The organism is Pirellulales bacterium, assembly GCA_019694455.1.
Classification (GTDB): domain Bacteria; phylum Planctomycetota; class Planctomycetia; order Pirellulales; family JAEUIK01; genus JAIBBY01.
The window spans coordinates 57,672-115,342 of the sequence record JAIBBY010000001.1 but is presented as its reverse complement, the minus strand read 5'-3'; the positions used below and the strand labels follow the sequence as shown (position 1 = coordinate 115,342).

45 protein-coding genes (2 of these 45 cut by a window edge) are annotated in these 57,671 nt (G+C 61.5%); 23 read left to right on the top strand and 22 right to left on the bottom strand.

Annotated features, from left to right (window positions below):
• Both K1X71_00440 and K1X71_00435 read right to left on the bottom strand, forming a co-directional pair.
• A protein-coding gene (locus tag K1X71_00440) for a sigma-54-dependent Fis family transcriptional regulator (GenBank protein MBX7071584.1) crosses the window boundary here: on the bottom strand, positions 1–1,767 show its 5' portion. The gene continues 168 nt to the left of window position 1, outside the view; 1,767 of the gene's 1,935 nt are visible here — the first part of the coding sequence; it begins with the start codon at positions 1,765–1,767; the stop codon falls past the left edge of the window.
• 94 nt (positions 1,768–1,861) lie between these two features.
• Entirely contained in the window at positions 1,862–2,806 is a 945-nt protein-coding gene (locus K1X71_00435; protein MBX7071583.1) for a PDZ domain-containing protein, read from the bottom strand.
• Positions 2,807–2,848: 42 nt separating this feature from the next.
• On the opposite strand from K1X71_00435, the gene K1X71_00430 reads away from it, so the two are divergent.
• Positions 2,849–3,775 (top strand): GNAT family N-acetyltransferase, encoded by a 927-nt coding sequence (locus K1X71_00430; GenBank protein ID MBX7071582.1) that lies wholly within the window; start codon positions 2,849–2,851, stop codon positions 3,773–3,775.
• A gap of 444 nt (positions 3,776–4,219) precedes the next feature.
• Positions 4,220–5,662, top strand: coding sequence for a chromosomal replication initiator protein DnaA (gene dnaA, locus K1X71_00425; protein MBX7071581.1), 1,443 nt, complete (start codon positions 4,220–4,222; stop codon positions 5,660–5,662).
• A 13-nt stretch (positions 5,663–5,675) separates the two neighbouring features.
• Here dnaA and K1X71_00420 read toward each other — a convergent pair whose 3' ends face one another.
• Entirely contained in the window at positions 5,676–6,140 is a 465-nt protein-coding gene (locus K1X71_00420) for a VOC family protein (protein MBX7071580.1), read from the bottom strand.
• Positions 6,141–6,232: 92 nt separating this feature from the next.
• Positions 6,233–7,522, bottom strand: a complete 1,290-nt coding sequence (locus K1X71_00415; GenBank protein ID MBX7071579.1) for a Gfo/Idh/MocA family oxidoreductase — start codon at positions 7,520–7,522, stop codon at positions 6,233–6,235.
• A 357-nt stretch (positions 7,523–7,879) separates the two neighbouring features.
• Here K1X71_00415 and K1X71_00410 point away from each other — a divergent pair, with 357 nt between their 5' ends.
• Genes K1X71_00410 through K1X71_00400 form a run of 3 tightly spaced genes read left to right on the top strand, consistent with a single transcriptional unit; the run spans position 7,880 to position 8,888 of the window.
• A complete protein-coding gene (locus tag K1X71_00410) occupies positions 7,880–8,122 on the top strand; it encodes a hypothetical protein (GenBank protein ID MBX7071578.1) in 243 nt (80 codons plus the stop codon).
• Positions 8,119–8,319 (top strand): hypothetical protein, encoded by a 201-nt coding sequence (locus K1X71_00405; GenBank protein ID MBX7071577.1) that lies wholly within the window; start codon positions 8,119–8,121, stop codon positions 8,317–8,319. The genes K1X71_00410 and K1X71_00405 overlap by 4 nt, the downstream gene beginning before the upstream one ends.
• Complete coding sequence (locus tag K1X71_00400; GenBank protein MBX7071576.1) at positions 8,316–8,888, top strand: hypothetical protein; 573 nt, start codon at positions 8,316–8,318, stop codon at positions 8,886–8,888. The genes K1X71_00405 and K1X71_00400 overlap by 4 nt, the downstream gene beginning before the upstream one ends.
• A gap of 170 nt (positions 8,889–9,058) precedes the next feature.
• Here K1X71_00400 and K1X71_00395 read toward each other — a convergent pair whose 3' ends face one another.
• Positions 9,059–10,108, bottom strand: coding sequence for a peptidyl-alpha-hydroxyglycine alpha-amidating lyase family protein (locus tag K1X71_00395; protein MBX7071575.1), 1,050 nt, complete (start codon positions 10,106–10,108; stop codon positions 9,059–9,061).
• 96 nt (positions 10,109–10,204) lie between these two features.
• On the opposite strand from K1X71_00395, the gene K1X71_00390 reads away from it, so the two are divergent.
• From K1X71_00390 to K1X71_00380, 3 genes are all read left to right on the top strand, one after another.
• Entirely contained in the window at positions 10,205–10,897 is a 693-nt protein-coding gene (locus K1X71_00390) for a hypothetical protein (protein MBX7071574.1), read from the top strand.
• A gap of 800 nt (positions 10,898–11,697) precedes the next feature.
• Complete coding sequence (locus K1X71_00385) at positions 11,698–12,603, top strand: hypothetical protein (GenBank protein ID MBX7071573.1); 906 nt, start codon at positions 11,698–11,700, stop codon at positions 12,601–12,603.
• Positions 12,603–14,264, top strand: a complete 1,662-nt coding sequence (locus tag K1X71_00380) for a Gfo/Idh/MocA family oxidoreductase (GenBank protein ID MBX7071572.1) — start codon at positions 12,603–12,605, stop codon at positions 14,262–14,264. Before K1X71_00385 ends, K1X71_00380 begins: the two co-directional genes overlap by 1 nt.
• Positions 14,265–14,281: 17 nt before the next feature.
• Here the strand turns inward: K1X71_00380 and K1X71_00375 are convergent, their stop codons facing one another.
• Genes K1X71_00375 through K1X71_00365 form a run of 3 tightly spaced genes read right to left on the bottom strand, consistent with a single transcriptional unit; the run spans position 14,282 to position 18,616 of the window.
• Positions 14,282–15,472, bottom strand: coding sequence for an HlyD family efflux transporter periplasmic adaptor subunit (locus tag K1X71_00375; GenBank protein MBX7071571.1), 1,191 nt, complete (start codon positions 15,470–15,472; stop codon positions 14,282–14,284).
• Positions 15,473–15,493: 21 nt separating this feature from the next.
• The gene (locus K1X71_00370; GenBank protein ID MBX7071570.1) at positions 15,494–17,857 is read right to left on the bottom strand and encodes an FtsX-like permease family protein; all 2,364 of its coding nucleotides are present in this window, start codon (positions 17,855–17,857) and stop codon (positions 15,494–15,496) included.
• Positions 17,858–17,863: 6 nt separating this feature from the next.
• Positions 17,864–18,616, bottom strand: coding sequence for an ABC transporter ATP-binding protein (locus K1X71_00365; protein MBX7071569.1), 753 nt, complete (start codon positions 18,614–18,616; stop codon positions 17,864–17,866).
• 189 nt (positions 18,617–18,805) lie between these two features.
• Between K1X71_00365 and K1X71_00360 the strand changes: the two genes are divergently transcribed.
• From K1X71_00360 to K1X71_00340, 5 genes are all read left to right on the top strand, one after another.
• Positions 18,806–19,228, top strand: a complete 423-nt coding sequence (locus tag K1X71_00360; GenBank protein ID MBX7071568.1) for a ferredoxin — start codon at positions 18,806–18,808, stop codon at positions 19,226–19,228.
• 131 nt (positions 19,229–19,359) lie between these two features.
• Complete coding sequence (locus K1X71_00355; GenBank protein ID MBX7071567.1) at positions 19,360–20,352, top strand: NAD-dependent epimerase/dehydratase family protein; 993 nt, start codon at positions 19,360–19,362, stop codon at positions 20,350–20,352.
• Between the two features lie 77 nt (positions 20,353–20,429).
• Positions 20,430–21,446, top strand: coding sequence for a threonylcarbamoyl-AMP synthase (locus K1X71_00350; protein MBX7071566.1), 1,017 nt, complete (start codon positions 20,430–20,432; stop codon positions 21,444–21,446).
• Positions 21,447–21,507: 61 nt separating this feature from the next.
• Positions 21,508–22,716, top strand: a complete 1,209-nt coding sequence (locus K1X71_00345; GenBank protein MBX7071565.1) for a class I SAM-dependent rRNA methyltransferase — start codon at positions 21,508–21,510, stop codon at positions 22,714–22,716.
• A gap of 85 nt (positions 22,717–22,801) precedes the next feature.
• Entirely contained in the window at positions 22,802–24,433 is a 1,632-nt protein-coding gene (locus K1X71_00340; protein ID MBX7071564.1) for a long-chain fatty acid--CoA ligase, read from the top strand.
• A 16-nt stretch (positions 24,434–24,449) separates the two neighbouring features.
• Here the strand turns inward: K1X71_00340 and K1X71_00335 are convergent, their stop codons facing one another.
• Together K1X71_00335 and K1X71_00330 are read right to left on the bottom strand one after the other, a co-directional pair.
• Positions 24,450–25,817 carry a 3-deoxy-D-manno-octulosonic acid transferase gene (locus K1X71_00335; protein ID MBX7071563.1) on the bottom strand — a complete coding sequence of 456 codons (1,368 nt, stop codon included), beginning with the start codon at positions 25,815–25,817 and terminating at the stop codon, positions 24,450–24,452.
• 34 nt (positions 25,818–25,851) lie between these two features.
• Positions 25,852–29,580 (bottom strand): SEC-C domain-containing protein, encoded by a 3,729-nt coding sequence (locus tag K1X71_00330; protein MBX7071562.1) that lies wholly within the window; start codon positions 29,578–29,580, stop codon positions 25,852–25,854.
• 474 nt (positions 29,581–30,054) lie between these two features.
• On the opposite strand from K1X71_00330, the gene K1X71_00325 reads away from it, so the two are divergent.
• From K1X71_00325 to ruvX, 3 genes are all read left to right on the top strand, one after another.
• Positions 30,055–30,822: an MBL fold metallo-hydrolase gene (locus K1X71_00325; protein MBX7071561.1), complete on the top strand. Its 768-nt coding sequence runs from the start codon at positions 30,055–30,057 to the stop codon at positions 30,820–30,822.
• Between the two features lie 216 nt (positions 30,823–31,038).
• On the top strand, positions 31,039–32,349 hold the full coding sequence (locus K1X71_00320; GenBank protein MBX7071560.1) for a UDPGP type 1 family protein: 1,311 nt from the start codon (positions 31,039–31,041) through the stop codon (positions 32,347–32,349).
• A 6-nt stretch (positions 32,350–32,355) separates the two neighbouring features.
• Positions 32,356–32,811 carry a Holliday junction resolvase RuvX gene (gene ruvX, locus K1X71_00315; GenBank protein MBX7071559.1) on the top strand — a complete coding sequence of 152 codons (456 nt, stop codon included), beginning with the start codon at positions 32,356–32,358 and terminating at the stop codon, positions 32,809–32,811.
• Positions 32,812–32,823: 12 nt separating this feature from the next.
• Here the strand turns inward: ruvX and K1X71_00310 are convergent, their stop codons facing one another.
• From K1X71_00310 to K1X71_00285, 6 genes are all read right to left on the bottom strand, one after another.
• Positions 32,824–34,350: an Nramp family divalent metal transporter gene (locus K1X71_00310; protein MBX7071558.1), complete on the bottom strand. Its 1,527-nt coding sequence runs from the start codon at positions 34,348–34,350 to the stop codon at positions 32,824–32,826.
• A 209-nt stretch (positions 34,351–34,559) separates the two neighbouring features.
• Positions 34,560–35,336, bottom strand: coding sequence for a lysophospholipid acyltransferase family protein (locus tag K1X71_00305; GenBank protein MBX7071557.1), 777 nt, complete (start codon positions 35,334–35,336; stop codon positions 34,560–34,562).
• 36 nt (positions 35,337–35,372) lie between these two features.
• Positions 35,373–36,248: a diaminopimelate epimerase gene (gene dapF, locus K1X71_00300; GenBank protein ID MBX7071556.1), complete on the bottom strand. Its 876-nt coding sequence runs from the start codon at positions 36,246–36,248 to the stop codon at positions 35,373–35,375.
• An 85-nt stretch (positions 36,249–36,333) separates the two neighbouring features.
• Positions 36,334–36,663 (bottom strand): hypothetical protein, encoded by a 330-nt coding sequence (locus K1X71_00295; protein ID MBX7071555.1) that lies wholly within the window; start codon positions 36,661–36,663, stop codon positions 36,334–36,336.
• 177 nt (positions 36,664–36,840) lie between these two features.
• On the bottom strand, positions 36,841–40,062 hold the full coding sequence (locus K1X71_00290) for a hypothetical protein (GenBank protein MBX7071554.1): 3,222 nt from the start codon (positions 40,060–40,062) through the stop codon (positions 36,841–36,843).
• 108 nt (positions 40,063–40,170) lie between these two features.
• Positions 40,171–41,421, bottom strand: coding sequence for a glycosyltransferase family 39 protein (locus tag K1X71_00285; protein ID MBX7071553.1), 1,251 nt, complete (start codon positions 41,419–41,421; stop codon positions 40,171–40,173).
• A gap of 265 nt (positions 41,422–41,686) precedes the next feature.
• On the opposite strand from K1X71_00285, the gene K1X71_00280 reads away from it, so the two are divergent.
• A complete protein-coding gene (locus K1X71_00280; GenBank protein MBX7071552.1) occupies positions 41,687–43,141 on the top strand; it encodes an MFS transporter in 1,455 nt (484 codons plus the stop codon).
• 7 nt (positions 43,142–43,148) lie between these two features.
• On the opposite strand, the gene tilS is transcribed toward K1X71_00280, so the two are convergent.
• A complete protein-coding gene (tilS, locus tag K1X71_00275) occupies positions 43,149–44,159 on the bottom strand; it encodes a tRNA lysidine(34) synthetase TilS (protein ID MBX7071551.1) in 1,011 nt (336 codons plus the stop codon).
• Positions 44,160–44,998: 839 nt separating this feature from the next.
• On the opposite strand from tilS, the gene rny reads away from it, so the two are divergent.
• From rny to K1X71_00255, 4 genes are all read left to right on the top strand, one after another.
• Positions 44,999–46,552 carry a ribonuclease Y gene (gene rny, locus K1X71_00270; GenBank protein MBX7071550.1) on the top strand — a complete coding sequence of 518 codons (1,554 nt, stop codon included), beginning with the start codon at positions 44,999–45,001 and terminating at the stop codon, positions 46,550–46,552.
• A gap of 69 nt (positions 46,553–46,621) precedes the next feature.
• A complete protein-coding gene (locus K1X71_00265; GenBank protein MBX7071549.1) occupies positions 46,622–47,458 on the top strand; it encodes a TIGR00282 family metallophosphoesterase in 837 nt (278 codons plus the stop codon).
• A gap of 126 nt (positions 47,459–47,584) precedes the next feature.
• Positions 47,585–48,031 (top strand): DUF2752 domain-containing protein, encoded by a 447-nt coding sequence (locus K1X71_00260; GenBank protein ID MBX7071548.1) that lies wholly within the window; start codon positions 47,585–47,587, stop codon positions 48,029–48,031.
• 82 nt (positions 48,032–48,113) lie between these two features.
• On the top strand, positions 48,114–48,764 hold the full coding sequence (locus K1X71_00255) for a hypothetical protein (GenBank protein ID MBX7071547.1): 651 nt from the start codon (positions 48,114–48,116) through the stop codon (positions 48,762–48,764).
• 11 nt (positions 48,765–48,775) lie between these two features.
• On the opposite strand, the gene K1X71_00250 is transcribed toward K1X71_00255, so the two are convergent.
• A complete protein-coding gene (locus tag K1X71_00250) occupies positions 48,776–49,846 on the bottom strand; it encodes a hypothetical protein (protein MBX7071546.1) in 1,071 nt (356 codons plus the stop codon).
• A gap of 146 nt (positions 49,847–49,992) precedes the next feature.
• On the opposite strand from K1X71_00250, the gene K1X71_00245 reads away from it, so the two are divergent.
• Positions 49,993–51,018, top strand: coding sequence for an alpha/beta hydrolase (locus tag K1X71_00245; protein ID MBX7071545.1), 1,026 nt, complete (start codon positions 49,993–49,995; stop codon positions 51,016–51,018).
• A gap of 51 nt (positions 51,019–51,069) precedes the next feature.
• On the opposite strand, the gene K1X71_00240 is transcribed toward K1X71_00245, so the two are convergent.
• The 4 genes from K1X71_00240 to tgt form a co-directional block, all read right to left on the bottom strand.
• The gene (locus K1X71_00240) at positions 51,070–51,726 is read right to left on the bottom strand and encodes a LysM peptidoglycan-binding domain-containing protein (GenBank protein ID MBX7071544.1); all 657 of its coding nucleotides are present in this window, start codon (positions 51,724–51,726) and stop codon (positions 51,070–51,072) included.
• A gap of 259 nt (positions 51,727–51,985) precedes the next feature.
• On the bottom strand, positions 51,986–55,090 hold the full coding sequence (gene secD / locus K1X71_00235; GenBank protein ID MBX7071543.1) for a protein translocase subunit SecD: 3,105 nt from the start codon (positions 55,088–55,090) through the stop codon (positions 51,986–51,988).
• Positions 55,091–55,110: 20 nt separating this feature from the next.
• Positions 55,111–55,485: a preprotein translocase subunit YajC gene (gene yajC / locus K1X71_00230; protein ID MBX7071542.1), complete on the bottom strand. Its 375-nt coding sequence runs from the start codon at positions 55,483–55,485 to the stop codon at positions 55,111–55,113.
• A gap of 186 nt (positions 55,486–55,671) precedes the next feature.
• The gene (gene tgt / locus K1X71_00225) at positions 55,672–56,850 is read right to left on the bottom strand and encodes a tRNA guanosine(34) transglycosylase Tgt (protein ID MBX7071541.1); all 1,179 of its coding nucleotides are present in this window, start codon (positions 56,848–56,850) and stop codon (positions 55,672–55,674) included.
• 122 nt (positions 56,851–56,972) lie between these two features.
• Between tgt and K1X71_00220 the strand changes: the two genes are divergently transcribed.
• A protein-coding gene (locus tag K1X71_00220; GenBank protein ID MBX7071540.1) for a DUF1501 domain-containing protein crosses the window boundary here: on the top strand, positions 56,973–57,671 show its 5' portion. 696 nt of this gene lie beyond the right edge of the window; the window shows 699 of its 1,395 coding nt (coding positions 1–699); it begins with the start codon at positions 56,973–56,975; its stop codon lies beyond the right edge, outside the window.

Below are 57,671 nucleotides of genomic sequence, written 5' to 3'. Positions count from 1 at the left end.
GGCTGCCACCAGCGCCGCGCCCTGCTCGCGCGGCGACAGGATGAAGGCCAGATCCAGCGCGTCGATTTCCGGCTCGGGCGAAAGGTAGGCCAGTCGTTCCATCAAGTTGCGCAGCTCGCGCACGTTGCCCGGCCAGGTGTGAGACAACAGCCGCTGTCGCGCGGCCGCGGTGAATTGCGGAACTTCGCGCCCGATCTTGGCGGCGAATTGCTCCAGAAAATGATTGGCCAATTGCAACACGTCCTCGCCACGTTGGCGCAGCGGCGGCAATTCGAGCGACACCACATTCAAGCGGAAATAAAGATCCTCCCGAAATTGCCGATCGCGCACCATCTCGGCCAGATTGCGATTGGTGGCCGCCACCACGCGCGCGTCGGTATGGATCGGCAACGATCCTCCCACCCGCACCACAATCTTTTCTTCCAACACACGCAGCAGCTTGGCCTGCCCCGCCAGACTAAGTTCGCCAATCTCGTCGAGAAACAACGTGCCCCCCGCTGCCAGTTCAAACTTGCCCGCCCGCGCCTCATGGGCGTCGGTGAAGGCGCCTTTTTCATGGCCAAACAGTTCGCTCTCTAGCAGCGTCTCGGCGATTGCGGCGCAGTTCACCGCGATGAACGGCTGACCGCGCCGCCGGCTTTGATAATGAATCAGCCGCGCGACCACCTCTTTGCCCGTGCCATTCTCCCCCAGCACCAGCACCGCCAGTTCCGTGTCGGCCACGCGGCGCACCGTCGACTCCAGCGCGGTGATCGCCGGGCTGTTGCCAATCAGTTCCACCCCGGCCGCTCCCTGATCGGCAATCTGCTGTTGCGCGCGCACCAGCGACTCGCGTTCGCGCGTGTTTTCCAGCGCCACGGCGGCATGTGCGGCCAATTCGACCAGCGCCGTTTGATCCTCCTCGGTAAAGTCGCCGGCCAGCTTGTTGATCAATTCAAATGCCCCAAACCGCTGGCCGTGACGACCCACGAGCGGCACGCACAACAGCGAATCGGTGCGATACCCCTGCTGCTGATCCACCTGCCGATTGATCTCGCGGGCGCCTTCCCCGCGACTCACCCGCCGCGCCTCGCCGGTCTGAAACACTTGCCCCACCACCCCCGCGCTTTCGGGCACGCGCAGTTCGCCCCCCTTCACGCCCAGCGCGGGCTTGCCGACCAAGGTGCGCGTATGGCGATCCCAGAGAAAGATGCTCGCCCGATCGGCGCCGATCAAGCGGCAGGCTGCCTTGGCCATAGCGGCCAGCAGTGGCTCTGTCTCGCGTAATTGGTTCCATTGTCCGGCGATGGCTAGTATCGCGTCGAGTCGTTCAATGCGCCGCGCCGCGCGCTGTCGCTCGCGTACTAGCGCAATCGCGCTTGCCAGCACGCCGGACAGTTCCAGGCGCATCGCCTCGCTGATGCTCGCCGCGCTCCCCTTTGCGGCGCCGCGTATGGCCAGCACTTCGTTCTGCCGTGGATCGCCAAGCGGAATCGCGATCCAGTCGGCGCGCGACACACAGCGTTGCCGATCGAGCGCGTCTCCCAACAGATCGTCGGGCGGCATTTGGCCGCCACCGCTCTCCACCACGGTGGTCCAGTTGCCGGCCACCGCGCATGCGACCTGTGCCCGCTCCGTCGCCATCGCGCTGCGTATTGTGGCGATCGCTTCCCGCAGCAGCGCTGGCAAGTCCGCCGACTCCTGCGCCAACATGAGCAGCCGAACCTTGGCCTCCGCAATCCGCAGGGGTAAGTCGCTTGTGGCGTCTGCCGCTTCGGTTCTTGTCATAGATGTGACGACGCGCAAGATGGGGTGTGTCGCGATTTCGATAATGAAATCTACGCGCGTGTCGTCAAAAAGCCAAGAACTGCCCTCGGCCGTGTCATTTTGGATCACCGCTGGCCGGTGCCTCGCTGGCTGGCGCCAGCCGCCTCAATAGCGCCTCCAAGCGGTTGAGCCGCTCTTCCAGTTGGCGAACTCGTTCGGCAAGCTCACCATCGCCGCCCGCCGCGCTCTCCGCTCCTGCGGGCGGCGAGCCGGCTTCCGCCGACATGGCCTCATCCATGCCGCCCAGCATCACCCGAATCGATTTTTTCTCACCGCGCGCGACAATCGTCAACTCCACCTCCTTGCCAGCGCCGGCCATGCCGATGCGCCGCGCAAGCTCCAGCGGATTGGCCACGCGCCTGCCATCGATCGCCACAATCACGGCATCCACCGGCAAGCCCGCCTTGGCCGCCGGCGAATCCGCAAACACCTCGCTGACCAAGGCCCCGCGCGCGTCAGTCAGTCCCAGAATCTGCTGCGCCTCGGGCGTCACGGGTATGGTGCGCGCGCCGAGTAGTCGCTGTCTGGGAACGCTCGCCTCATCTGGCCGCGCACCGCCGCCGCGCGAACCGACCGGCCTCGTCCCTAGAGTCACCGACACATCGAGCGACTGCTCGCCGCGCTGTATGGCGATCGCCAGCCGTTGTTCGGGCTGCGCTTGTTCGACGATGGCTCCCAGGTCGGCCATGCTCCCGATTGCCTGGCCATCAATCGCCGTAATCAAGTCGCCAATCCGCAGTCGCGCGCGGTCGGCGGGTCCGCCCGCCGCCACATCCACGATCCGTACTCCCCGACCTTGTTCCTGGCGATCGTCCGCCATCACGCCGAGGTAGGCCCGCGACTCCGATGCCGCAGTATCGTCCGGCGCAGGCGCAGTCACACTCGGTTCACCAAGCTGCGCTTCTAGCCGATCGACCGCCTGCTGCGCGATCGCGCGCTCGCTGAGCCAATCGCCGCCGCACGTCGCCAAAGTCAAAATGAACAGGCAATGAACTCGCATGGCGTAGGCTCGCATTGTTCACCGGATCGTTATGCTGTGTGCATGGCGAACGATCCGCACAACGACTGCATTGTATCCTGTCCGCCGGCATGGCGTCGCGCGGCGCTGCAATTCGTTTTCTCCGATCTGCCGGCCGACCTGCGTGAGCAGCAAATCCGCGCGCTGGAAGTCGAATCTCACCACCAACCAGACGCCCTAGCCGGGCTATGGGTCGCCACCCGCGGCGAACAACTCGCCGGCGCTGTGCTTGCGCGGCCTCTGCCAGGGCGGGCGGCGGTCGTTTGGCCCCCGCGCTGCCAGTCTGACGACGATGCCGACCTCGCCGTTTTGCTTCTCAACCAGGCGACCGAGTGGCTATGCGGCCGCGGCGCGCGGTTGGCCCAGGCTTTGCCGCAACTCCATGCTGAAAGCGATCAGCGCCATCTCGCGGCGGCGGGGTTTACCCACCTTGCCGACCTGCACTATTTGCTTTGCTCCAGTCGCTATTTTCCTCGCCAGCGACCCGCCATCGAGCTGAATTTCGAGCAGTACTCTCCCGAAAATCACGATCGCCTGCGGGCGATTGTCTCAGCCACGTACCAAGAAAGCCGCGATTGTCCAGCCATCGATGGCGTGCGCGACATCGACGACGTGCTCGCCAGTTACCGCGCCACCGGCGTTTACGACCCGTCGCGCTGGTTTGTAGTGCAACACGACGGGCACGACGCCGGCTGTCTGCTTCTGACAGACGATCCCGCGCTCGATCATTACGAACTGGTGTACATGGGTGTGGCGCCGGCGCTGCGTGGTCGCCGCTTCGGCGAACTAATCGTTCGTCAAGCGCAGTGGCTGACGGCAAATGCTGGTCGAGAGCGATTGGTGCTTTCGGTCGACGCCGCCAACGCCCCCGCGCTCGAGATGTACGAACGCGCTGGCTTTACCGCTTGGGATCGCCGCCCTGTCTATGTGCGGGTTCTGGCAACCAGTTGAAAGTCGCCGCGGCGCAACTTGCAACTTCCGATATCGCGCGACTATCGCGGCGCGGCACGCGTCATGCGCTTGCCGTGGCGGCATTTATCGCATTGGTTGCCAGCGAGTCGGGTTCACTTGCGCCGCCCCGCGCAACACCTTTTCCACGTCGGTTCCTAGCGCGAAAAAATGCGCCGCCCCGACGCTTCGTGCGGCAAGTGCGAAGAATTCCGAACGCGCCGCCCGCTCCCCAACAACCCCCGGAATCAATCTTGGATTTTCTCTTTGACAGCAGTGCTAGCTGGCGTACAATCGCCTTCCCACGAGTGAAACAACACTGATCGTTGGCATTGAAGCCACGTCCCGCGATAAGCTCAAAACACCTCGCCAAGCCGCCACTCTCTGGCTTGGCGAGCGCCCAAGCTGACTAAACGCGGGGGATCGTGCGCGCCGAAGGCACAGGAAGTGAGAACCGACGGTATGGAGATCGTCTCCGCGCTGCGTTCAGCTTTGCAACAGCAAGTCGGCCGCGAGCGCTACGAACTGTGGTTTGGCGCCGGCGCCGATCTGTCGCTCGATGGCGATCGCCTCGTCGTCACCGCTCCCAATCTCTTCCTGCAGGAATGGCTCCGCCGTAATTTTCGCGCGGAGCTACAGTCCGCCGGTCAGGTCGTGCTTGGCCGCCCCCTCTCGCTCGATTTTCAACTCGCCACCAGCGCCGCGCCGTCCGCCGCCGCACCGATGGATACCGCCCCGCTCACCCCCCCGCCTCCCGGTCCGGCAACCGCGCCGCGACTGTCGTACTCCGCGCCGCCATGCAAAGCCGATCCGCAACTTGCCGCCAAGACAGTATCGCCTACCGCCGCCATCGGGCGCCGCTTCTCCTCGCTAGATTCCTTCGTCGTGGGAGACTCCAACCGCCTGGCCCACACCACCGCCAACATGGTCGCCGGCCGCATGGGCGCCTGGTCTCCGTTGGTGGTGCATGGGCCCACCGGCGTCGGCAAAACGCATCTGCTCGAAGGAGTCTGGTCTGCCGTTCGCAAGGCCAACCCCCTCTCCACCGCCGTCTTCCTCTCGGCCGAGCAATTCACCTCCTATTTTCTCGAAGCCCTCCGCGGCTCCGGGCTCCCCAACTTCCGCCGCAAGTACCGCGGCGTCGATCTGCTCATCATCGACGATGTGCAATTCTTTGCGGGCAAGCGCGCCACCCTTGTCGAGTTGCTGCACACCCTCGATTTTCTCATTGAAGAAGGACGCCAGATCGTCCTCTCCACCGATCGACCTCCCGCCGAACTCGACGATCTCGGACGCGAACTAGTGCATCGTATCAACGCGGGCATGGTCTGCCGCATTGAACCGCCGGAGTACGATACCCGCCTCGGCATCGTGAGGCGCCTTGCCGGCAAGTCGGGCATCCGCCTCAATGACGACATCATTGCCTATATCGCCGCCAACCTTACCGGCCACGCGCGCGAACTGTCGGGCGCCATCAATCGGCTCCACGCCACGCACGTCGCGCTCGGCGAACCGATCAACCTCGCCATGGCCCAAGAGACGTTGGCCGAACTGATTCGCTATAGCGCCCGCGCGGTGAAACTTAAAGACATCGAGCTCGCCATTTGCGATGTCTTCGGGCTGGAACGCGAAACGCTGCAATCCGAGCGTCGCACCAAAGAGATCAGCAGCCCGCGCATGCTGGCCATGTGGCTGGCCCGCAAGCACACTCGCGCAGCCCTCTCCGAGATCGGTCACTATTTTGGCCGCCGCAGCCACAGCACGGTCGTCTCCGCGCAAAAGACCGTCGGCGGTTGGATGCAGTCGCAGCAGGTGCTGCACGTGGCGCAGGGACGCTGCACCATCGACGAGGCCATTCGCCGCGTCGAACGACTGTTGCAAGTCGGCTGATTTCGCGAGCGTCTCAGCCCTGCGACTTCATCCACTCGTCAAAACGGCGCTGCATCTCCTCGGGCGATACATCCTCTTTGCGCGTGGCAATATGCCAGATATGCCCAAACGGATCGCGCAGTTTGCCCGTTCGGTCGCCATAAAACTGATCCGCCACCGGTTGCATCACCGTGGCGCCTGCGGCCGTCGCCTGCGCTACCAGCGCGTCGACATCTTCCACGTAGAGCGACAACGTCACTGGCGATCCGCCCAACTTCTGCGGGCCGTAGACTTCATACTCCGGAAATTCGTCGGCCAGCATCAGTTTCGAGTCGCCAATGGTCATTTCCGCGTGGCCAATCTGCCCGCCCGGGCCCGTCAGTCGATAGAGCTCCGTGGCGCCAAAGGCCTTCGCGTAAAACTCCAGCGCCGCTGCGGCGCCCTTCACCGCCAGATAGGGGTTGAGCGTGTGATATCCGTCAGGCACGCCGCGCGTCATGGCAATCTCCTTCGTAGAAATTCACCGACAAAAAACAGGGCCACTGAACAAATGTTCCGTGGCCCTGATGGTCGCCAAATTCAGCTCGGCTGTCAAGCAAATTGCGTCTGACCGGGCATCGGCACCGGCGGCACCGGCAGCGAAACCCAATCGTAGGCCGGCGGCGCCAGAACTTCCTGGCTCCCCATCGCCTGCTCCCAGGTGATGGTCTTGCCGGTGTAGGTCGCCATGCGTCCCAAGATCGCCATCATCGTGCTGTTGGCCATGTAGTGGCCGTTGTTGATCGGCTTGCCCGAGCGGATGGCCGCAAACAATTCGTCGTGCTCGGTCTGGTACATGTTGTTCTTTGGTCCGCGATAGCGCCACTTCTCGTCGCCGCTGATCTCGTGCCGCAACACCTCTGCGCGCCCCTTCGAGCCGAGTACGTAGTCTTCCACGTCGTTCGAGCAGCCATCCTGCTGACGCGTGTAGGCGAACACCCGCACGTCGCCGGGGAACTCGTACACCACCGCGTGATGGTCAAAGATGTTCCCGTACTCCGGTTGCGTGCGCACCTGTCGGCCACCCAGTCCCGTCGCCCGGATTGGCGCCACATCTCCCAGGATCCAGGCCGCCTTGTCCAGGCTATGCACATGCTGCTCCACGTTGTGGTCACCCGACAGCCACGTGAAGTACAACCAGTTGCGCAGTTGCCACTCCATGTCGCTCCACTCCGGCTTGCGCGGGTGCATCCACAAGCTGCCGGCGTTGTAGTTCTCCTGAATCGCCACCACGTCGCCAATCGCGCCGTCGCGAATCCGGTTGATCGTCTCGCGCACGCCGTAGTCATAGCGCCAGCAAAGACCAGAGACCACCGACAGCCCCTTTTCCTCTGCCTGTCGCGCGCTCTCGATCACGCTGCGCACCCCCGCCGCGTCGACCGCCACCGGCTTCTCGGCAAACACATGCTTGCCGGCGTCGACCGCCGCCTTGAAGTGCATCGGCCGAAAGTGCGGCGGCGAGGCCAGCACCACTACGTCCACGCCCGAGTTGATCACGTCGTTGTACGCGTTGAAGCCCACAAACGAGCGCTCCGGCGTCACATCGATCTTGGCGGCCAGCCCGTCTTGCTTCTTCAGATTTTCGAGGCTCGATTGCAGCCGATCGGCAAACGCGTCTCCCATCGCGGTCAGCTTCACGTTGGGGTCGGCCTGCAGCGCCTGGGCCGCCGCTCCCGTGCCGCGCCCGCCGCAGCCCACCAGGCCCACCTTCAGCACGTCGCTGCCGCCGGCATGCACGGCCCGGTCCACCAGCAGACTCCCCGCCAGCGCGCCAGCGGCCACGCCAGAGGTTTTGAGAAACTGTCGACGACTATTCGCGGGCAGCGGCTTCGGTTCGGCCATGATCAATTGCTCCAGAGGCGGGATGGAAACAGCGCGAGCGCTCCCGCTCGCGGGGACTCCATCTTAACCCACCGCTAAGGAGAAACCCAAACCCCGAAGCCTGCCGGGCCGGGTCTGGCGCACTGGACATCAGTTCGTCGGTTGGTTGACGCCGACCGCCAAACAACCAAGCATCGCGCGGTGCTGCCCGGTTTGACTTGGCTGACCGCGAGCCTTAATTTGCCGTGAGCCTACTCTGCTTTGCCAACGTCAAGGGCGCTGGAGTTTGATCCGTCATCAGGCACGTTCCATGAATAGGACTCGGCCTATCGTCAGCGGTGGGCGATGCGATGGATTTCCGTAGACCGAGGTGCTGAAATGGAGCGTCAGTTTGCCCGCCCTGCCTTTACCGACGGACAATTGGAAATCCGTATTGACAAGGTCGAGGCGTCGATCTACGGAAGGCCCGCCGGCCTGCTCGCGCTCGCCAATATTAGCGACGAGTTAGCCGCGAGTGCGTTGGGTTGCGACCGAGCAGCCCACGTCTATCTGGAGGATCACACGTTGCTGACCCGTGGCGTAGTGAGCGCCGCCGTTCCCGTTTTTGAGGCGCCGCAATGACCCCTGAAGCCGCGCTGGCAAGGCAAATCGAGTTGTATCGCGCGATGACCGGCGAACAGCGACTCCGGATCGCGCTCGACCTGCACGAATTCGCCTGTAACGTCGCGCGGGCCGGAATCCGCCGACAATTCCCCGACGCCGACGATGCCGAAGTAGAACGAGAATTGCGTCGTCGCATTGAGCTCAGCCGCGCATGAGAAGCGAAGCCGATTTCCTAATCGAAGTGGTTGAGCGACTCGATCAAACAGGGATGGCCTACATGTTGACTGGCTCGATGGCCAGCAATTATTGGGGCATTCCGCGCACGACGCACGACCTCGATTTTGTGTTGGTCTTGGATCTCGCCAGCGTCGAGCGGTTCGTGTTGGCATTCGAGCCCGGGTTTTTTGTGCAATCGCAATCGGTGCGCGCCGCGCTTCGTCCACCGCATCAGTTCAACGTGCTGGACGAGCAATCCGCGTTGAAGGCGGATTTCTGGGTTTTGCGCGACAATTCCTACGAACAGGCCGCCTTCGCTCGCCGCGTAGTGGTCGATCTATTCGGCAGGCGAGCGCCTCTGGCCACCGCCGAGGACCTCATCTTGCATAAGTTGTACTGGAACCAGATCACGCCGTCGGACCGCCAGCTACAAGACGCCGCCGGCGTCTTTGCCGTGCAAGCAGGGGCGCTGGACTTGGCCTATATGCGTCAATGGGTGGGTACGCTTGGCGTGAAACAGCAACTTGACGAACTGCTGTCAGGTAAGCTCAAACCCAAGTCGACCTAACTTGGCAAACAGCGCGAGCGCTCCCGCTCGCGGGGACTTCATCTTAACCCACCGGTGGGAAGAACCCCAAATCGGTCATGCCGCGTCGCGACAAGTGAGGGACAAACCGCCTCCCTCACACAAACCGACATGCTCACGGAGAGGCATTGCGGTGGGTTGTCGCCCTTGCATTATCGCTTCGACACCGGTACGAATTTCTGCGCCCGCTCTCCGTAAATGTCGCCGACGTACACGTTGCCCCGCGAATCTTGCGCGATGCAATGCGCGCCGACCGTCTCGCCCGGCTTGATTCTTGAGGTATCGGGCTGGTCCTTGTTCGCGCCGATGTCCCCCAGCGGTAGCGTCCAAGTTTGCATCGCGCGGCCGTTGCTCGCGAAGCGCATCAGCAACTGGTCCTTGTATTCGGGATATACCCCGTGCCGATACCACCAATGCGGCGACGACCCGCAGACCCACAGCTCGTTGTCGCGCGTCATGCTCAGCCCCCACGGCATCAGCACGTTCGACCATTGGTCGAGAAACTTGCCGTCCTGGTTGAACAGTTGAATGCGGCCGCTGTTGCGATCGGCGATGTAGAGCACGCCGCTGGCGTCGACGACAATGGCGTGCGGCAACACAAACTGCCCCGGCCCGCCGCCGGCCGTGCCGAATGTCTTGACGAATTTGCCCTCCTTGGTGAAGTGGACAATGCGGCGATTGCCGTACCCATCGCTGACAAAGATATCGCCCGACGGAGTGATCGCCATGTCAGTGGGCATGTTGAAGTGCCGCTCGTCCTCCCCCTTTTCGCCGCGCACTCCGAGTGTCAGCAGCAGTTGTCCTTCTGGCGTGAACTTCTGCACAACGTGAAATCCAAAATCAGCGACCCACACGTTGCCTTCGTGGTCAATGCGCAGTTGATGGGGGTTCAGAAACAGGCCTCGCCCCCAGGTACGCACAAAATCGCCGGCCGCCGTGTAGACCTGGACCGGATCATCGCTCTTGCGAAACAACCACACGCGATCCTCAGCGTCGATCGCCAAGCCCGAAACCCATCCCTTGCCGCTGACCTCGTTTGGCCGCTGGGGCCAATTGGGATCGACGTCGTACACCGTCACCACCGGATCATCGGCGTCCTGCCCACGGGCGGCATTGGTCGCAACCGCCGTGAAGATCACTCCTACAAGCGCCGCCGTCCACAATCCCAGCCGCGATGCTCGCGAATAATTCGCGTCGATCATGGAAAGAACCTCCGTCGTACCGCCAATAGTTTGCTTCGAATGGATTGGGGATTGTCGCTGGTGGGGTTAGCATACCCCTGACATTCCAGGATTCCCATGATTCCGCAGCAAAGCGACCCTCCGGGCGCCGAACCGCTCGCCGCTCCGCGGCGCTGGCGCCCGTTTGTTCTGCACCCTTTTAGTATCGCGTTCGTTGTGCTCTTGGCGGTGGTGGTAGGAATCGTGTTCCACTACCGCCTTCATTTTCTCTGGGTGTATTCCGCGCGTCGCCTCGATCTGTACGACATCCATGCGATTGCATGCGGCGACATGCCAGAAACCTCGATACCAGACAACTGGGTGCCGTGTCACTTTGGCGGCATGGAGCTGAGCTTGCCACCCGAGCTAGCTGAGAACAAGTTGCCACCCAATGGATCAGTCGCTTCTCGATTCTCGCACGGCTTGAGTGATCTGGGCGTCGGGCCACCTGAAGATACAACCGAAATGTCTCAGTATTTTGATGCGATGTCCAAGCTGTCGCCGGCGTCGCGACGGCTCACCAGAGCAAGATTTCGATTGGCATGCTTCGAAGCAGATGCTGACAACTTTCGCTGGTCCATGACGCCTGAAGAGGTCGTGTCGCATACTTTTTACGCGACCAACAGCAAATTAATCATCCATCCAAGGGAGGGGCGTGTAGAGACTTTGTTCCGTGACGATATTGAGGGATTGCTGCATTTCTTTTCTGATAGGAGCCCATTTTCAGTGGCAAACAAACGATGGCAAATTTGGTGGATTTCTGTTTTTTAGAGATCGCCGCGCCAAGATTGACCCGAGTTGGATTCGAGCGATTTGCCAAAGCCTCAAGGTGACCAACGACCCTCCCAAGAAACTCGCTCCGGATGAACCGCGGAAGTAATTGGTCAGCGCCAATCTCGCTTCGCGTTGTCTTTCTCTCAACGGCTGGTTTTCGGAGACGGGCAGGGTTTTCAGAGTGCCCTCCGAATTGCGACCACTACCACTAGTGGCGTCGCGCCGCCCGGCCACTACATCTGCGAACGATGCGTGGCGAATCGATGCGAAATGCGGTACCCAATTCCGAAAACTCCGAAAACCCAAGCCCTCGATTCGCCAGGCGACTGCATCGCAAACTGTGGCGCAGATGCAACTTAAAAAAACAGAATCGCGATTCGCATTTGTTTTCGGACAGCCGTTTTCGGAGTCCACCCCCCCTGTATTCGCATTTTGAGCGCAATTCGATTCGCTGCTTCTCTGGCGGCCTACGGGGCCGCCTCACCTGCCCCACTGCTCACCTGATCCCTCATTCCATCAGCAGCACATTAGCGCATGCCAACCGATGGCGACCTCCCGTCTCGGCGCCTCTGCGGTAATCACATTCCCCGCAACTCCATCCGTCGCGGGCTTTTTGCTTTTTGAGCCACGCATCTGCTACGCTGCAACTGCACGGTCGGCCGTTCAACTGCTAGGTAAGCCCCTGTGACCCGGCTATAATGTGGTTCTGCCCCGAGGGGGATAGGTCGGAACTGCGATGCCCAGCGTTCCGACCTCGCCCGCCATCCATTCCGCAAGTCCTTGTCCCGAGCCCGCCTATGTTTCGCATTAGTTTGGCCGGCGTCGTGATGCTGGTGCTCCTCCGCGTCACGATCGGCTGGCACTTTCTCTACCAAGGCATTGGCAAGCTGGAGAGTGCCAACTTCAGCTCGTCCGGCTTCCTCAGCCAGGCCAAGGGGCCCCTGGCCGATCGCTTTCACGAGCTGATCCCCGACTTTTGGGGTCGCGAGCGGCTCGACGAAAAGAACGCCATTGCCCGGCTCGACGCCGATCGCGCCGCCTTGGCCCAAAAGTTCACCCTCAGCGAGTCGCAGGCGGCGCTGGCCGACCGTGTGGTGGCCGCCCGCAAGGAGCAGATCAGCGACTTTTTCGCCGAGAACAAGGACGACATTGAGACCTATTTTCACGAGTTAGAGCGATTCGAGGCCGCCAAAACGGCCCCCAATAGTGAACTCGACTTCCAGCGCAAACGTAATTGGGACAAGCAGCAAGAGTTGCAAGCCAAGCTCAAGGGCTGGGTCAAGCAGCTAGACGCCTGGCAACAAGAGGCTCGCCGCGAGCTCTCGGCTGTGGTCAACAAGACCCCCGATGTCGTCCCTTCGCTGCTCGATCGCTCCGGTTTTTCGATGGATCAGCTTGTCACCTATAGCAATATCGCCATTGGGCTCTGTCTGATCGCGGGCTTGTTCTCGCGGCTGGCGGCCTTTGGCGGCGCGCTCTTTTTGTTGTCGATTGTGCTGGCTCAGCCCGAACTGCCAGGGCTTTACCCCCCTGCCCCGCCGGCGGCCGGCCGATCGCTGATCGTGAACAAAGAATTCGTGGAGATGATGGCCCTGTTCGCGCTGGCGGCGCTTCCCGTCGGTCGTTGGGGCGGGCTTGACTTTTTCATCCATCATCTCGTGACGCGTCCACTATTTGGCAAGCGTGAGCAAGGGTTGTCCTGATGCGAAATCTCACACCAGAAGAAGTCACAGTCGGCAAAGGCAACTTCCACTCCGCCATCGGCAGCGATCTGACGCGCCGCGAGTTTCTGCAAGGGACCATCGCGGCCGGCGTTGTCTCCGGCGCGGGGCTCGGCGCCGCCTACTTCGGCTATCAGCAAATCACCGGCGACCCGGTCCGCGTGGGCGTCATCGGCACAGGCGACGAAGGCAGCGTGCTCATTGGCGCCCATACGCCGCAATATGTGCAGGTGATGGCGATCGCCGATATTCGACCGTTCAACATCTATCGCGCGTTTCATGGCGACGAGTCGAGCGCCTCGGCGCTCAAGGCTCGGCCGGGCCTATTGAGCAAGTACGACTGGAAGTCTGAGGACGAAGCCAAAAAGCACGTCAAGGTTTACGGCGATTACAAAGAACTGCTCAAAGACCCCGATATCGAGGCGGTGATCATCGCCCTGCCTCTCCACCTGCATGCGCCCGTCGCCATCGAGGCCATGCAGGCCGGCAAGCACGTGCTGACCGAAAAGCTCATGGCCCACAGCGTGAGCCAGTGCAAAGACATGGGACGCGTCTCGCGGCAGACCGGCAAGCTGCTCGCCACCGGCCACCAACGCCACTACAGCATTCTGTACGACAACGCCAAAGACTTGATCCATCGCGGGTTGATCGGCGATCTGCATCACATTCGCGCCCAGTGGCATCGCGGCAATCTGCCCGGCAAAGATAGCTGGCAACAACCGCTGCCGGAACAACTGACCAAGGATCTCGCCAAGCTCAACGAGCAACTGGCCTCCGCCAAGCCGGGCGACATGGAAAAGCTGATGACGAAAAAGCGCATCCTGGAACAGCAGGTCAAAGACGCCGATGTCGATGCCGCCAAGCACGGCTACCAGCAAACCACCCGGCCCAGCGGCTACGTCTGCTCCCCGCTCGAAGAGTTGATTCGCTGGCGGCTTTGGAACCGCACGGGCGGCGGACTGATGGCCGAACTCGGCAGCCATCAACTCGACGCGTCGAGCATCTTCATCAGCGCCATGAACGAAAAGGGCGAAAAGGTGCAGCCGCTGCGCGTCTCGGGCATTGGCTGTCGCAACGTCTTTCCCGACGATCGCGATATCGACGACCATGTCCATTGCATGTTCGAGTTCCCGGCGCCCGGCTACGAGAGCGACCCCGCCAAGCGCATTGTCGTCAGCTACTCGTCAATCAACGGCAACGGCTATGGTGGCTATGGCGAGTGCGTCTTTGGCACCAAGGGCACGCTCATCCTCGAGCGCGAGCAAGAGGTGATGCTCTTCAAAGATTCGTCCACCACCACCAACATCAAGGTCGCCAAAGGCAAGGGCGGCGCGCCCACGCTCGACACTACTGATAGCGGCGGCGGCCCGGCGGCGGCGGTCGGCAAACAAGCGCTCGAAAGCGGCCCTGTCAGCCGCGGCTACACCGAGGAGATCGAGCACTGGGCCTGGTGCATTCGCAATCCGTCCGCCGAAAACCAACCCAAGTGCAAGCCCGAGGTGGCCATGGCCGACGCGATCATCGCGCTGGTCAGCAACCAGGCCATGGCCGAGCGCCGCTTGATCGAATTCAAGAAAGAGTGGTTTGACATCGCCAGCGACGAAACGCCCAACGGCGTCCCCCCGAGCGTCAAGAACGCGTAAGCGCAATCCAGCGTCAACTAGCGTTTGACGACTCGCACGCCGTCGTTGATTTTGTCGCTGGGGTGCGAAATCACCGTGTCCCCCGCCTTCAAGCCCGACAGCACCTGCGCATACAGCGCGTTGGTTTGCCCGACTTCGATCTTAGTCAGATGGGCGCGCGTGTCGTTCACGCGATACACGGCCCAATCTTCGCCCACTCGAAACAGCGCACTGGCGGGCACGCGCAGCACCTGCGGCTCTTCCCAAACGACGATCTTCGCCTCCACGCGGTAGGCGTCTCCCAGCGATTGCCGGTTCTCGTATTGGTCATCGAAGTCGATGATCACGTTCACGCGCTGCTCTTCCACCCCCAGCGCCGACACCTTGGTGAAGCCCGCCGGGTCAACACGCCGCACACGTCCTGCCAACGGACGATCGCCTCCCCAGTGCTCCAGCCACACATGGTCGCCAGGATCGATTTTCACGGCGTCGCTCGACAGCACATCGACCTCCACCTCCAACTCGCGCGGGTCGCCTAACTCAATGAGTTGCACTCCCGGCGTCACCACCGTGGCGCTCTCTTGAAGTACGCGCAGCACGGTGCCGGTGATCGGCGAGTTGATCGCCACATTGGTCGTTTCCCCCGGCGAACGGGGCCCCGGCTTGGTGCGCACCAAAGCGGCCTGGGCTTGTTCCAACTCAAACTTAGCGATCTGCACGGCAAATTCCGCCGCCTGCAAATCCTCCCGGCGGGTGCGCAGCAGCATGTCGGCGTTCTCTAGCTCTTCCAGCGTCGCTTGCTGTCGTTCGCGCAGTTTTTGGGTTCGCTGCAAGTCGTTCTGCGCAAACTCCAGCGCCACTCGGGCACGCTCCACCGCCGTGTTCGATTGTTGCACGTTTGCCTCAGACGCTTTCACGCGGGCTTCGGTCTCGGCGATCGTGCGCGAGTCCAATAGCGCCGGATCGGTCGGCTCAATCACCGCCAGCAGCGTTTCGCCCGTTTTCACGGGATCGCCCGGATCAAGCTCAATGCGTTGCAACTGTCCGCCGAGCGGCGCCGAAACAATATAGCGCTCTTTGATTCGCGTCTTGCCCTCTTCATCCACCGTGACCGTCATCGGCCCCGCGCTCACGGGCTCAAAATCGACCGGCAGCGGTTTGGGCCAAAACGCATACGCGATCGCCGCCGCGATCGCCAAGGCCACTACAATCGGAATCAGTCGTCGCATAAAGCTCGCTCTACGCCGTTTCTATTCTCGACTCTTGAGCACCGCCACCAGATCCAAATGATCCAACTTGCGCCGCACTACCAGGCCCGAGGCGATCGCCGCCGCCAGCACCACGATCACGGCAAACGCGAAGGTCTGCGGATCAATCACCAGCGGAATGCGGAACAGGTCAGTGTCCAGCCGGCTGGTCAGAAACCAGGCGAAGCCGGTGCCCAGCGCCATCCCCAACGGGATCGCCGCCAGCGTCAACACCGCCAGTTCGCCGAGCAAGATGGTCGATATCTCGCCCCGCGTGAACCCCAACACGCGCAGGCTCGCTAATTCTCGGCTGCGCTCGGCCAGCGCGATGCGGGCGCTATTGTACACCACCCCGCAAGCGATGATCGTGGCGAACGCCACGTTGAACAGTCGCATCCGCAGCATGTTCTCCGCGATGGTCTTTTTGAAGTTGTTGATCGACACTTCGCGCACGTTCACGGCCGCCACGTCCGGCGTGTGCTTGAGCGTGTCGTACAACGCATCGACCTTGGCCGCGTCGGTCATCAGATAGCCGCCGCTGATGGTCGCTCCCTCCTGCAGTAGCCGGTTGAGCGCGTGAATATCCATATAGGCGCCGGCGCCTATAAACTCCGACACGATCGCCGACACCGGCACGTGCCGCACCTGCCGATTGCCTTCCATCACCTCCACGGTCACAACGTCCCCCAGCCGCGCGTCCAAAAGCTCCGCCAGTTTGACGCCCAGCGCCAACCCCTGCTTGGGCAGATGAATCGGTTGCACGTTCTCGTCGATGGGCCGCTGCAGTTCTGCATTCGGCACGTATCCGGCAATCGCCACGCGCCGCGACCGATGTCCCAATCGCAGCCGCACCGGCACGGCCCGATAAGGTTCGGTTCGCATCACGCCCGGCAATTGCTCCAGTTCGTGCAACGCCCGCGCCGGCCGCGGTTGATAGAAAGCCACGTCCACGTCGTACCGCTGCGCGAAGTTGTATTGCACGTCGATGATGTAGTCCAAGGCGTCGATCGAAAACGACCCCAAAATCAACACGGACAGCGCCATCGAAATCCCCACCGACGACAGCGCCGACTTGATCGGCTGCCGTTCCAAGTGCCGCAAGATCATCCGCATCGAGGGGCTCAACAGCGCCGTCAGGCCCATCCGTTCCAGCAGTGTCGCGCGGAAATTCGCCGGCGGTTCCGGACGCATCGCCTCCGCGGGGGGTAGTTTTACCGCGCGGCGCACCGAGCCAATGCTGCCAATCACCGCGGCGCCGCCGCTGATGAACAAGGCCAGCATCACAATGTCCGGATTCAATTGAAACGTCAGCACCGGAAAATGATAAAAGCGAGCATAGATCCCCGTCAGCGAGCGCCCGATCCAGGTCCCCAGCGCCACCCCCAACACGTCTCCCACCACAGTGATCAGCAGCACCATCTTGATATAGTGCAGCCCGATGTCGACATTCGTATAACCAAATGCCTTAAGCGCGGCGATCTGCTCGCGCTGGGCAACGATGATCCGCGCCACGACCACATTCAACAAGAAGGCCGCCACCGACAAAAAGATGCTCGGGGCAATCAGGCTCATCGCCCGTAGTTGATCCATCTCGTTCGTCAATAACTGATGCGACACCTGATCTTTGCGCAGATAGGCGCCCGTCCCGCCGTATGGCTCGGTCAACAGGTCGAGCCGGCGCAACACTTCTTCGCCATTCGCGCCCGGCATCAGTAGCAGCGACAGGCTGTTGAACGCGCCGTCCATGTCGAACGCCGCTTCCAGCGGGCGGCGCCCCATCCAGAACACGCCAAACCGCTTGTCGTCCGGAATCAGCCCCCCCGCGCGAATCTGGTAGATGTATTCCGGAGACAGTGCGATGCCGACGATCTTGAGCATCTTTTTGCGGCGGTTGATGATCGCCGCCACCGAGTCCCCCAACTCAAACCCGTGAGCGTCGGCAAACCCCTCGCTGACCAGCACCTCCTCGCTGTGTCCGGGCTGAATATATCTGCCGCGTCGCAGATAGATGGCGTTCAGGTCGGGCTCATGCGTCTCTGGCACGGAGATCAACCGGCCTACCGCCGGCTCGGCCAAGCCCTGTACGTCAAGCGTCACATCCATCACAATTCGCGGGTCGACCCGCGACACGCCCGGTATCTCCGCGATTCGATCGGCCAACGAAAGCGGCGCTCGCTTGAGTTGAGTGAAGACGTCGGCGAAGCGAAAGCGGTCGTAATAGGTCTGCTGCGTCAATTGCAGCGACGACAGGGTGGACAGCGCCATCACAAAGGTCGCCACACCGCAGCTAATCACCAGCGAAATCGCGACCGCCTGCTCTTTCATGTTCCAAAGGTCGCGGAGCATTTTGCGATCGAGCTTGCGCATGGGCGGTCACCACTTCAACTCGTGCGGCGCAAGTTTGCGCGGATTCTCGTCGATGCCCGTGATGCGGCCATCGGCCAGATGAATCACGCGATCGGCCATGTCGGCGATCGCCTGATTGTGCGTGATCACCGCGGTGGTGGTCCCCAGTTCGCGGTTCACCCGGTCAATCACTTCCAGCACCACAATGCCGGTTTGAATATCCAACGCGCCCGTCGGCTCGTCGCACAACAGCACCGCCGGGCGCTTGGCCACCGCCCGGGCGATCGCCACCCGTTGCTGTTCCCCACCAGACATCTGCGCGGGAAAATGGTTCATCCGCTCACCCAGCCCCACCAATCGCAGCGCTTCGGCGCTGGGCATCGGGTCGCGCGAGATGTCGGTGACCAGTTCCACGTTTTCCCGCGCCGTCAGACTTGGAATCAGGTTGTAGAACTGAAACACGAATCCGACATGATTGCGGCGGTAAGCGGTCAACTCCTTGTCGTCAGCCGCGGTCAGGTCGTTGTCGTGGTACTTCACAACGCCAGAGCTTGGTACGTCGAGGCCCCCCAGGATATTGAGCAGCGTCGATTTTCCGCTCCCCGAGGGCCCCAGAAAGACCACAAACTCCCCCTCGTAGAGCATCAGATCGATGCCCCGCAAGGCATGCACATCCACTTCGCCCATGTGGTACGTCTTCGTCACGCCATACGCTTCAAAAACGGGTTGGCGTCCGTTGGCATGGGGCGTGGCGTCAATTTCCGCTGGTGTCGAGTCCATTTTGTCCAGGATATCGGCAGGGCTTTGACCGAGCGACGTATGTCGGCCAATTGAACGGCGAATTTATGCTCCGTTGGCCCAATCCTCGCCAGCCGCAGCGATTCTGCGTAAAACGCCGATTCGACCGGCAGGCTAGAATATTATGAGAGGCAGTTTATTCCTCGGGGCGACATTTGGAGGCATGCTCGGTTGTCCGCAGCCCAACCACGCAAGAAGACGCTCGCCAAGCAACAAAAGATCGCGCGCAAGCTCGGTATCGAGCGCGTCGAGCGGCATATTTTCCTCTGCTGCGACCTGCAAACCTCCAAATGCGCCGGCAAGCGGCGAATGATGCGCTCCTGGGCCTATCTTAAGAAGCGGCTCAAGGAACTTGGGCTCGAAAACCGTGGCGGCGTCTATCGCACCCGCTCCGGGTGCCTGCGTGTTTGCGCCGGCGGCCCGGTAGCGGTCGTCTATCCCGAAGGAACCTGGTACGGACAATGCGATCCTCCCGTGCTGGAACGCATCATCCAAGAGCACTTGATCGGTGGCGAGCCCGTTCGGGATTTCCTTTTCGCCGAGCGCCCTCTCTGTGCCGATGGCATCGAATCGACTAATGGTCGCGATGCCTGACGGGGGGAATGAACTCCCGCCGCCGGGTGGCTACGAAGTGCTGTTGGCCCAAATCACCCCCTTTGCGCGCGGCGGCACAACCGAGTAATCTCTAGGTACTTGGTGTTTGTACGTCCCCGGGGGGCGATTGCTTGCTTACTCTGGTCACTGGCGCCACCGGACTCGTTGGCAATAACGTCGTTCGCGCGCTCATCTCGCGCGGCGCGGCCGTGCGCGCTCTGGTCCGCTCGACGGCCGACTCGCGACCCTTCCAGGGGCTCGACCTCGAAATCGTCCAAGGCGACGTCTGCGATTCCGATGCGGTGCGCCGCGCCTGCCACGGCGTCACCCGTGTGGTTCACTCCGCAGGACGCGTCCACCTCGGGTTCAGCGGCTGGGCCGAGGCGCGAGCGGTGAATGTCGATGGCACGCGGAACGTCGCCGCCGCCGCCAGAGAAGTTGGCGCCCGTATGGTGCATGTGTCGAGCGTCGACGCGCTAGGACTCGGATCGCGGAAAAATCCCGGCGATGAAGAGCGCGCCGCCACCGGCAATGTCCCTTGCCCCTATGTGTTGACCAAACGCGATTCCGAGCGCGTGCTGTTCGACGAGGTCAAGCAAGGTCTCGACGCCGTGATCGTAAACCCTGTGTTTGTGCTGGGTCCCTGGGATTGGAAACCATCGAGCGGGCGCATGCTGCTCGAAGTTGCCCGCGGCCGCGCGTTGCTGGCGCCGCGTGGCGGCAACGATTTTTGCGATGCCCGCAATGTCGCGCAAACCATTCTCACCGCCTTGGAACGGGGCAAGACCGGCCGCCGATATATCTTGGGGGGCGAGTCGCTCTCGTATTTCGAGGCTTGGACATTGTTCGCCGAGATCACTGGCGCTCGCCCGCCGCTTGCTCGCGTCGGCCCTATTGCCCTCTGGGTGGCCGGCGCCGCCGGCAGCGCCTGGGGAAAGGTGACCGGCCGCGAGCCCGACGTGAATCTGGCCTCCATCCGCATGTCGCTGCTAGAGCACCATTTCCGCTGCGATCGCGCGCGGCAGGAGCTGGGCTACGAACCCGGCACCGCTCGCGAGGCGGCGACCGCCGCCTGGCAGTGGTTTTGTGAGCGTGGCTACGCCGATCAGTCGCTCGTGGCCTAATTATCTGCCCGCGAAAGCAGGCAACTTTTGGTAGAATCGATGGGTTCCCGCCGCCAGTATCTCCCCATCGGTTGTCCATGCCCGCCATTTGCCATGTCGTAGATGCTTGCTCGCCGGCGCCGGCCGTCGTGGCCGCTGCCGCACAAACGATTCGCGCTGGCGGGCTGGTCGCGTTTCCCACCGAAACCGTCTACGGACTAGGCGCCGACGGACTCAACCCGGTCGCCGTGTCCCACATCTTTGCTGCTAAGGGTCGGCCTTCCACAAACCCCGTCATCCTGCACGTGGCCACGGTCGAGCAAGCCCGCCAATTGGTTCTCGACTGGCCAGCTGCGGCCGACCTGCTGGCGGCGCGCTTCTGGCCGGGCCCCCTCACCTTGGTGCTACCGAGGCGATCGAATGTGCCAGGTGTCGTCACCGCCGGCGGGCCAACTGTCGCGGTGCGCATGCCGGCCCACCCTGTGGCGCAGGCTCTGGTGGCGGCGTGTGGACGTCCGTTGGCTGCGCCCAGCGCCAATCGATCGACTCGGATCTCAGCCACCACCGCCGCGCATGTCGCCAAAGAACTGGGTGACCGTATCGATATGATTCTCGACGCTGGCCCCACCAGCGCAGGCCTGGAATCGACCGTGCTCGACTTGAGCGAAGGTATCTCTCGCATTTTGCGGCCCGGACCAATAACCGCCGAACAAATCGCCGCGCTGGTTGGTCCGCTGGAACATGCCAGCAAACCTCATAAGATTGCCCGCTCTCCTGGCCAGATGCCACGCCACTACGCGCCATCGGTGCCGGTGGAACTGCTACGCTATGAAGAAACGGCCTGTTTGGCTCCAGAAACTCCAGCCGCTCACAAGATTGGCTGGCTGTCGTTCGGTTCAGTGCCTGCGCCTGCCGCGGCGACGACCATTCAAATTGTCATGCCGCCAGAACCGGCAGGCTATGCCGCGCGCTTGTACGCCGCGTTGCATGAACTGGAAGACGCCGGAGTCGAACGCATTGTCGTCAGCGCGCCGCCAAACACCCCTTGTTGGGCGGCAGTTCACGATCGTTTACGCCGCGCGGCAAGCGATCACGAAGAACCAATTACCAGCTAGCCGAGCGCCCATCCGCATGAACGCCGAAGCCGAATCGTCCACCGAGACCACCGCCCCGCTGGTGACCGCCCCAGCACGGTTTCCCACGGCCCGGGTAATACTCAAACCACGCAAAAGCAAGCCGTTCTTCGGTCGCCATCCCTGGGTGCTCGATTCAGCGATTGATCGCGTTGAAGGCGAACCCGTCGATGGCGATGCGGTCGAGCTTTTCTCCGAGAAGGAAAAGTGGATCGCGCACGGCGTGTACAACTCGCGCAGTCGACTACGAGTGCGCCTCTACACCTGGAAACCCAGCGAGTTTCTCGATCAGGATTTTTGGCGCGCTCGCATTCAGCAAGCAATTGACCTCCGTGCCAGCCTCGGTCTGATCGGGTCGGATCAGGGAACACGCCTGGTCTTCAGCGAAGGCGACGGCCTCTCGGGGCTGATCGTCGATCGCTACGGCGACTATCTGTCGATCATGGTCACCGGTCAGGCGTTCGCCATCCGCCTGCCGCAAGTCGTCGAGATACTGGTCGACTCGCTGCGCCCGCGCGGTGTCTTTGTCCGTACCGAAAAGGGGGTCGCCCAAACGGAAGGCATCTCTCTGGCCGATGGTTTGTATTCGGGCGTCGAACCCGCCGGGCCGATCTTCATCACCGAGAACGGCATTCGCTACGGCGTCGATCTGCGCACAGGACAAAAGACCGGCTTCTATCTCGACCAGCGCGACAACCGCGCCGCTGTCACGCGCTATCTGCGTGGCCGCCGTGTGCTGGACATGTTCTGCTACAGCGGCGGCTTCGCGCTCAACGCCTTGAAGCATGGCGGCGCCCGCGAGGTGCTGGCCATCGACGGCAGCGAGCGCGCCATCGCGCTGGCCGGCGCCAACGCGCAACTCAATGCAATCGCCGGCGCCCGCTTCGAAAAAGCCGACGGCTTTGAATGCCTCTCCGAATTGGTCGTGACGCGCCAACGATTTGGCGCCGTGATCCTCGATCCGCCCAAGTTCGCCCGTAGCCGACAATCAGTGGCCGATGCCCTGCGCGCTTATCATCGCCTGAACCGCCTGGGCGTCGACGTCTTGGAGCCCGGCGGAATCCTCGTCACCTGTAGTTGCTCCGGGCATGTCACGCGCGAGGATCTATTGCATATGCTCGGCGGTGTTTCACAGCAAACGGGCCGAGATATTCAAGTGCTGGAACAGCGCGGGGCCGCTCCCGACCATCCTGTGGCGGCCTCCTGTCTGGAGACGGAATATCTGAAGTGCTTGATTTGCCGCGTGCTATGAAATTCCATCGGTCGGCGAATTAGGATTCGGTCCACGCCAAGGCTAGAATTTCCCGCGAAGTTTCACGCCAGACTCGGGAGAATCCATGCAAGGTCTCATCATGGACTATCAGCTCACCGCCCCGGCGATGTTGCGCCGCACGGAGTCGCTGTTTGGTCACAAGGAAATCGTCACCCGGCGGCCCGATAAATCGCTGCACCGCTACACCTATCGCGAGATGGTCGAACGCTCAAAGCGTCTGGCCCTGGCGCTACAACAACTAGGCGTGCGGCCGGGCGATCGCGTGGCGACCTTCTGCTGGAATCACTACCAGCACCTGGAAGCCTACTTCGGCATCCCCCTTTGCGGCGGCGTGCTGCATACGCTCAACCTGCGACTACATCCCACCGACCTGGCGTATATCGCCGCGCACGCCGGCGACAAGGTTGTGATTGTTGACGAGATTCTCTGGCCGTTGTTTGAGAAGTTCCGCGGCGATGTTCCTTTCGAGCAGGTGATCGTCGTCCGCTCGACCGACGCTCCCTTGCCGGCCGGTGCGCACGACTACGAGGCCCTTTTGGCCAGCGCCAATCCAACCGACTTCCAACAGCCCGAAATTGACGAACACGCCGCCGCCGCCATGTGCTACACCTCCGGCACAACGGGCAAACCCAAAGGCGTGGTCTACTCGCACCGCGCCATCGTGCTCCACTCGCTCGGCACGACCATGGCCGATACCCACGGGGTAAGCGAACACGATTGCATCTTGCCTGTGGTGCCGATGTTCCACGCCAACGCCTGGGGATTGCCTTACAGCGCCACGCTGGTTGGCGCGAAGCAGGTCTTTCCCGGGCCGTTTCTGGAGCCAGCCAATCTGCTCGATCTCTTCGTCAGCGAGCGAGTGACCCTCACCGCCGGAGTGCCGACCATCTGGCTCGGCATCCTCCAAATCCTCGATCAGCACCCGGGCAAGTACGACCTGACGGCGCTGCGCTCCATGCTGGTTGGCGGATCGGCCGCGCCCCCCGCCATGATCCGCGGTTTCAAGCAACGGCACGGCTTGGATGTGCTGCATGCCTGGGGCATGACCGAACTCTGCCCCATGGGCACCGTCGCCGCGCTGCCCAGCGGCCTCAAGCAGGCCGATCTCGACGACCAATTGCGCTTCCGCTCCAAGCAAGGCTTGCCCGTCGCGCTAGTCGAACTGCGCGCTCGCGGCGAGAGCGGCATTGTCCCATGGGATGGCAAGTCGGTGGGCGAACTCGAAGTGCGCGGCGCCTGGGTCGCTCGCTCGTACTACAACTGCCCCGAAGGCGGCGCCTCGTTCACCGAAGATGGCTGGTTCCGCACCGGCGACATGGTGGCCATCGAACCCGATGGTTGTCTGCATTTGCAAGATCGCGCCAAAGACGTCATCAAGTCGGGCGGCGAATGGATCAGTTCGGTGGCGCTCGAGAACGCGCTGATGGGCCATCCCGCGGTGGCGGAGGCCGCGGTCATACCCGTGTGGCATCCCAAATGGGACGAGCGACCTCTGGCCGCCGTAGTGCTTAAGCCTGGCGCTTCGGCCACTGGCGACGAATTGCGCGCTTTTTTGGAACCGCAATTCGCCAAGTGGTGGCTGCCCGACGCGTTCGAGTTCATCGACGCCATCCCGCGCACCTCGGCCGGAAAGTTCTTGAAGTCCGCGTTGCGCGAACGCTTTCAAGACTACTTTCGCGCGTCGCCAGCCACTTGACCGCGACCTTGTGCGATCAGCCGAGCGTGCTCGCTCGCTGCCCCGTACTCTTGTGGAGATTCGGCGCCTGTCGGTGCTTCGCATCGTTTGGCTCAATGATCTCCGCCAGCAGATCGACAGTGCGCCCAGTGGCGCCTTGTTGCTGGCGAACAAGCGTCTGACCCCGCTGCGCCAAATTCCGCCGATACTCCACGTCGGTCAGGCAGCGCTGGACAAACTGCGTAAGTTCATCACCGTCGCGCACTACCACCGCCGCCTCCGCATTCAACAAGAGCGCGACAATGTCCCGAAAATTGCGCGTGTTGGGTCCAAAGCAAACTGCCGCCCCATAGGCTGCCGGCTCAATCATGTTCTGGCCGCCGCGCCGATTCAGGCTGCCACCCACGTAGGCGATGTCCGCGGTTCCCCACCAGGCGCCAAGCTCGCCGACCGTGTCGACCAGCAATGCGCCAGGCAGCGAGGATCCTTTTCCTTTTGCCGCATCAAGCTCGCTGCGCCGCGCGAACGCGATTCCAGAATCTGCCAGCAGCCGAGCCACCACATCGAAGCGTTCTGGATGCCGCGGCACAATGATCAACTTCAATTGCGGATGCCGCGGGCGCAGTTGCTGGAAGGCCGCAATTGCCAACGCCTCTTCCGGCTCGCCGGTGCTTCCCGCTAAAACGACCACATCATCTGCCGCTAGTCCGGCAAGTTCCGCCAATCGCCGTGTGGCCGGATTGGAACGGTCGAATCGCACGCCATCGAATTTGATCGATCCGGTGGTTGTCACTCGCGTTGGCTGCGCGCCCAGCGCGATGAACCGCTGGGCATATTGGTCAGACTGCGCCGCGATGCGATCAACCTGGTTCAATAGGGGCGCGACAAGTCGCCGCGCGCGAAGATACCCCCGAAAGCTCTTGTCGCTCACGCGCCCGTTCACCACCAACACCGCCGCGCCGGCCGCGCGCGACAACAGCATCAAATTGGGCCAAAGCTCCAGTTCGGCCAGCACCAGCACATCCGGTCGGATGCGCGCCAGCGCCCGCCGCACCGCCCAACTAAAATCGAGCGGGCAATAGAACACCATGCGGGGCGCGTACTTGCGCAGCGCCACTTCGTACCCCGTGGCGGTGGTGGTCGAGATCACGCATTGGACCTTCGGGAATCGCTGCTCCAACTCGGCGATCAGCGGCGCCAACAGGTTCACCTCGCCCACGCTTACCGCGTGTAGCCAGATACAGCGCTGGCTGCTTGTCCTCCGAGGTACCTGACCAAAGAACTTGGCCGCAAACCCAGATCGCTGCTTACCTTGGGCGATCATCTGCCAGGCCAACCACGGCGCCGCCGCAATTAGCAGTAGCGCATAGAGCAGATTGAGCGTCCAGCTTGCCAGCCGAATCACGCAGGACTCCCTTCCCGGCAATGGATTGGTCCGCTTAACCAAGCCGCTGCTTCTTCATACAGCAGTTCTTGAACTTCTTGCCGCTGCCGCAAGTGCAAGGATCATTGCGGCCCACGCGCTCCTGTCGATTGCGGATCGGCTCGATCCGCGCCTGGCCTTGCGCTTCTGACGAGTCGATCGCGGTCTGCTGTTGCTCTTGAATCTCGGTCATCGCGGTCGGCGCTTCATCGTGGCGCGCCTCGCTCTCCACCCACAGCGAGCCCACCCAGTTCTCGTCGAGCTGCTCCATGCGATACACCAAATCGGTCACGCGTTCGCCGATCGAGTCCCACATATTGTCAAAGAGCCGCATCCCTTCGCGCTTGAACTCCACCTTGGGGTCCACCTGGGCGTAGCCACGCAGACCCACGCTGTGCCGCAAATGGTCCATCGCCAACAGGTGATCCTTCCAGGCGGTGTCCAATAATTGCAGCACAAGCGCCCGCTCCATGCGGCGCATTTCTGGGCGGAAGCGATCCTCAATCGCTTCGTTGAGCCGCCGCTCGAGCTGCTCACGATCGAGCCGCGCCAATTCTTCTTTCGGCAATTCAACCTTGAGGTCGCGCTGTAACCAGGCGGCCAACGAGTCGAGCTCGCCATTGCCGCCGGTCGCCACCGCCAGCGTGGCCGTCGCCTGATCGCCGCCGTTGAAAATTTGGCCCACCTTCTGCTGCACTTCTTGCAGCACGGCGTCCGCCTTCTGGTGGTGCTGTCGGCTGAGCGTCAACAGCACATCACGAATTTCGTCGCGCTGCCGGTTTTTCAAGTCGTCCAGTATCAAGGGAGACTCGAATCGCTGGCTGGCCCATTCGGCCAGCCGCTCGCGGTCGAATCGCTTTTGCCCTTGTGCATCGCCGATAGTATGCCGATACAGGCCGGCGATCACCGGAAACTCAGTCTCCTTCTGTTCGTACGCTTGCGCGGCTCGCTCGCGCACCAATTGCTTGAGCTGCGCAACATCGCGCCCGCGAATGTCCTCCAGTTCCAGCACGATGCCAAACTTGTACTGCACCCAGGCAATCGCGCTCTTGAGCCCAAAATCTTCTTCCAAAAAGCGAGCGCCGTCCGTCATGTCGATCTTTTGAATCGCCTCTCGCGAGCGCTCGATCAGCAACTCGGCGACTCCGTCCCGACCGACCTTCTTCAGGTCGCGATCGCGGAGATTCGTGTTCCAGCGAGCGTGCGAAAACTTGGCCAACGCCTCCCAGTTCCACTCAGCCGGCTCCTCCTCCTCGGGCAGGTTTTCATCCATCGCCTCGTAGATTTGTCCTTCGGCCTTGCGCTCCGCCTGATCGCGGGCCACCTCCTGGGCCGACTCAAATCCTTCGCCGCGAAAATCCTTCGCTTCGAACTCCACCCCAAACAAATCGCTGGCCCACTTGGCGAACGTCTCCGCGCCGTAACTCCGTTCCAGAAAGGTGCTGAGATAGCGATCGACCTGCCGGTCGATCATCGCGAAGATCAGTTCCTTGCCGCTACGCCCTTCGAGCAACTGCTGGCGGTACGTGTAAACCCGTTTGCGCTGCTCGTCCATCACCTCGTCGTATTCGAGCAGGTTCTTGCGAATTTCGAAGTTGCGTTCCTCGACCTTCTTTTGGGCACCTTCGATGCGCCGGCTTACCATCCGGCTTTCAATCGCCTCCCCTTCCTGCATGCCCAGTCGCGTCAGCACGTTCTTCACCCATTCGCCAGCGAAGATCCGCATCAAATCGTCTTCGAGCGAAAGATAAAAGCGACTGCTGCCGGGATCGCCTTGTCGTCCGCAGCGGCCGCGCAACTGCAGGTCGATGCGCCGCGCTTCGTGCCGTTCGGTGCCCAGCACGTGCAGGCCTCCCAGGGCCGCCACATCGCGGCCTTCCGCCTTCATTTGTTCGCGCTGTTCAATCTCGCGCACCAGCCCGTTCCACTCATCCTGCGGCACGTCCAGCCGAGTGGGGTACTTGCTTTGCAGCACCGCCCAGGCCATCGTCTCGGGATTGCCGCCCAAGATGATGTCGGTGCCGCGGCCCGCCATGTTGGTGGCGATCGTCACCGCGCCGCGCCGACCGGCCTGGGCGATGATGTCCGCTTCGCGCTGATGATGCTTGGCGTTGAGCACTTCGTGTTGGATGCCGCGTTGGCCGAGCAAGCGTGAAATAAGCTCGCTCTTTTCGATTGACACCGTGCCCACCAATATTGGTCGTCCGCGCCGGCTGATGGTTTTCACTTGCGCGCGAGGAATCGTCTCGCGGTGCTTCGAGTGCTTGCTGGTCGAGACGCCGTCGGCTGGCAGCCATTCAATCGCTTCGTCGTTCTCTTTAACGATTTCGCCCGTCTGCTGTTCGCCCCCCTTCACCTCGATGATGTCCCATTTGTGGAGTCGCTCGATTTCTTCGACAATGGCCCCAAACTTCTCGCGCTCGGTGCGGTAGATCACGTCGGGGTGGTTGATGCGGGTGAGTTGCCGATTCGGCGGAATCGCGATCACGTCGAGCTTGTAGATCTTCCAGAATTCGCCGGCTTCGGTCATCGCCGTACCGGTCATGCCGGAGATCTTTTTGTACAGCTTGAAGAAGTTTTGCAGCGTGATCGTGGCCAGCGTCTGGTTCTCTTCCTTGATCCGCACCCCTTCTTTGGCCTCCACCGCCTGGTGCAATCCGTCGCTCCAGTTGCGGCCCGGCATCAAGCGACCGGTGAATTCGTCGACAATCACCACTTCGTCTTCCTGCACCACGTAGTTCACGTCGCGCTTGTACAAATGGTGTGCTTTGAGCGAGTTGTCGATCAGGTGCGGCCATTCCATGTTGCCGGCGGTGTAAAAGCTCTCGATCCCGGCGATCTTTTCCGCCGCGCGCACTCCCTCATCGGTCAGGTGCGCCGTGTGCTCCTTTTCCTTGACTTCAAAATGCGTGTCGCGCGTCAACTGCCTGGCGATTTTGTCCGCCCTGGCGTACTTGGTCACGTCGTCGTGCGCCGGACCAGAAATAATCAACGGCGTGCGCGCCTCGTCGATCAGGATGTTGTCCACTTCGTCGACCACGGCGAAGTTCAGCGGTCCCTGGCACTGTTGTTCGCGCTTCGAATAGCTCTTGTCCCCTCGCGCGGCCGGCTTCATGTTGTCGCGCAAGTAGTCAAAGCCGAATTCGTTGTTGGTGCCGTAGGTGATGTCGCAGGCATAAGCGTTCTGGCGTTCTTCGCCATCCATGCCCGCCTGAATGGCGCCGACGGTCAGACCCAATCCCATGTACAGCGGCCCCATCCACTCCATATCGCGGCGCGCCAGGTAGTCGTTCACCGTGACGACATGCACCCCTTTCCCCTCGATCGCGTTCAAATAGGTCGGCAGCGTCGCCACCAGTGTCTTGCCTTCGCCGGTGATCATCTCGGCGATGGCGCCCGAGTGCAGCACCATGCCCCCCATCAGTTGCACGTCGTAGTGCCGCATGCCGAGGAACCGCCGCCCCCCCTCTCGGCAGACGGCAAAGGCCTCCACCAGGATGTCGTCGAGCGTCTCGCCCTCCGCCAGCCGTTTGCGAAACTGGCTGGTTTGCTCGCGCAACTCGGCGTCGCTCATGGCCTGATATTTCGGCTCCAACGCGCCGATCGCCGCGATCTTCGGCTGCAGCTTTTTGACATATCGGGCGTTGGACGAACCGAATAGCGAGGTAATTCCGCGCTCGATCCCGCTGCTGAGGCCGCCGAATAGCTCGCTGATGATTTCCCAGATACGTTCCAAGACTTCCATGGCTGCTTAGCCTATTCTTTTCAGATACGCTCAATTACAGATGCGGCCGGCGTCATCGAGGATCGAGAGCGTCGATTTCACTCGCGAGCAATGGTTCAACGCCGGCGCCGCAAAGTCAACGTTGCTGGGCCGTGCGGGGGTTCGCCCCCGGCGCGCAATGGGATCGGTGGGCGGCAGCGGCATGCTCACTATTTGCGCAACGTGTTCCGGCTAAGAAATTTATAGCTTTTTCCATGATCGGTCAATAACGCTCTGGCAGCCCAACCGCGCGTTAATGCCAATGGTCGATAATGACCCTCGCCATTGGCCGGCCTCAGCCTGTTTCGAGCGGTGAGTCAACTCAAACAGCTATACAACTTTGTCAGCATGACTTCCGCCGAGCCATTAAGATAACGGGCCCGTCATTTTCGACTCAAATTCCAATATGAGGCGACGTTGAACCGAGCGGTTGTTTCTCAGGACATTCAAGGCCAATTGGTCTTTCTCGGCACTGGCACTTCGATCGGCGTGCCCGTCGTGGGCTGTGGGTGCAACACCTGCGTCAGCCCCGATGCACGCAACCATCGCCTCCGCTGCTCACTCGCAATAGGGCTACCGGACGGCAACTTGTTGATCGATACCCCCCCCGATCTGCGCTCTCAGCTACTGCGTGAAAAGCTGGGTCTGATTCATGCCGTGCTTTACACCCACGCGCACGCCGATCACCTGTTCGGTCTCGACGATGTGCGTCTCTTCCCCTACTACATCGGTCACCGGTTGCCGGTCTACTGCGAACCCGAGGTCGAAGGTCGCATCCGCAAATCGTTTGACTACGCCTTCGATCCCATTACCGAGAAGTTTCCCGCCGGCGGTGTGCCACAGCTTGCCTTTGAATCGATATCCACTCAGCCGTTCGAGGCGCTAGGCGCGCGGATTGTTCCGATCCGTTTGATCCATGGCCGGTTTAACGTGCTGGGATTTCGCATCGGCGACATCGCGTATTGCACCGACACCAATGAGATTCCAGCCGATAGCTGGCCATTGCTGCAAGGCGTGAAGGTGCTGATTCTCGACGCCTTGCGGCAAAAACCGCATCCAACCCACTTCAGCCTCGGCGAAGCCATCGCTGTGGCCGAACGAGTGGGCGCCGAACGCACGCTGTTTACTCACATCTCGCACGATTTAGAGCATGAGACAACGAACCAGCAGCTACCCTCCGGCATGGAACTGGCATACGATGGGCTGAGATTGCCGCTTGTTTAGGGAGTGATACCCACCCTGTGATGAACACGGGGTAGTTATCTTCGACTCCCCTGTCCCCATGCCTCCCTCCTTCGCAAGACGCGCCAGAGGTGAACTACCTTGTCTTCCGGACATGACGACTTGGCCCCGCTCCGGGCCGAGCTACTTGAACAACTTGGGCCCTACGGGCAAGAGCACCTCCTGCGGTTCTGGGACGAACTCAGCCAGTTGGAAAAGATGACACTGGCAATGGAGATCGCGCGCTTCGATCTCGGCATGCTCCAGAGTCTTGGTCGAGAGCCCGAAGCTAGCTCCAACTGGCGAGCGCTTGTGGCTCGCGCAGAACCACCGGCCGCCGTCCGGCTGGGCGCCACCAATCAGTTTTCGCCAGTGCAGGCCAGGCAAGCGGGCGAGACCGCCTTGCGCGCGGGACATATCGGGGCAATCTTGGTCGCTGGCGGCCAAGGCACTCGCCTGGGGATGGATCATCCCAAGGGGATGTTTCCGATCGGGCCTGTTTCCAGGTCCTCGCTTTTTCAGATTCTGATCGAAAAGCTTGTCGCCGCGCATCGCCGCTATGGCGCCCCGATTCCACTGTTCTTGATGACCAGCCCCGCCACCCACGAGGAGACCGTTGAATTCCTGGACGCTCACGGAAACTTCGGCCTGTCGACCAATGACCTGATTGTTTTCAGTCAGGGAACGATGCCGGCCGTAGACTGTGAGACTGGTCGCATCCTGCTCGCCAGTCAGGCTAGGCCCGCGCTCAGTCCCGATGGCCATGGCGGCGTTCTGGCGGCGCTGGTCGAAGCGCGCGGGTTCGAAACGCTCCGTGCCCGCGGGATCGAGCATCTGTATTACTTCCAAGTCGATAATCCGCTCGCCAATGTGTGCGATCCAGAGTTTCTCGGCTATCACTTGCTCAGCCAGTCCGAACTCTCCACCCTGGCGGTCGCAAAGCGTGATCCCCGCGACCGCGTGGGCAATATCGTCTCGATCGATGGCCGGCTGCAAATCATCGAATACAGTGAGTTCAACGATTTGCCCGATGAGCTGATTGCTGGCCGCGCGGCAAGTGGTTCATTGCTGCTCTGGGCAGGTAACACCGCCATTCATGCGTTCTCGGTTGAGTTTCTCGAGCGTATGTCGCAATCGGCCGCGGCGCTACCGCTGCATCGGGCGCTCAAAAAGGTCCCGTACCTCGACGACGATCACCAACCGATCGAACCCAGCTCGCCCAATGCCTATAAGTTTGAACGATTCATCTTCGATCTGCTTCCCCAGGCAACGCGATCCATTGTGGTCGAGGCGGACGAGCGGCTCGCTTTTGCGCCGGTGAAGAACGCCCCTGGCGAGTTGAAGGACACACCGGAGAGCGTGCAGGCGCAGATGATCGCCTTGCATTCCGCATGGCTGCGCGATGCCGGCGCCCAGTTGGCGAAGAATGTCGCCGTGGAGATTCGGCCACTCTTCGCGCTCGACTCCGAGGAGTTACGAGAAAAGCTCCAGCCAGGGCTGGTTGTTAGTCGGCCCACCTATTTTGCATAGGACGAGATGTCCACCACGGGTCGCATAGCCGGCATCGATTACGGAACCAAGCGCATCGGCATTGCGCTTAGCGATCGACGCCGCATGCTCGCCAGTCCCTATGAAAACTACACTCGCTCCGGCGCCGATGCCGATGCGCGGCGCTTCTTGCGACTTGCCAAGGAAGAAGAAATCACGCTCTTTGTCGTCGGACTTCCGGTCCACCTCAGTGGCAATGAGAGCCAGAAGTCGCGCGAGGCCCGCCAGTTTGGCGATTGGCTGACGCAACTAACCGGCGTGCCAGTGGTCTACTACGATGAGAGATTCACGTCGAGCGAAGCGGAACAGCATCTCTTGGCCGCGGAGTTGACCAGCAAGCGCCGCAAACAGCGGCTCGACATGTTGGCGGCGCAGATCATGCTTTCCGGCTATCTGACCAGCGCCACCAAGGGGCAGTCGGCGCCTCAGGCGTTCGACGATTAGTTGTCGCGCGGCCTACTGCCAAATTGCTCGAATCGCTTTCGCTATGCCATCCCAGGCGCCGAACGCGCCGGCAATGAGCAGCCCCAGCGAACTTAACCACAGCATCGCGTCCCACAATTTGCCCGGCGCAATGCGTGAATCAGTGCGGAAATAGCGAAAGTACAACGCCGCCGCCGCCAACATCGGCAGCATGATCGACTGCATTAGCCCGCTGATGAGCACCAACCGCACCGGTTCCTTGATGATGGTGTAAATAATCACCGAGACAAACGGAAACACGCCGCACAAGATCTTTACCATGCGCACCCGCGACGCTTCGGTCGCGGAGCCCAGGCCAAACACGCGCAGCGCGTCGGCGGCGATCCGCGCGTTGCCCGCGGTGGCGACAAAAAACGTCGAATACAAGACCGCGAACGCCCCCAGCAAGAATACTGGTCCCGCCCAGCGGCCAAAGATCGGCACATACATCTGCGCCAAGGTGTAGACAATTTGTCCGCCCGACACATCCAGTCCTTCGCGGTTCAGCACCGCCGCCCCCTGAAGATAAAATGCGATGGTGGCAAAGGTGTAAATCACCATCGACAACCAGGCATCCCACCGCATCACCCGCATCCAGCCATTGGCCCGTTCTGCCCAGGCATGCGTACCGTCGCGCCGGCCCGTGAATCGGGCGTAACCCCGCTCAATGCACCAATAGGGATACGCCACCAGTTCGCTGGCGCCGACGCCAATAATGCCAAACGTGGCCAGCGCCGTCATCAATGGCGCCCAGGCGGCCCCCTCCATGGCCGGCGGCAATTGAAAACTCAGTCCGTTCTTGAAGTCGTCCCAACTCAGCGCCCATGCGTCGTGCGTCTGCAGCGCGATCACGTTGAAGACCGTCACCGCAGTGAAGATCGCTACCAGCACCGTCGAGATATTTTGAATCAACGAGTATCGGCCATTGACCAACAGCACTGCCGTAATCGCGGTGATAATCCAACTCCAATAGACGTCGTCGCGCGTCGACTCGGCTTCGACGACGGCCGACGGGGGATGATGCCCAAACTCGGTGGCGACCGCCTGCTCGATCGCATTCCGCCGTGCCCGCTGTTCGGCGGTGTCGCTATCCCCGTTGGCCGCAAGTCCGGCCGCCAACGCCCTCGCGCGAACCTCGCGCTCGTATCGTGCCGTCTCGTGCCGCAGACTGAATGCGCGCTGATTGTCCCCTGTCAGCGGCACGGCGATCGCCATCGATTCGCCAACGCCTCCGACAATTCCCCCGAGTTGACCTAGCCCCACGCAGAACATCGCCAGCCAATACCACACCAACCAATTGACGCGCAGTCTCGGCCCCGGCACGGCGTTCATCCCCTCCATGCTGGTTTGCCCCTCGCCCACGGCAAAGCGGCCAAACTCCACCTGCACAAACACCTTGATCAGGCAGCCAATGAGAATCAGCCACAGCAACCAGATGCCCGCTTGCGCCCCCGTCTTGGTCGTGCCGATCAATTCGCCAGAGCCCACAATCGACGCCGCGATGATTAATCCCGGCCCCAGCCGGCTCAAAATACCGGTGAACGTGACCGGCGGCGCCTGCGTTGAATGAATCTCGCCGGCGATGTGCGATGGCGCGGGCGTTTCGACTGTCGGCGCGTTCCCCACGCGTGAATCTCCCAAGAGACGTTTGAACGACGTCAGTCCGTGGGGGGATTCTCAGCCACCGCGCAGCGCTTTGCAAGCAGCGGTCATTTGGTTTGAGTTTGGCCCTACTGGGGCGTCGTTGCCATATGACGCGGCGCGCGCAGGCGATGACCATTGTCGATTCGCCCGGCGCCATGCGGCGATGGCTCTCGCCGCAGCGGGCGTTCGTTCAACTTGCGCGTCCCGGATTCGGCCCACGCCTCCGCCTCGCACGTGAGTCGATTGAGCAGTTGTTCGGTCTGCAATCGGTACTGCTCCAGCGAGTCTCGATCTAACCGGGCAGGAATGCGGAGCGGCGGACTGACCACGGCGCGTGCTCGCGAATAGGGACGCGGCACGGCAAATCGGTCCCAACTCTTCGCCCGCCAGGGACGGTCGTAACCAAAGCCCATCACCACCAACGGCATCTGCAATTTCGATGACAAGTAGATCGGTCCCTGGGCCAGCTCTCGTCGCGGACCGCGTGGCCCGTCGGGCGTGATCGTCAGGTTCATCTGCTCGCTGCGGCGCAACAACTCGCGCAGCGCCGCCATGCCTCCTCGATTAGTCGAGCCGCGCACAAATTCAAAACCCAAGTGATGCGCGGCATAGCTCAAGATTTCCGCGTCTTGATGGCGGCTGAGCAACATCGCCAGGTTCGAACGTCCACGCAGAAACAGCGGGAACAGAATGTACTCATGCCAAAAGACATAGATCTTTTGGCCGCTCCAACGCGGATTCACCGGGTCGACGGTGGCGTCATAGTACGCAACCTTGTAATCCAGCGTGCTCATCCACGAGCGCACTGTGGTCGCAGCGACTAAACCGGCCGTCTTGTTCAAAAACGCGCTACGAATCTTCATGATCGCGGCATCCTTGCCAATAGACGAAGATCGTTATTATTTGGGATTCAGCGCCCCCGACGGGAACCATTCTCCCGAAAACACTTCTGTGGCCGGGCCGGTCTTGTAGACGCAACCATCCTCGGCCCATTCCAACTCCAGATCACCCCCCAACAGATGAATCGTCACCCGTCGCTCCGTCCTGCCGGACAGCATGCCCGCCACGCACACGGCGGCGGCGCCTGTGCCACAGGCCAGCGTCTCGCCTGAACCGCGTTCCCACACGCGCATGCGCAACTCGCTAGGCGAGACGATTTCGATGAACTCCGCGTTGACACGCCGCGGAAACCGAGCGTGCTTCTCGACGCGCGGACCGATCTCATGCACCCAGCGGTCCGACAGCTTATCTACAAAGGTCACGCAGTGCGGGTTGCCCATCGAGACGCAGGTGACGGTCAGCGTCTCTCCTACAATCTCCAATGGCGCGTCAACCACTACGTCGCTCCCTTGCCATTGCCCGGTGGCCGCCAGCGTCGTGGGGATCTCGGCCGGCGCGAGGATCGGACGCCCCATATTCACACGCGCGCGCTCAACGACTCCATCGACGATCTCCAGGTCGAGGCTCAGTACCCCCCGGCCAGTTTCAATTGCCAGCCGCTGCTTCTGGCAAATGCCGTGATCGAACAAGAACTTGCCCACGCAACGAATTGCGTTGCCGCACATCTCCGCTTCCGATCCATCGGCGTTGAACATGCGCATGCGGGCGTCGGCGACATCCGACGGACAGATCAAAACCAACCCGTCGCCGCCGACTCCAAAATGGCGGTCCGATATCTGCCTCGCTGTTTCCGTCACATCGCCAGGCAGCGACTCGTCAAAACAGTTCACGTAGACATAGTCATTGCCCGCCCCGTGCATCTTCACAAACCGCATGCCGCGTCTCCCGGTGGATCGTTCGGCCCTATTTTAGAGTCGCACGGCAAGACAGGAAACAGCGGCTCGCGGGTTCGCGGCCCCCTTATGCCGACAAATCCAAGGCGTTGCCACACTCTCCGCTGGCATCGCGACTCAGCGGCGGCTCGGCCGAAGTAGTTGGCTGCCGCGGCGCAGGCCCTTGATACCCCACTTCCCAAGGGCGTCGGCCATCCGCATCGCGCTCCTCGGTCTCGTGGTCCTGACCATCGGTGGCGCCAATCCCGGCCGCCGCTTCTGTCTTGAGCTGGCTGTCCTTTGCCCGCTGTTGAACGGTGTTCTCGTTCGCTGCTCGATCGAGGTCACTCCCCTTCGCCTGCGCGAATGGCACGCCCGCAGCGCTCGTCAATATGCCGGTCAATGGTCCCATGCTCATCACACACCTCTTTCGCTAGCGCCTTGCGACTAGTCGAGGTTGCGAATCTTGAAGTTGGTTCCGTGACCTTTCGAATGGCCCTCCTGGCCACCTTTGTCTGTTGTCGGAGGGTCTATCGGTCAGAATCGACTACAGAGCCTCCCCCCAGTCAACGTAATCGCTTCCATTTATTTTCCGTCAGCGCAGCAAGCCCCCTTTGCGTTCTGATTGTGCCGGACGTGCCGGTTCGCGGGCGATCGACTGCGGGTTGGCGCGATCGCCCCAGCCACCGCGTCTCGCCGATCCATTACGTGGAGAAAGGAGCCCTAGTCGTTGTGGATTTTTGGGCGGTGCTCCATTCTGCAAATCGGCCTGCAATTGTTCGAGCGCTTTCCCGACGACCGGGAATGGATCGCGGCGAATACTTGGCTCGGTCAGCTTGCCGTCCACGTGGATCAGCATGAGCTGGCGACTTGCCGCGCGAAACAGTTCGGGAATCAAGGGGATCTCCAGTTCGTCGCGCCCCACCAGCGCATAGAACGTCAGCGCTACATCGGTGTTCAAGTTCATTTCGCCTTGCCCCTTCAGGCTGATTGCGTCTCCCGTAAAATTGATCCGGTCAAAGTAGAGATGGTCTCCGTCGACGCGGAAATCGGCCTCGCTATTGGTGAATGCCGTCGCATCCGGCGGCTTGAGGCTCACAATGTTGAGCAGTTGCACCATTTGAGGTAGCTGATACAGATCGGCGTCGCGCAATCGCATGTAACCGGTGCCCGTAAGCGTATGGATGCCTTCGGTGCTGCCGCGCAGATTGACTCCGCCATTCAGTTTGCCGCTCAGCGATTGCGTCCCCGGCAGCAGTTCGCGTCCAATTCTCGCCACGTCGAGATCGCCAGCCGTGATCTGCCAACCGTATCGTGGAGTCGCTTCGAGCTTGACCCAACCGTCGCTCATCAACCAGCCGCCGTATGCCTTGCCCGTGATCGGCCGCGGGCGTCCCTGGGGCAAGTCCTTATCGGCCCATGCGCCCAGCAGAATGTGCTCGCCATCTACGCGCGCGGGCCCAGTCACCGAGGTGATCTGCATGTTCTTCCAAGTCACCGAATCTAGATCGAGCTCGGCCCTCGCGCTCATTTTGGCGCCGTCGAAGCCCCCCTGCAGGTGCGCTTCACCGCTAATGTTTGTCAGCGGCAGACCGGCAACCAAGTTGGCGCCTTGCGTGGTGATTCGCATGTTCCACTGCGCTTGTGGTGGCTGATTGCCGGCTCCTCCTCCCAACAGTTCGACTCGGCCCGACAGATTGATCGCGCTCGCCGGATCGAGCCGGCGGAGCCAAGGATTCAAACGCGGCGACACGGCGGCCTGCAAATCCCGATCGGCGCGCAGCCGATAAACCGTCAAATCATCGAGCGCCAGTCGCCAGCGCCCGTCGGGCGCCAGATCGCACACTCCTCGCAGCGCCACATCAACCCCTTGATGTTGTCCCTTGATTTCACCGCGCGGCGCACGCCCCAACACTACCCGACCGTTCGCATAGCTCAATTCACCCCGAATGTTCTCGATGCGATACGGAAAGAATACCGGCTGGATCGACACCGTTTCGGCGACCGGCAAGGCGCTTACGCCGATCGCCAACTGTTTGGTATCGATCTGGTAGCGAATATCCGTGGCCAATTGCACCGAACCGCGCGGTTGCAGATTGTCCCACAGTCGTTGTGAATGTAGCGGCAGCGCGTTGCGCAGTTCCTGCTCCAGAGCGATGTTGGCGCCCGAGATGTTCAGCCGCAGTTCACGTCCGCTGGCAGTCGGGCCAAGCCGGCCGTAACCGCGCAGCTCTCCGGTGTCATTCGTCCCTTCCAGATTGCGAAATTCCCATTCGTCCCCCAGCATCTCCACCGTGCCCGTCACGTTGTGAATCGGATACGGAAAGCGGTCGTAGCGCATCGAGCAATGGTCGAGTTGCAGTCGTAGCCGGCGTGACACTGGCTGTTGTGGTCCCGGCTGTCGGCGCGCCTCAAAATCAACCCGAAAGTGACCGCTCGGCGAAAATGAGGTCAATACGGCGCGCGACGTTGGCGGCAACGATTCGAGCAGCTTTTTGTCGATCGCCAATCGGTCCGCCCGCACCTCAAGCCACAAACCGGGGTCCTGATACAAATTCTGCACGTTGCCTTGAATCAGCACCTGGTCGGCGCCGCTATAGGTCGACAACAAAAAGTCGAGCCGGTCGTCCTTGAGCCGCACATGTCCTTGGCCATTTTCCAGGCGATACGGAAACTTGTGGTAAGTGAACGACGTGTCAAGGCACTCCACGCTGACATCCGGTTGCCACGACTGGCCGTCGTAGTGGACGATCGCGTTGACGTTGACAATCCCCTCAAGAAAGAAGTCGTACCACCGCGCTCGCCATTGCTCCGGCAAGATATCCAATAGCCGCCGGTCGATCACCAGCCGTTCGCATTGCAGATTGGCGAACAGCGGACTGTTCGCCTCGTTGCCGCGTCGCCAGGCCTCGCGCACATAAATCGCCGTTTGACCATTGCGCGCGCGCAGTTCGGAAATATGCACCCCCTGATTCGTGCAGCGAACCAGGGCGAATACGTCAGTCAGCGGATACGGCAGCCGCGAATCCTCAATGCGGCCCCGCGCGATCTTGCCTTGCAGGTCGTACTCGATTGCAGATGCGTCATCTGGCGAGTTTTGCACTGAGAATCGAAACTGCGAACTGGCTCGCAGCGAACGCAGCACATCGAGCTTGGCCGCTACTTCACCTGGAAGCGCGGCGTAAAGCTCGGGCGAGAGATCGAGTCCTTCTCCCGTGCCGCGGAACGACCATTGCTTGCCGCCGTCGCCAAGCTCACCCTCAAACTCCAATCGCTGCACATGGTCGCCGACCATGAAGCCATGCAATCGACGAGTGGTCGACTCCGGATTGTCGCCACCCACTCCGGGATCGACTTCCAGATACACGTCGCGCAGCGATAGCTTACTGGTGGGATTCCGTAGCGGATCGAATATCTCGACCGTGCCCCCCTCCACGACGATTCGCGGCGGTTTCTCGCTGATTTGCGGAAACGGCAACAGTTCGCCCGTGCTCCAAGTTCCATCCGGGCGGCGCGTGGCCAGTAGCGTCGGCCTCCGCACACGAATCTCCGTGAACTCCGGTTCGTGTTGAATCAGTTCAGAAAGACTCGCCTTGCACGCCAGCAGCATCTCGTCGAACCGTGCCACCTCAACTCGCGGTCCCGCCGCGCCGGGTTGCGTGATCGTCATCCCGCGAACTTCGATTCCCTCCCCCGGAATCAAAGTCGCCGCATGGACTTTGATTTGCAACTCTGGGTAATGTTGGGCGAACCGCTCTTCGATTCGCCGCCGCAGTTCGTCGTCGACGTGGTTGTAAAAGTACAGACCGCCAGCCACCGCGCACGCCAAACCAAGCGCGAGGCTCCACTTGAACACAAACCAGCAGCTATTGATGAGCAATCTGACGATGGCGAGCTTCCTTGCTCGGCGTAGCGTCGTAACTACCTACTTGCCGTCGATCAATGATGGGCCGGCCCGAGCCAATACCGAGGCAGCCAAGGCCGCCATGGGCAGCATCGCCGGTTCGCGATACCGCATTGAACTGACGAACACCACATGCAGCAGCGCGAGATAGACGGCCGGCAACCAGCAGAGCGCCACGGGGAACCCCATGCCGCGATACCGCCAAACGCCGATCGCGCCCAGCGCGAGCAGCGGCATATACGTCACCAGCACAGCCAACCGCACGCCCCATCCACGAAACTGCGGCTCATTGGGCCAGACATTCCACATCCGCGCGAATTTGATTCCCGCCAATTCCAGCACGGCCAACGGATGCGAAGCCGCCCACTCAATGGCGGCCCGCCGCAGCCTTTGATCGAGTCGATATTCCAGCGGTTCAGTGGCGCCGACAACCTCGCGTTCCGAACGCTCAAATTCCGCGACAAAGTTCATCTCGCTGCCACCCGTCGCCCGAGGGTTCAACCCGTCATACAGACTGGCGCCCACCTGCAAAGTGGTCGGCACGAAATGTCCCACCACCTGCCAATTGCGAATCCACCACGGCGCCATGCCGATCGCCAGTCCGCAAAGCATGGCTGCCCCAATCGACCAGTGCCGCGCCCTGCGATGATCGAGGCTGCCGACGATCAAGGCGAAGGGCACAAACAAGAGCCAACTGGGGCGCATCAGCGTGGCGGCGGCGGCCAATAGCCCTCCGCACGTGCCATACGCCAACATGGCGCTGGTTCTGATGGCTTTCCACGCCAGCGCCCAACAGCCTAGGTGTAGCACGGCCAGCGGCGCAAATGGCGCCTCGCTCAATACCACCGCGCTGAGCACGATCGCTCCGGGGTAGACAGCGATCATAGCCGCCGCAATCAAACCGGCGCGTCGATCAAACAGCGATCGCGCCAATCCATACACGCCCGCCACGGCTATGGTCCCACAAAGCGCGCTGATGAAACGCGCAGCCAGGGGCGAAGGCTGCTCGCTCCCCAGCAAAAATACCAATGACAACACTACCGGATAACCTGGGGTACGAAACACCTTGGCGTCGGGAGTTCCAAATTGATACGGCTCCCCATGAGCCACGCTGCGCGCTAACTCCCAGTAGCTTTCGCTGTCGCCAAACACAAAGGGGCGATCCACCGGACGCTGCGACTGCCAATACCAGCCGGCCGCCAGTCGCAACATCAGCGCTGCGAGCAAAATCGCCGTCAGCGGCAGCCAGATTGGTACTCGAATATTGGTCATCACGGTCCAAGCGCGGAATGGGCGCAGAAGCAGGCGCGGGCATGGTATGGATCTGCCGCCTGGAGGGTCAAGGCAAACTGGGCTGACCGCCGCGCTTTCGAGGCTCAGGCCGCCCGTTCAAACGCAACTGCCCAAAACTGATTTACTTGCGCGTGCTGTCATTTATACTGCCGAGTCTTGCAATCGACGCTGGAGGGTCATTTCTCTGTCGTCCTCCGCGTCACACAGTCCCCGTACAACGCCAAGCCCCTTTGGAAACTCGTCGATGAATCCGCGCACGCTATTTATTGCTAGCTGCCTGGCCCTCATTACCTCGGCATTTACCTTCGTCATTCGCGGCGACATCGCCAACGATCTTGGCGTCACCTTCGAACTCTCCAAAGAGCAGATTGGCTGGGTGATGGGAGCGGCCTTCTGGGGTATGGCCATTTCTATGCTACTTGGCGCGGGCATTTGCGATTTCTTGGGCATGAAGCTCATTCTCATCTGTGCCTTCATATGTCACATGGTTGGCGTGCTCGGCACGATCTTCGCCCCACATGGAGACATGGCGTTTGCGGTCCTTTTCGGGGCCACTTTCCTCGCTGGCTGCGGCAATGGCCTGGTTGAGATCGCCATCAATCCCTTGGCGGCCACACTCTATCCCACGCAAAAGACACATTATCTGAATGTGTTGCACGCCTGGTGGCCGGGCGGCTTGGTATTGGGCGGACTCATCGCCCGACTGGTTGTGGCCCCCATGATTGAAAAGGGATTCATCACCTTGCCCGAGGGGGTCGCCTCCTGGCAGGTTCGCATGGGGCTGATCGTCATTCCGGGCGTCCTCTACCTCTTGATGGTGCTCTCGCAACGATTTCCTGCCACCGAACGCGTGGCCTCCGGCGTATCGACCGGCGATATGTTCGCCGAGATGTTTCGCCCCATGTTCATCCTCTGGGCATTTTGCATGTTGCTCACCGCCGCCACCGAACTGGGGCCGCAGCAGTGGCAAGAGTCGGTCATCACCCGCACCAGCGGCATGTCGGGCACGCTGATTCTGGTTTACACCAGTTCGATGATGTTCGTCTTGCGTCATTTTGCCGGACCGCTAGCGCATCGGTTTTCGCCAGTCGGTCTGCTCACCGTCTCGGCGGTGCTCGCCGGCATTGGTCTCTACCTGCTGAGCTTCGCGAATTCTCCGATCACGGCGATTGGCTGTGCCACCATCTTTGGCTTTGGCATCGCCTATTTCTGGCCCACCATGCTTGGCGTCACCGCCGAACGCTTCCCCAAGGGGGGAGCGTTTTTGCTCGGCATTATGGGCTCGGTCGGCAATCTCTCCATCGCCCTGATTTTGCCGTTCATGGGCTATACCTATGACAAGTACACCGTGGCGGCGGTGCCGGAAGCACTGCAACAGCAAGTCGTGGCTGAGGAGCCTGCCAACTGGGCTTTGCGGCTAGCCGGCATCGAACAGGTGAAAAAGATCAATTCCGAGGCGGTCAAGGCGCTGCCCAAAGATAAAGATAGTGACAGCGCCAAAGCCATCGTGGCGGCCGAGGCCCACGGCGCGGCGATGTCGTTTCGCGTCGTCAGCGCGCTGCCCATCTTGCTGGTCGTCATCTTCGGCGCCATTGCGCTGCGTGACAAGGCAACCGGCGGATACAAGGCCGAGGTGTTGATGTCGCGTAGTGAAGAAAACGAGCTCTTCGCCGGGGGTGTTCAGGCCGCCGTCGAATGATTGCAGGTTAGGTCCTGGTCAGACGCAACCACTCTTGCTTTCGTTCCGCGCGAATGCCGCCGGGCAACATCCGTGCGCTAGCAGTCGAAACGTCGGCCGTAGCCAGTTGGGCCAGCATTTGCCATTGGGAAAAACCCATCGCCTGTTCGTGCCACCCCGCGCTGCGCCACAGTTGCACCAGGCACTCGCGAACAAGGTGCGGCGGCTCGCCCGTCAGCAAGCGACAGTTGATCTCGATGCTCTCATCGGCCCGCGTGGCCGCGCGTTCCGCCAACTCCAGCGCGCGCTCCCCAATGACCTGCTGTGCCTCGCCGGCCAACCTCGCGAGATTGCGAATCGCTTCATCGACGTTGGCGTTGTAGCCCTCTCTCAATAGCGGCAAAAGTTCGAGTCGAATCCGATTTCGCGTCGCTAGCGGTTCCGCATTGGTGCGATCGACTCGATAGTCCTGCCCCAATTTCTGAAGGTAGGCCAGCACCTCGCCGCGCGTCACATCAAGCAGCGGTCGAATCAGACTCGCCGCTCCCAAGTGGCGTGCCCGTGGGATCCCCGCCAGGCCGCCAATGCCAGTCCCGCGAATCAAACGATGTAATACGGTCTCCACTTGATCGTCGGCAGTATGGGCCATGGCGATGTATCGCGCCCCCAGTTCGCCCGCTGATTGGGTTAGAAATCCATACCGTTCATCGCGAGCAACCTCTTCCCAAGCTCGGCGACTCGCCTCGGATGGCCGTTGAACCTGGCTCTTGCCGATGCGAGCATCCAGGCCGAGCGACTGCGCCAAATCGCGCACGAACTGCTCGTCCGCGTCCGATTCGGCGCCGCGCAACTGATGGTTGAAATGCCCCACAATCAAGCGCCCAGCGCCGGCTGTCCGTATCGCAATCAGCGCGCGCAACATCGCTACGCTGTCGGGACCGCCGGATACCGCCACCAGCACGTTCACGTCACGCCATCGATCGGCCGGCCAGTCGGCAAGCAGTCTCGATTCGAGCGGATGCAGAATGTTTGTCGACATGACGCTACTATTTCGAGCCTGTTTGGGCGCCCAGCCACCGGCGACCGGTAGCCACGTCGCAGCGATGGTTGGGCGTTCAGCTAAGGCAGGGCGACTTTGACGGCGCCGTGCGTCCCACGGCATTAAGCCATCCATGATAAGATCAATCTTCCGAACGGTTTATTGCAACGGACAGCGATCAAATTGGTTTGCACATAGGGCCGACTCTGGTACGATTTGGTATTCGACCGGCAGAGTCGCCGGTCGCAAAGCAAACTCAATACATTGAATGTCCGTGGCCAACCCTGACGGGGGGGCGGGACAGACTTGAAGCGAGTTCGTTGACTGGGATTTGCATCGGGTAGGTAGTTAGCCATTCCAAGAGCCAGTGTTCTCATGTGGGTTTTTCTCCTCGCTCTCGTTCGTTGGGCAAATCGGCTGCCGGAGCGCGTGATGAACCGCGCGCCTCGCAGATGGGCCGTGGCCCGCGAGGATTTGCTCCACGCATTGGGGCGCCTCCGTCGGCGCTCGACTATGGTTCTTGGGTTCGGCCTGCTTCCATTAACGCCAGCGTATTACTGGCGCTGGGAGCATGGAATGGGTACGAGCAACGAATACTGTGGTCCGCGCCGCCGAGCGCGGGGACGGCCTCGTTGTCGAGGGTAATCTCGATACGCAGCTCGTGATTCTACCTCACCGATGCATATCGCGAGGGTCGCTGCCGACCCTCGCATGCCAAGTCGCGTCGCTTTTCGAGTCTTGTTTCGCGGCGGCGCCGGAGCGCGCTGGCTTCCACCTCGTCCAGGCCCATGTCGCCCACCCAGGGCGATCCGCAGCCACAGTGACGTGGGGAGCGATTTGTGGAACAAGCCGTCATTATCATCGTCACCGCGGTGATCGCCTTCGCTTTGGCCGCCGTGGTGCTCAAGCTGCTCGATCGCTTGCGCATGACCGACGCGGAAACCCGCGCCAAGGAAATTGTCGCCACCGCTGAGCAAGATATCACTCAGAAGCGCAAGGAGGCCGAGCTCGGCATCAAAGAAGCGGCAATTCAACAGCGCGCCGAGGGAGAACGCGAACTGTCGCAATACCGGCAGGAACTTCACGAGCGAGAGCGCCAACTCGACAAGCGTCAGGATCTTCTCGATCAACAGTCTGATGGCCTGCGCAAGCAGGAGAAGATGGTTGAAAGCACACAGCGCAAGCTGGCCGAACGTATCGAGGAGACTACCCGCCGCAATGACGAGCTGGAACGCATGCTCGATCTGCAGCGACAAACCTTGCACCAATTGAGCGGTTTGACGCGCGATGAGGCCACGCAGCGATTATTGTCGCAGCTCGAATCCGAGCTGCAGCGCGAGGCAGGCGCCTTGATTGTGAAGTACGAGAAGCAGTTTCAAACGCAGGCCGAGCAAAAGTCGCGCGACATCTTGGTTACCGCAATCCAGCGTTACGCCGCGCCGCACACCGCCGAAAGCACCACCAGCACGGTTGATATCCCCAACGACGACATGAAGGGGCGGATCATCGGTCGCGAGGGTCGCAACATCCGCGCCTTTGAAAAGGCCACCGGGGTCGATGTGATTATCGACGACACCCCCGGCGTGGTGATTGTCAGCGGCTTCGACATGGTCCGCCGCGAGGTGGCCCGCATTTCGCTTAACAAGCTCATCGCCGATGGCCGCATTCATCCCTCACGCATTGAAGAAGTAGTTGCCGAGACGCAAAAAGAACTGGAAGCCCACCTGCAAAAACTGGGGGAAGAGGCGTCTCAAGAAGCCGATGTGCCCCGTCTACATGAGCGAATCATCCATCTGCTCGGCCGCCTTCGCTTCCGCACCAGCTACTCCCAAAACGTTCTCCGCCACTCCATTGAAGTCGCGTTTCTGGCCGGCATGATCGCCGAAGAAATCGGCCTCGACGGCAACCTGGCCCGCCGCTGCGGTCTGTTGCACGATATTGGCAAAGCGGCCGACCACGAGGCCGATGGCGGGCACCCCAAGATTGGCGCCGATCTGCTCAAGCGATTTGGCGAGCGTCCCGAGGTCGTGCATGCCGCGCTAGGCCATCACGACGACCTTCGCATCGAGTACCCCTACACGGTTATTGTGGCGGCGGCCGACGCCTGCAGCGCCGGCCGCCCCGGGGCTCGTCGCGAAACGCTCGAACGCTACATCAAGCGGATGGAAGAGTTGGAAGGTATCGCCAATAATTTCCCAGGGGTCGAACAGGCGCATGCCATTCAGGCGGGGCGCGAGTTGCGGGTGCTAGTCCGCTCACGCGACACCACCGACGAGACCGCCGCCAAAATCTGCTACGACATCGCCCGCGCATGCGAAGACCAACTGACCTATCCGGGTGAAATCAAAGTGACTGTGTTGCGTGAAACCCGTGCCATGGAGATTGCTCGGTAACTCGCAAATAAACCCCCTCTGCTCCAACCAAGCGTCGCCTGGTTTGGCCGACGCGCGATTGAGGTTGCGTTGCGAATACTTCTGATCGGCGACATCGTAGGTAAGCCCGGGCGGCAAATTGTGGTCCGCGCGCTTCCGGGGTTAATTCAACGCGAGTCGCTCGATCTGGTGATCGCCAACGCCGAAAACGCCGCCGCTGGCACGGGTTTGACACCGGCAATTTACGAAGAGCTGATTTCCGCTGGAGTCGATGGCATCACGCTCGGCGATCACATCTACAAGCGGAACGAGATTATCGGCACACTCGAGTCGGAAGAGAACATCGTCAAACCCGCCAACTATCCACCCCAGGCGCCGGGCAAGGACTCGATGATCCTCACCGCCAAAAACGGCGTGCGAGTCGGCGTCGTGAGCCTGATGGGCCGGGTCTTTATGCGGCCAGTCGATTGTCCCTGGGCCGCGGCCGACCGAGTGCTCAGCCAGTTGCCCGCCGACATCAAGGTGATCGTGGTCGATTTCCATGCCGAAGCCACCAGCGACAAGCAATTGCTGGCCCGCTATCTCGATGGCCGCGTCAGCGCGGTGCTCGGCACGCATACGCATGTGCCCACCGCCGACGAGTGCGTGCTGCCTGGCGGGGCGGCGTTTCAGTGCGATGTCGGAATGACTGGCCCCTATGACAGCGTTCTCGGCCGCCGCGTCGATCGCGTCCTGGAAACCACCATCACCTTCAACCCCACGCACTTCGATGTCGCCACCGGCGACGTCCGGCTTTGCGGCGCCATGGTCGATGTCGATCCACAAACGGGCCGTGCGCTCTCGATTCGCCGCGTGCGGATCGACGAAAACGAGGCCCGCTCGCTTGCTGAATCGCTCCAGCGAAAAGCGGGCCCCGTGGTGCTCTGACGGCGCATGCAGCGTCCGTGGTGGCCTGCCGCCACTGCTATCGCGTAAACTGATGGTGCTGGCAGACGTCGGCAATCGCTCTTGCTGCTTGCCGGCGCTTTGAGTACCCTCCCGCCCGAGTTGCCTTTGTCCACGACCCAGCCCGTAGCCACGTCTGGCCGACTTTCCCGCGAAGAACGCCTGGGATTGGTTGTTGTTGGGATCGGCGCCGCCGCCATTCTGGTAGTGGCTGCCTGTCTCGATCCGAGTCCGCTTGGTTTTGGCACGCATCGACAACTGGGGTTGCCCCCTTGCACGTTTGTCGCTCTATGGAACATGCCGTGTCCGTCGTGCGGAATGACCACGGCCTTCGCGCATTTCGTGCGTGGGCATTGGCTGGCGGCGCTGCGCAGCAATGTTGGTGGCACAATTTTGGCCGCACTCGCCGCTCTGGCCGTACTGTGGGCGTTTCCTACGGCCGCTCTGGGGCGATGGATAGTTCCCTTGCCGCGCGAGCGCACTTTGATATTCTCCGCGTTCGCCCTGGTCGGCGTGGTGCTGGTCGATTGGGCGCTGCGGCTGACGTTGCGGTAACACACGACCACAGTCCAGAAGCCTTGTTGCTACACCGTTTCGTTCGCGCAGGACGCGCGGATGTCCTTTGCGAGATTCACGGATGATTCGTTCGCGTCGAAGCCTGACTTGTGCGGCGCTGGTGCTCATCGCCTGCTTGGTTCCTGCCGCTGGCTGCGTGAATACGTTGGCTGGCCTCGCCTACATCATCAAGGGCACCAATGTGCCCGCCGAGTACAAGGACCTCAAAGAGAAAAAGGTGGTGGTCGTCTGTCGCACCCCCGCCTCGCTGACCTTTGGCAACGCCAACATTGCGCGCGAGTTGACGCACGAGGTAAGCCGGCTCTTGGAGCAACGAATCAGCAAGGTTGAGATGGTCAGCGCCAGCGACGTGGAGAACTGGTGCGACGAAAACTCCTGGGATGATCCCCGCGAAATCGGCAAGGGACTCGAAGCGCAAATGGTCGTCGACATCGACCTGGAGCACTTCAGTCTCTACAAGGGACAAACGCTCTATCAAGGCAGCGCCGACTACACCGTGCAGGTGATCGACATCGAAAACGGGGGAGACGTCGTATTCAAGAAGACGCCGCCGCAATTGCTCTGGCCCCCCAATTCCGCCGTCCTCACCAGCGAAAAGCGAGAGCCCGAGTTCCGCCAGCAGTATCTCGCGGTGCTAGCTGGCGAGATCGGCGCGCTCTTCTACCCGCACGACGCCTACGATGCTTACGCGCGCGACGCCGACGCGCTCTAGTCTCGCAGCCGCTAGATCGGCGCCGTCGTGCCGGACTTTCCCTCGGTCGCGGCGCAGTCCGCTAGCGACTTCACCCGGCTGCCCAGTTCCGCCGCCACGCGCTCGCTAAACTGCATCGTGCCTAAGTCGCCCGCCAGGTCGCGGGTTCGCACCCCGTCGCGCAAGAGATCGATGACGGTGCTCTTGAGGCAGGCGCCCAATTCGCGCTGGCCGATCTCGAACAACAACATCGACACCGCCAAAAAGATCGCCGTCGGATTCGCGATGTTCTTGCCCGCAATATCGGGCGCCGTCCCGCCGGCCGGGTCGAACATCGCCAGATGCACGGTCCCCTCTGGCGTGAAGCTCAGACTGGCGCTTGCGCCAATGCCCATCGAGCCCGCCAATCCGCAGGCCATATCGCTCAAAAAGTCGCCGTACTCGTTGAGCACCAACACTACCGAGTAACGATCGGGGTGCATGATGATCTTCGCCAACAGCGCGTCGAACAATTCCTCCTGGTGGAGCACGTCAGGGAACTCGGCGGCCACTCCATGCACCACCGTTTCAAACAGGCCGTCGGTGCCCGCCTGAATTGTGTGTTTCGAGGCGCTGGTCACTGTGCGCCCCGACCGCCGCGCAAGCATGAAGGCGTACCGCGCCGCCTCCCAGCACGGTTGTCGCTCCACAATCCGCAGGCTCACGGCCGCTTCCGTGCCGATCAACCTCCCAGGATCATCGTATGTGCCGCCACGCGCCACGCGAATGATGTTGAGCCCCAACTCCTGCTTGAAGTTGGTGGCCACCCCCGGAATCGTCGACACGGGTCGGTGAATCACCGAAAAGTTGCAGAGCTTCCGCAGAATCGCGTTGGGGCTCTCCTTGGCCGTCACGGTGGGATATTTGATCGAGAAGCGATTGCGGTTCATCGCGTCGAACGCTTGCTCATAGAGCGCCGGGCCACGCGTCTCCCGGTTCTTCAAGCTCAAATCAACCGATTCAAACTCGATCTCAATCGGCAGCCGCGCGACGACAATGCGCACCGCCGCCGCAAGCTCTGGCCCAATTCCGTCTCCCAGCAATTCGGTAATCGTGTATTTCACGGCGAATGAGTCCTTTCTCGTCTGGCCCGGCGTTTGGCGCGCCGCAGGCGCGCGTGCTCTCGTAAAATGTAGCATTTTCAGTCGTGGCCGATAGCGATTCGGCGCACGCGTTGACCCTTGCTTCGTCGTCAGATTACGATGGCGGCATGGGCCCCGTGCGAATCGACACGCCAGCAGGCAATCCGATGAACTCGCGCGCCATGGCGCCGTATCCGACAGGTTGGAAACGCCACCGACCGACGCCGCTTGCCCGCGCGTTGACAGCTCTGCTCGTCACGTTGATCGTTGGCAGCGCTCACGCCCAGCAGCCAGCCAGCGATGCCAAGCCGCCGCCCCTTGAGCCGCGCGACGTCGAAATCGAGACCAAGGACGGCGTTGCGCTGCGGGCCACCTGGTACGCCAGCACCGTCGGTGAAGAGGCGGCGCCCCTGATTCTGCTGCACGCTTTGCATGGCAATCGCAACGACTTTCGCGAGTTCGCCTTGTACTTGCAGCGTGAAAAGGATTTCGCCGTGATTGTCCCCGACCTGCGCGGTCACGGCGAAAGCACGCAGCAGGAGTTGCCCACCGGAGAAATGGTGCGCCTCAGCGACAATCGTCTGCGACCACATGACTTTGCCGCCATGGCACAGCGCGATGTCGAGGCCGTCAAACGATTGCTCATTCGGCACAATAACGCGGGCGAACTCAACATCGAACGGCTGGGCATCGTCGGCGCCGAGATGGGCGCGCTGGTGGCGATCGAGTGGGCCTATCAAGATTGGATCGCCGACAGTCTGCCAACGATCAAGCAAGGTCGCGACGTGCGGGCGTTGGCCCTCCTCTCCCCGATGTCGCACTTCAAAACGCTCGATTCTCGCTGGCTGACGCAGCCACCGCTGCGTGGACAGATCGCCTTGCAGATTATCGCCGGCGCCTCAGATTCCGATGGCCTCCGCGATGCCCGCAGCATTTACAACCTGGTGCGCCGCTCCTATCTCAACGGCGGATCGGACGAACCGGCGGCGAACCAACAAGACAAACTCTTTTTCGACGTCGGCTACGACACCAGCCTGCACGGCGCCAAGATGCTTGGCAAGAAACTGGGGCTCGAAGAGCGCATCGCGAGGTTTTTCGAGTTGCAGCTAGTTGAGCCTGATTTGCCGTGGAAAGAACGGAAAAGTCCGCTCTAAACGGCTCGCGGGCGCGTTCAGACGACCGGCTGGCCGACGAGCGCTGTCAGGTTAATGCGCCGCGCCACTTGCTCGTTCACGCGCCGCCCGCAACTCGTCGGCCGAAATCTCCACCATTGGCCCCGGCTCAAAAGTCGGAACATGCAGATCCGGAATCTTCAGTTCCACGCCAATCGGCAGCACGTCCGGGCTTGTGAGCACTTCGCGATTGGCTTCGTAGATCTCCAGTCGCCGATCTTCGCTCCCCAGGTAGCGGCGCGCCAACTTGGCCAGCGTGTCGCCGTCGCCGATCTTGTGCGTGCGCGGGGGCGCTGCCTGCGCGCCGCCGGGCGCCTCGCTTGTCATTCCTTCAATCCGGTTGCTCGCCATGCGAGCCGCGATCGACCCATGATCGTCGCCGCTGTTCCATGGCGGTTCGGCGGGCAATTGATTCGCGATCTTGCCTCGATCGGCCTGCATCTCTGGATCGTTGGAGTTGGGGCGCAAGTCGACGGCGCCCTCCGCATGGGGATCGACAGGGTCGATCCGCCCCAGCAGTTGCGGTGTCGCGGGCGGACCGCTCGACGCAATGGGAGTCTCTGCGTTCGCTCCACGCTGACTTGCCGAATCGGGACCACTGATTGGCGCCGGACGTCGGAACCATAGCGCCCCACCCACGCCCGCAGCCAAGACAAGCGCGGCCACCACCACTCGCTGGTTCGATTGCATTGGCGACCTCACCTTTCCATTGCGACGGCCGCGGCGCGGAGCGCGCCACCATCTTTCTATCGGCCAGCGGTCCCGAAAGTTCACCACGTTTCGGCTGCGGCAATCAGCAATTTGTCCGCAGCCTGGCAATGCCTCACATGTGGGCAAACTAGAGCGCTCGCGCCAGTCTTAGCGACCGTGACAATCGTCATGCCGTTGCGCAACGCACTCGCTTGGCGCCGATTACGCCCGTGTCACGCGGATCGAAATGGATCGGCCGCTAGCTGGCGGCGCGCTGCAATCGGCCGACACCCGCGCCGCTAGTAGCGGCGCTGCGCCGCTTCTGCCACTCGTACAGCCAGAGCAACACTGGCGAGGCAATGTACACCGTGCTGTAGGTGCCCGCGATGCAACCAATCAACAGCGCAAACGCGAAGCCGTGAATGCCTTGACCTCCCCAGATGTAGAGGATGAACACGGTCATGAACACGGTCAGCGCGGTCAAGATGGTGCGGCTGAGCGTTTGATTGACGCTCAGATTCACAATCTCCGCCGTGATGTCGGGACTCTTGCCGCGCACCTCGCGAATGCGATCAAAAATCACGATGGTGTCGTTGAGCGAGTAGCCAATCAGCGTCAAAAACGCCGCGATGATCGGCAGATCGATTTTGAACGGATCGACCAGCAAGAAGCCCATGGATGGCGCCAGATACGAGCTAAGCGCTAAGGCGCCAAGTGTCACCAACACGTCGTGGATCAGCGCCACGACCGCGGCAATGCCGAAGATCGCCTTCTGAAATCGCAGCCAAATATAAACCACAATCAACAGTAAGCTGGCGATCATGGCGTAGATCGCTTGCTCTTGCGTGCTTCCCGCCACCTTGGCGCCAAACGACACCAGCGACGGAAAGTGCGGCCGTGACGCCAATTGCTGATCGAGCTTGGCAACTGCCTGCGTGATGCGTTCAGCCTGTCCGCCGCGCTGCGCCGCGTCGGCGGGCGCCGCGATCTTTAGCTCCCACTCGGTGGTCTGACCACTGCTGCGCCGATCGTTCTGCAGGTTGAACAACTCCAACCGCAGTCCCGACTCGGGCGTATTAGCGAACAGCGACTCAAGCTGATCACGCAGCGTCTCGTACGATGTGGCGTCGGCAAACGTGAGCTTGGCTTGGGTGCCGCCGGCAAACACGCTCTCAATCGCGCCCGTGACCGGGGTTTGGCCCAGGTTTAGCGCGCCGTCTAAGGGGGGGACAACCGGCGTTGCGGGCGCTGAAGGCGCAGGTGGGCTTGTTGTGGCGGCAGGCGTCTGGGTGGCTGGGTTAGCCTGTGCCAGTTCCAGTGCGACCGACACCCGCTGCGCCGAGCGCCGCTGCCAATAGTTGGCCATCTCCGCCGCCAACGATTGCTCAGGATGCGTCGCGCTGGACTGTTGTTTCTCGTCGGCCTTTGCAGGCGCAGTGGCCGGAATCTCCGGCGCGACGCCCTCGATCGCTCGCACCTCCGACGCCTTCACATGCTGAGTCGCCAACTTGTCGCCAAAGATCTGTACGAGCGCCTCCTGCACTTTGCTTTGATCGAGCTGCGAGGTGTTGATCTCGATGCGCTTGCCTTGCTCCTCGTTCTCAAAGCTCACGTAGTTCACCGTGGCGTCGGGCAACTCCGCGACGTGCTCGTCGATCAAATCGCGTACCTCGGCGATCTCCTGCGGTTCGTTGAAAAGCATCGTCACCTGGGTGCCGCCGGTGAAATCGATGTTCAGCAGGTTGCTCCCACGAGCGAACACCGCTGCCATGCCAATGGCGATGACCACCAGCGAGGCCACAATTGCCGGCTTGGCCACCCGCATGAAATCAAAATGCGTGACGCCGACGAATTGCCTCATCTTGAGTTGAGTGATCCAGCCTTGCCGCTCCGCGACGTCGAAGATCAACCGGGCGACGAAGGTCGCCGTGAACAAGCTCAACGACAAACCGACGAACAAGGTGACCGCAAAGCCCTTCACCTCCGCGGTGCCGATGATGTACAGCACGACGGCGGTCAAGATGGTGGTCACGTTCGAGTCGATAATCGTCGACATGGCCTTGCTAAAGCCGTTGCGTATCGCCATCCGCAAGGTCGCCCCTTTGGCTAGTTCCTCGCGGATGCGCTCGTAAATCAGCACGTTCGCGTCGACCGCCATGCCCACCGTCAGCACCAGACCGGCGAGGCCCGGTAACGTGAACGCGGCCTTGATCGTGATCATCACGGCCAGCGTCAGCAGAATGTTCAGAATTAGCGCAACGCATGCCACAATGCCCGAAAAGCGATAATAGAAGATCATGAAGAGCATGACCGCCAGCACCGAGGCTCCCATCGACAGCGCCCCGCGGCGGATGGTGTCTGGTCCCAGAGTGGCGTCGATGATCTGCACCTGTTCAGGCGTCTCGCTCAATTTCGCCGGCAACTGTCCCGCCCGCAGCACGTCGACCAAGGAGTCGACTTCCTCCTGCGTGAAACGCCCCGTAATCGTGCCGCGGTCGCTGATCGTGCTTTGAATGTACGGCGCCGAATCGAGCGTGCCGTCCAGGATAATGCCCAAATGTCGCTTGAACTCCGCGTTGGTGGGGTCGGGCAAGTTCTCCCCCGTCAGGCGGCTAAATAGTCGTGAGCCGCGCGCGTTAAACTCAAAGTCGACCGAAGGGTTGCCCGTCTCATCGTGACTGGCCGCCACCCGTCTGAGGTAGTCGCCGTTCACGTTCTGCTGGTCAATGTTCACCAGCACCTCGGTTTGTCCGCGCTCGTTCTTGCGAGTTAGCAGGTTCGGGTCGCTCCCAAGCTGCGCCGCGGCGTGTTCCGACATCGGCACCCACTCGGCCAATCGCTTGCCATCGGGCCCCAGGATTTGCACTGCGGTCTTGTTTTGCTCGGCAAGCTGCCGCGCGCGGTCGTGTCGGGTGTCGCGCGTGTCGGCCAAAATTCGGAACTCGAGCGTGCCAGCGCTGCTGATTTTCTTTTCAATCCGGTCCGCCTCTGCCCGGTTGTCCGCTTCCGGAATGATCACCTCGATGTCGTTGCCGTAGGGCCGAATCGAAACTTCGCTCGTCCCGCTCGGGTTCACTCGGCGCGTGACCGCGGAGATCAGCTTGTCCATGTCCACCGTCGTCTCGCCGATGGCGTTGTTCGGCTGGACAGAATAGATCAATTTAGTGCCGCCGCTCAGATCGATGCCCAGCTTCGGCGGCCAGCCAAAAAAGGTGATCGCTGCTCCCGCCAACGTGGCGAACAACACCAGGCTGATCTTCCACCCGTGATCCGGCATCCGCCACAACTTCGCCAGCCAAGCGCCGATCACCACCGGCAGCACGATCACGGCCAGTGTCGCAAGTACGATCAAATACGAGGACATTGCGGACTTCCTCAGTCAGTTCAAGTATTGGGTTTGGTTTCCCCGGCCTCATCGCCCAGGATGCGCGAGATCGAACTCACGGTCACTCGCAGTTTGGTGTTCGACGATTCATCGACTTTCAGCGTCACTTCGTCCGCCTCGCGGCGCACATTGAGCACCACGCCGTAGATGCCCCCGACCGTCACCACGCGATCATTCTTCTTCAGGCCCTCCAGCAATTTCTCGCGGGTTTGCTGCTCGCGCCGTTGCGGTCGAATCAGCATCAAATAGAACACCAGCCCGATAGCCGCCAGCGGAAAGAGCATGCCGTAAGGGCTAGGCCCTGGTGGGGCCGCCGGCGCGGCGCCGCCGTTTTGTGCCAAGAGCACACAACTCTCAAAGAGAAGCGCGTTCATCGAGTCTCAGAAGTTGATGCGAAGCGGTCGTGGACTGCCGACCGACTCGATCCAGCAAGGGGCCATTCTACGTCAGGCCCCACCGACCACGACTCGGCGGTTCTAGGTGAAGCCGCTCATCTTAAGCCTTTGGCTAGTAAGCAACAAGGGCAGCCAGCAGCGGTTCGACTCTCGCGCCGCCAGGCGTCATCCACCCTTTCGCCAACCGCTCAACTTGCGCTCCAGATACGGCACGAAAGCGTCGCGCTCGATGGCCTCGCGCGCTCCGCACATCAGCCGCTGATAGTATGTCAGGTTGTGTGCCGACAGTAGCACCGGCCCCAGCATTTCGCCCGCCATGAACAAGTGCCGCAAATATCCCCGGCTGAATCGACACGCCGGACATGGACATGCCGCGTCGATCGGGCGTTCGTCCCGCTCATGCTGCTTATTGCGCAGCCGCAGCGCCCCCTCGTCTGTGAATGCCAGCGCGTTGCGCCCATTGCGAGTAGGCATCACGCAATCAAACAGGTCGATGCCGCGCCGCACTCCCTCGAGCAAATCTTCGGGGCGCCCCACGCCCATCAAATAGCGCGGCCGATCGGCCGGCATCGCGGGCACGGTCACATCGAGCATGCGGTACATATCTGCGGGATCTTCCCCCACGCTAAGCCCCCCCACCGCATAGCCAACAAAGTCCAAATCCGCCAGCCGCCGCGCGCAATCGACGCGCAGATCAGCTTCCAGCCCCCCCTGCACAATTGCAAACAGCGCCTGGTCGCCGCGCTGCGCGGCATTCTGGCATCGCTTGGCCCAATGAATCGTGCGCTCCACCGCTTCGCTTAATCGCGCGCGATCGCACGGCAAGCCCACGACGTCGTCGAGCACCATTGCCACATCGCTGCCGAGCGCTTCTTGAATGGCCACTGCCCGCTCGGGAGAAAGCTCCAGCAATCGACCGTCGATATGCGAGCGAAAGGTGGCGGCTTCGTCGGTCACCCGCCGCATTTGCGCCAGGCTAAAGAGCTGAAATCCGCCGCTGTCGGTCAAGATGGGGCCATCCCAACCCATGAATCGATGCAGCCCCCCTAGTTCAGCAACGACATCTTCGCCGGGGCGCAAAGTCAGGTGATAAGTGTTTCCCAACAACATCTGCGCCCCCGTGGCGCGCACCTGATCGGGCGACATTCCCTTCACGGCGCCTTGTGTGCCCACCGGCATGAAGGCCGGCGTATCGACGTGGCCGTGCGGGGTGCAGAATACGGCTCTCCGCGCCGCGCTACCGGCATCACGGTGCTTGATCTCGAATCGAAACTCGCTGGCAGCGGTCAACGTTTGCCTTTGAATGAGCCTTAAATAGTTGAAACTTCGAATCCCTCGCGTCATTGAGTCGCAGCGCTGTCACAACTTAGCAAAGTGCCCGTTGACGGCAATCGCTCGCAACCGCCGGGCCATCTTGGCTATACTATCTCGCATACTTGCTGCCCCTGCCGCGCGAGGAATTGCCCATGACGCCGGCCCCTAAGCATCGTCACGCCGCGCACGCCTTCGAGAGTTTCAATGCTCGCCAGCGAGAGGGGCTTGTTGTTGTGCATCGTCGTGGCGTGCTCAAGGCTAGTCTCGCAGGATTGGCCGGGCTGAGCCTGCCCGGCCTGCTACGCGCCCGTGCTGCCCCCATGCCTGCGCCGCGCCGCAAGAGCGTCATTTTGCTGTGGATGACCGGCGGCCCCAGTCACATCGACACCTGGGATCCCAAACCAGAGATGCCCCTCGAGAATCGCGGCCCATTTGGCGTGATTTCCACCAAGCTGCCTGGAGTGTACTTAAGCGAGCATCTGCCCAAGCAAGCCGCCATGATGGATCGGCTGACCATCATCCGCTCGGTCGATGCTCAGTTTTCCAATCACGAGCCGAACCAGGTGTTTCAGACGGGCAATCTGGCGGCAGAACCACGCATCAATCGCGAGGCCGAGCACTATCCGGCAATCGCCTCGATCGCCGCCAAGCTCAAGGGCCCGGCCGACCCTGCATTGCCCCCATACGTGGTTCTCAATATGAAATCGCGCTCCCATTTGGCATGGGGCGGTTTTCTCGGACAAAAATACGACCCCTTCGATGGCAGCGCGGCGACTCGAATTTTTGGCCAGGTTGGGGCGGTGCCGCACGAGCGCATCCTCTCACGCCGCGAATTGCGCGCTCAACTCGAT

Bases quoted from the DNA above. Each gene is read 5' to 3' on its own strand.
- K1X71_00295 (MBX7071555.1), bottom strand. From the start codon at position 36,663: ATGAGCATGGGACCATTGACCGGCATATTGACGAGCGCTGCGGGCGTG.
- K1X71_00420 (MBX7071580.1), bottom strand. From the start codon at position 6,140: ATGACGCGCGGCGTGCCTGACGGATATCACACGCTCAACCCCTATCTG.
- K1X71_00340 (MBX7071564.1), top strand. From the start codon at position 22,802: ATGCAAGGTCTCATCATGGACTATCAGCTCACCGCCCCGGCGATGTTG.
- ruvX (MBX7071559.1), top strand. From the start codon at position 32,356: ATGTCCACCACGGGTCGCATAGCCGGCATCGATTACGGAACCAAGCGC.
- K1X71_00405 (MBX7071577.1), top strand. From the start codon at position 8,119: ATGACCCCTGAAGCCGCGCTGGCAAGGCAAATCGAGTTGTATCGCGCG.
- tgt (MBX7071541.1), bottom strand. From the start codon at position 56,850: ATGACGCGAGGGATTCGAAGTTTCAACTATTTAAGGCTCATTCAAAGG.
- K1X71_00285 (MBX7071553.1), bottom strand. From the start codon at position 41,421: ATGACCAATATTCGAGTACCAATCTGGCTGCCGCTGACGGCGATTTTG.
- yajC (MBX7071542.1), bottom strand. From the start codon at position 55,485: ATGAACGCGCTTCTCTTTGAGAGTTGTGTGCTCTTGGCACAAAACGGC.
- dapF (MBX7071556.1), bottom strand. From the start codon at position 36,248: ATGCGGTTTGTGAAGATGCACGGGGCGGGCAATGACTATGTCTACGTG.
- K1X71_00280 (MBX7071552.1), top strand. From the start codon at position 41,687: ATGAATCCGCGCACGCTATTTATTGCTAGCTGCCTGGCCCTCATTACC.
- K1X71_00240 (MBX7071544.1), bottom strand. From the start codon at position 51,726: ATGCAATCGAACCAGCGAGTGGTGGTGGCCGCGCTTGTCTTGGCTGCG.
- secD (MBX7071543.1), bottom strand. From the start codon at position 55,090: ATGTCCTCGTATTTGATCGTACTTGCGACACTGGCCGTGATCGTGCTG.
- K1X71_00255 (MBX7071547.1), top strand. From the start codon at position 48,114: ATGATTCGTTCGCGTCGAAGCCTGACTTGTGCGGCGCTGGTGCTCATC.
- K1X71_00430 (MBX7071582.1), top strand. From the start codon at position 2,849: ATGGCGAACGATCCGCACAACGACTGCATTGTATCCTGTCCGCCGGCA.
- K1X71_00375 (MBX7071571.1), bottom strand. From the start codon at position 15,472: ATGCGACGACTGATTCCGATTGTAGTGGCCTTGGCGATCGCGGCGGCG.
- K1X71_00365 (MBX7071569.1), bottom strand. From the start codon at position 18,616: ATGGACTCGACACCAGCGGAAATTGACGCCACGCCCCATGCCAACGGA.
- tilS (MBX7071551.1), bottom strand. From the start codon at position 44,159: ATGTCGACAAACATTCTGCATCCGCTCGAATCGAGACTGCTTGCCGAC.
- K1X71_00435 (MBX7071583.1), bottom strand. From the start codon at position 2,806: ATGCGAGTTCATTGCCTGTTCATTTTGACTTTGGCGACGTGCGGCGGC.
- K1X71_00245 (MBX7071545.1), top strand. From the start codon at position 49,993: ATGGGCCCCGTGCGAATCGACACGCCAGCAGGCAATCCGATGAACTCG.
- K1X71_00395 (MBX7071575.1), bottom strand. From the start codon at position 10,108: ATGATCGACGCGAATTATTCGCGAGCATCGCGGCTGGGATTGTGGACG.
- K1X71_00385 (MBX7071573.1), top strand. From the start codon at position 11,698: ATGTTTCGCATTAGTTTGGCCGGCGTCGTGATGCTGGTGCTCCTCCGC.
- K1X71_00415 (MBX7071579.1), bottom strand. From the start codon at position 7,522: ATGGCCGAACCGAAGCCGCTGCCCGCGAATAGTCGTCGACAGTTTCTC.
- K1X71_00350 (MBX7071566.1), top strand. From the start codon at position 20,430: ATGCCCGCCATTTGCCATGTCGTAGATGCTTGCTCGCCGGCGCCGGCC.
- K1X71_00305 (MBX7071557.1), bottom strand. From the start codon at position 35,336: ATGAAGATTCGTAGCGCGTTTTTGAACAAGACGGCCGGTTTAGTCGCT.
- K1X71_00330 (MBX7071562.1), bottom strand. From the start codon at position 29,580: ATGGAAGTCTTGGAACGTATCTGGGAAATCATCAGCGAGCTATTCGGC.
- K1X71_00380 (MBX7071572.1), top strand. From the start codon at position 12,603: ATGCGAAATCTCACACCAGAAGAAGTCACAGTCGGCAAAGGCAACTTC.
- K1X71_00370 (MBX7071570.1), bottom strand. From the start codon at position 17,857: ATGCGCAAGCTCGATCGCAAAATGCTCCGCGACCTTTGGAACATGAAA.
- K1X71_00410 (MBX7071578.1), top strand. From the start codon at position 7,880: ATGGAGCGTCAGTTTGCCCGCCCTGCCTTTACCGACGGACAATTGGAA.
- K1X71_00390 (MBX7071574.1), top strand. From the start codon at position 10,205: ATGATTCCGCAGCAAAGCGACCCTCCGGGCGCCGAACCGCTCGCCGCT.
- K1X71_00400 (MBX7071576.1), top strand. From the start codon at position 8,316: ATGAGAAGCGAAGCCGATTTCCTAATCGAAGTGGTTGAGCGACTCGAT.
- K1X71_00320 (MBX7071560.1), top strand. From the start codon at position 31,039: ATGACACTGGCAATGGAGATCGCGCGCTTCGATCTCGGCATGCTCCAG.